Origin of the sequence: Brevibacterium sp. HMSC07C04 (genome assembly GCF_001815905.1) — a bacterium.
In the GTDB taxonomy this organism is placed as follows: domain Bacteria; phylum Actinomycetota; class Actinomycetes; order Actinomycetales; family Brevibacteriaceae; genus Brevibacterium.
Window position 1 is genome coordinate 78,038 of the sequence record NZ_KV823244.1, and the last position, 57,671, is coordinate 135,708.

54 protein-coding genes and 4 tRNA genes (1 of these 58 cut by a window edge) are annotated in these 57,671 nt (G+C 62.1%); 46 read left to right on the plus strand and 12 right to left on the minus strand.

Annotated features, from left to right (window positions below):
- Nucleotides 1-450: 450 nt before the first annotated feature.
- Nucleotides 451-711 carry a hypothetical protein gene (locus HMPREF3162_RS11615; RefSeq protein ID WP_256282617.1) on the minus strand — a complete coding sequence of 87 codons (261 nt, stop codon included), beginning with the start codon at nt 709-711 and terminating at the stop codon, nt 451-453.
- On the opposite strand from HMPREF3162_RS11615, the gene mobF reads away from it, so the two are divergent.
- From mobF to HMPREF3162_RS02690, 5 genes are all read left to right on the plus strand, one after another.
- Nucleotides 695-2,800 (plus strand): MobF family relaxase, encoded by a 2,106-nt coding sequence (mobF, locus tag HMPREF3162_RS11335; RefSeq protein WP_256282619.1) that lies wholly within the window; start codon nt 695-697, stop codon nt 2,798-2,800. The two genes, HMPREF3162_RS11615 and mobF, sit on opposite strands and share 17 nt — an antisense overlap.
- Nucleotides 2,800-2,922 carry a hypothetical protein gene (locus tag HMPREF3162_RS11975; protein ID WP_256282620.1) on the plus strand — a complete coding sequence of 41 codons (123 nt, stop codon included), beginning with the start codon at nt 2,800-2,802 and terminating at the stop codon, nt 2,920-2,922. Before mobF ends, HMPREF3162_RS11975 begins: the two co-directional genes overlap by 1 nt.
- Nucleotides 2,923-2,952: 30 nt before the next feature.
- Nucleotides 2,953-3,429 carry a hypothetical protein gene (locus HMPREF3162_RS11980; RefSeq protein ID WP_070776836.1) on the plus strand — a complete coding sequence of 159 codons (477 nt, stop codon included), beginning with the start codon at nt 2,953-2,955 and terminating at the stop codon, nt 3,427-3,429.
- A gap of 497 nt (nt 3,430-3,926) precedes the next feature.
- Entirely contained in the window at nt 3,927-4,811 is an 885-nt protein-coding gene (locus HMPREF3162_RS02685) for a HamA C-terminal domain-containing protein (RefSeq protein ID WP_083318877.1), read from the plus strand.
- A complete protein-coding gene (locus HMPREF3162_RS02690) occupies nt 4,787-6,928 on the plus strand; it encodes a DEAD/DEAH box helicase (RefSeq protein ID WP_070776837.1) in 2,142 nt (713 codons plus the stop codon). The genes HMPREF3162_RS02685 and HMPREF3162_RS02690 overlap by 25 nt, the downstream gene beginning before the upstream one ends.
- Nucleotides 6,929-7,296: 368 nt before the next feature.
- Here HMPREF3162_RS02690 and HMPREF3162_RS11620 read toward each other — a convergent pair whose 3' ends face one another.
- The 6 genes from HMPREF3162_RS11620 to HMPREF3162_RS02715 all read right to left on the minus strand — a co-directional run bounded on the left by HMPREF3162_RS11620 (nt 7,297) and on the right by HMPREF3162_RS02715 (nt 12,979).
- Nucleotides 7,297-7,578, minus strand: coding sequence for a hypothetical protein (locus HMPREF3162_RS11620; RefSeq protein WP_141759534.1), 282 nt, complete (start codon nt 7,576-7,578; stop codon nt 7,297-7,299).
- A gap of 197 nt (nt 7,579-7,775) precedes the next feature.
- Complete coding sequence (locus HMPREF3162_RS02695) at nt 7,776-8,780, minus strand: isopenicillin N synthase family dioxygenase (protein WP_070776838.1); 1,005 nt, start codon at nt 8,778-8,780, stop codon at nt 7,776-7,778.
- A 190-nt stretch (nt 8,781-8,970) separates the two neighbouring features.
- Nucleotides 8,971-9,876 carry a DUF2268 domain-containing putative Zn-dependent protease gene (locus tag HMPREF3162_RS02700; protein ID WP_070776839.1) on the minus strand — a complete coding sequence of 302 codons (906 nt, stop codon included), beginning with the start codon at nt 9,874-9,876 and terminating at the stop codon, nt 8,971-8,973.
- A gap of 480 nt (nt 9,877-10,356) precedes the next feature.
- Nucleotides 10,357-11,343, minus strand: coding sequence for an IS481 family transposase (locus tag HMPREF3162_RS02705; RefSeq protein WP_070776840.1), 987 nt, complete (start codon nt 11,341-11,343; stop codon nt 10,357-10,359).
- A gap of 86 nt (nt 11,344-11,429) precedes the next feature.
- Nucleotides 11,430-12,083, minus strand: coding sequence for an NAD(P)-dependent oxidoreductase (locus HMPREF3162_RS02710; RefSeq protein ID WP_070574732.1), 654 nt, complete (start codon nt 12,081-12,083; stop codon nt 11,430-11,432).
- Nucleotides 12,080-12,979, minus strand: a complete 900-nt coding sequence (locus tag HMPREF3162_RS02715; protein WP_070574733.1) for an EamA family transporter — start codon at nt 12,977-12,979, stop codon at nt 12,080-12,082. The genes HMPREF3162_RS02710 and HMPREF3162_RS02715 overlap by 4 nt, the downstream gene beginning before the upstream one ends.
- 79 nt (nt 12,980-13,058) lie before the next feature.
- On the opposite strand from HMPREF3162_RS02715, the gene HMPREF3162_RS02720 reads away from it, so the two are divergent.
- The 4 genes from HMPREF3162_RS02720 to HMPREF3162_RS02740 all read left to right on the plus strand — a co-directional run bounded on the left by HMPREF3162_RS02720 (nt 13,059) and on the right by HMPREF3162_RS02740 (nt 16,141).
- The gene (locus HMPREF3162_RS02720; protein WP_218079082.1) at nt 13,059-13,952 is read left to right on the plus strand and encodes a LysR family transcriptional regulator; all 894 of its coding nucleotides are present in this window, start codon (nt 13,059-13,061) and stop codon (nt 13,950-13,952) included.
- 231 nt (nt 13,953-14,183) lie between these two features.
- On the plus strand, nt 14,184-14,996 hold the full coding sequence (locus HMPREF3162_RS11625) for a hypothetical protein (RefSeq protein ID WP_141759535.1): 813 nt from the start codon (nt 14,184-14,186) through the stop codon (nt 14,994-14,996).
- A 243-nt stretch (nt 14,997-15,239) separates the two neighbouring features.
- Nucleotides 15,240-15,788: a TetR/AcrR family transcriptional regulator gene (locus HMPREF3162_RS02735; protein ID WP_256282666.1), complete on the plus strand. Its 549-nt coding sequence runs from the start codon at nt 15,240-15,242 to the stop codon at nt 15,786-15,788.
- Nucleotides 15,785-16,141, plus strand: a complete 357-nt coding sequence (locus tag HMPREF3162_RS02740) for a DoxX family protein (RefSeq protein WP_070776843.1) — start codon at nt 15,785-15,787, stop codon at nt 16,139-16,141. The genes HMPREF3162_RS02735 and HMPREF3162_RS02740 overlap by 4 nt, the downstream gene beginning before the upstream one ends.
- Before the next feature lie 73 nt (nt 16,142-16,214).
- On the opposite strand, the gene HMPREF3162_RS02745 is transcribed toward HMPREF3162_RS02740, so the two are convergent.
- Nucleotides 16,215-16,754, minus strand: coding sequence for a GNAT family N-acetyltransferase (locus HMPREF3162_RS02745; protein WP_070776844.1), 540 nt, complete (start codon nt 16,752-16,754; stop codon nt 16,215-16,217).
- Complete coding sequence (locus HMPREF3162_RS02750; protein ID WP_070776898.1) at nt 16,754-17,602, minus strand: DUF3097 domain-containing protein; 849 nt, start codon at nt 17,600-17,602, stop codon at nt 16,754-16,756. Before HMPREF3162_RS02750 ends, HMPREF3162_RS02745 begins: the two co-directional genes overlap by 1 nt.
- Nucleotides 17,603-17,849: 247 nt before the next feature.
- Here HMPREF3162_RS02750 and hrcA point away from each other — a divergent pair, with 247 nt between their 5' ends.
- From hrcA to HMPREF3162_RS02810, 12 genes are all read left to right on the plus strand, one after another.
- Nucleotides 17,850-18,854 carry a heat-inducible transcriptional repressor HrcA gene (gene hrcA / locus HMPREF3162_RS02755; protein WP_070572478.1) on the plus strand — a complete coding sequence of 335 codons (1,005 nt, stop codon included), beginning with the start codon at nt 17,850-17,852 and terminating at the stop codon, nt 18,852-18,854.
- An 87-nt stretch (nt 18,855-18,941) separates the two neighbouring features.
- On the plus strand, nt 18,942-20,054 hold the full coding sequence (dnaJ, locus tag HMPREF3162_RS02760; RefSeq protein ID WP_070776845.1) for a molecular chaperone DnaJ: 1,113 nt from the start codon (nt 18,942-18,944) through the stop codon (nt 20,052-20,054).
- A complete protein-coding gene (locus HMPREF3162_RS02765) occupies nt 20,051-20,824 on the plus strand; it encodes a 16S rRNA (uracil(1498)-N(3))-methyltransferase (protein WP_070776846.1) in 774 nt (257 codons plus the stop codon). The genes dnaJ and HMPREF3162_RS02765 overlap by 4 nt, the downstream gene beginning before the upstream one ends.
- A gap of 151 nt (nt 20,825-20,975) precedes the next feature.
- The gene (locus HMPREF3162_RS02770; RefSeq protein WP_371089254.1) at nt 20,976-21,809 is read left to right on the plus strand and encodes a PhoH family protein; all 834 of its coding nucleotides are present in this window, start codon (nt 20,976-20,978) and stop codon (nt 21,807-21,809) included.
- A 13-nt stretch (nt 21,810-21,822) separates the two neighbouring features.
- Nucleotides 21,823-22,299 carry an rRNA maturation RNase YbeY gene (ybeY, locus tag HMPREF3162_RS02775; RefSeq protein ID WP_070572484.1) on the plus strand — a complete coding sequence of 159 codons (477 nt, stop codon included), beginning with the start codon at nt 21,823-21,825 and terminating at the stop codon, nt 22,297-22,299.
- Nucleotides 22,300-23,559 carry a hemolysin family protein gene (locus tag HMPREF3162_RS02780; protein ID WP_070572487.1) on the plus strand — a complete coding sequence of 420 codons (1,260 nt, stop codon included), beginning with the start codon at nt 22,300-22,302 and terminating at the stop codon, nt 23,557-23,559.
- Nucleotides 23,556-24,491 carry a GTPase Era gene (gene era, locus HMPREF3162_RS02785; protein WP_070572488.1) on the plus strand — a complete coding sequence of 312 codons (936 nt, stop codon included), beginning with the start codon at nt 23,556-23,558 and terminating at the stop codon, nt 24,489-24,491. Before HMPREF3162_RS02780 ends, era begins: the two co-directional genes overlap by 4 nt.
- A gap of 73 nt (nt 24,492-24,564) precedes the next feature.
- Nucleotides 24,565-25,611 carry a cell division protein ZapE gene (gene zapE / locus HMPREF3162_RS02790; protein WP_070776900.1) on the plus strand — a complete coding sequence of 349 codons (1,047 nt, stop codon included), beginning with the start codon at nt 24,565-24,567 and terminating at the stop codon, nt 25,609-25,611.
- Between the two features lie 137 nt (nt 25,612-25,748).
- A tRNA-Gly gene (locus tag HMPREF3162_RS02795) sits at nt 25,749-25,821 on the plus strand.
- 29 nt (nt 25,822-25,850) lie between these two features.
- A tRNA-Cys gene (locus HMPREF3162_RS02800) sits at nt 25,851-25,921 on the plus strand.
- 12 nt (nt 25,922-25,933) lie between these two features.
- A tRNA-Val gene (locus HMPREF3162_RS02805) sits at nt 25,934-26,005 on the plus strand.
- 35 nt (nt 26,006-26,040) lie between these two features.
- Nucleotides 26,041-26,112 (plus strand) — tRNA-Val (locus HMPREF3162_RS02810).
- 160 nt (nt 26,113-26,272) lie between these two features.
- On the opposite strand, the gene HMPREF3162_RS02815 is transcribed toward HMPREF3162_RS02810, so the two are convergent.
- A complete protein-coding gene (locus tag HMPREF3162_RS02815) occupies nt 26,273-27,103 on the minus strand; it encodes a DUF4352 domain-containing protein (RefSeq protein ID WP_256282626.1) in 831 nt (276 codons plus the stop codon).
- A 407-nt stretch (nt 27,104-27,510) separates the two neighbouring features.
- On the opposite strand from HMPREF3162_RS02815, the gene HMPREF3162_RS02820 reads away from it, so the two are divergent.
- The 13 genes from HMPREF3162_RS02820 (at nt 27,511) to HMPREF3162_RS02880 (ending at nt 41,606) form a co-directional block, all read left to right on the plus strand.
- Nucleotides 27,511-28,674 (plus strand): DUF4190 domain-containing protein, encoded by a 1,164-nt coding sequence (locus HMPREF3162_RS02820; protein WP_070776847.1) that lies wholly within the window; start codon nt 27,511-27,513, stop codon nt 28,672-28,674.
- A 249-nt stretch (nt 28,675-28,923) separates the two neighbouring features.
- Nucleotides 28,924-30,876 (plus strand): threonine--tRNA ligase, encoded by a 1,953-nt coding sequence (thrS, locus tag HMPREF3162_RS02825; protein WP_371089255.1) that lies wholly within the window; start codon nt 28,924-28,926, stop codon nt 30,874-30,876.
- Nucleotides 30,876-31,457 carry an HIT family protein gene (locus HMPREF3162_RS02830; protein WP_070572496.1) on the plus strand — a complete coding sequence of 194 codons (582 nt, stop codon included), beginning with the start codon at nt 30,876-30,878 and terminating at the stop codon, nt 31,455-31,457. The genes thrS and HMPREF3162_RS02830 overlap by 1 nt, the downstream gene beginning before the upstream one ends.
- A complete protein-coding gene (gene pgsA / locus HMPREF3162_RS02835; protein WP_070572498.1) occupies nt 31,444-32,058 on the plus strand; it encodes a phosphatidylinositol phosphate synthase in 615 nt (204 codons plus the stop codon). Before HMPREF3162_RS02830 ends, pgsA begins: the two co-directional genes overlap by 14 nt.
- On the plus strand, nt 32,055-32,552 hold the full coding sequence (locus HMPREF3162_RS02840; protein ID WP_070776849.1) for an NUDIX hydrolase: 498 nt from the start codon (nt 32,055-32,057) through the stop codon (nt 32,550-32,552). Before pgsA ends, HMPREF3162_RS02840 begins: the two co-directional genes overlap by 4 nt.
- A gap of 74 nt (nt 32,553-32,626) precedes the next feature.
- A complete protein-coding gene (locus HMPREF3162_RS02845; protein WP_070572502.1) occupies nt 32,627-33,382 on the plus strand; it encodes a YebC/PmpR family DNA-binding transcriptional regulator in 756 nt (251 codons plus the stop codon).
- Nucleotide 33,383: 1 nt separating this feature from the next.
- Nucleotides 33,384-33,986, plus strand: a complete 603-nt coding sequence (ruvC, locus tag HMPREF3162_RS02850; protein WP_070776850.1) for a crossover junction endodeoxyribonuclease RuvC — start codon at nt 33,384-33,386, stop codon at nt 33,984-33,986.
- 52 nt (nt 33,987-34,038) lie between these two features.
- On the plus strand, nt 34,039-34,638 hold the full coding sequence (gene ruvA / locus HMPREF3162_RS02855; protein ID WP_070776851.1) for a Holliday junction branch migration protein RuvA: 600 nt from the start codon (nt 34,039-34,041) through the stop codon (nt 34,636-34,638).
- The gene (ruvB, locus tag HMPREF3162_RS02860) at nt 34,635-35,705 is read left to right on the plus strand and encodes a Holliday junction branch migration DNA helicase RuvB (RefSeq protein ID WP_070572507.1); all 1,071 of its coding nucleotides are present in this window, start codon (nt 34,635-34,637) and stop codon (nt 35,703-35,705) included. Before ruvA ends, ruvB begins: the two co-directional genes overlap by 4 nt.
- A gap of 105 nt (nt 35,706-35,810) precedes the next feature.
- Nucleotides 35,811-36,245, plus strand: a complete 435-nt coding sequence (gene yajC, locus HMPREF3162_RS02865; protein WP_070572509.1) for a preprotein translocase subunit YajC — start codon at nt 35,811-35,813, stop codon at nt 36,243-36,245.
- A 20-nt stretch (nt 36,246-36,265) separates the two neighbouring features.
- Complete coding sequence (secD, locus tag HMPREF3162_RS02870; protein WP_070572510.1) at nt 36,266-38,191, plus strand: protein translocase subunit SecD; 1,926 nt, start codon at nt 36,266-36,268, stop codon at nt 38,189-38,191.
- Nucleotides 38,191-39,210, plus strand: coding sequence for a protein translocase subunit SecF (gene secF, locus HMPREF3162_RS02875; protein WP_070572512.1), 1,020 nt, complete (start codon nt 38,191-38,193; stop codon nt 39,208-39,210). Before secD ends, secF begins: the two co-directional genes overlap by 1 nt.
- Nucleotides 39,211-39,299: 89 nt before the next feature.
- Complete coding sequence (locus HMPREF3162_RS02880) at nt 39,300-41,606, plus strand: RelA/SpoT family protein (protein ID WP_070572514.1); 2,307 nt, start codon at nt 39,300-39,302, stop codon at nt 41,604-41,606.
- A gap of 62 nt (nt 41,607-41,668) precedes the next feature.
- Here HMPREF3162_RS02880 and HMPREF3162_RS02885 read toward each other — a convergent pair whose 3' ends face one another.
- Both HMPREF3162_RS02885 and HMPREF3162_RS02890 read right to left on the minus strand, forming a co-directional pair.
- Nucleotides 41,669-42,238, minus strand: coding sequence for a hypothetical protein (locus HMPREF3162_RS02885; RefSeq protein WP_070776852.1), 570 nt, complete (start codon nt 42,236-42,238; stop codon nt 41,669-41,671).
- Nucleotides 42,239-42,325: 87 nt separating this feature from the next.
- Entirely contained in the window at nt 42,326-43,876 is a 1,551-nt protein-coding gene (locus tag HMPREF3162_RS02890; protein ID WP_256282631.1) for a DUF349 domain-containing protein, read from the minus strand.
- A gap of 13 nt (nt 43,877-43,889) precedes the next feature.
- Between HMPREF3162_RS02890 and HMPREF3162_RS02895 the strand changes: the two genes are divergently transcribed.
- From HMPREF3162_RS02895 to HMPREF3162_RS02950, 12 genes are all read left to right on the plus strand, one after another.
- A complete protein-coding gene (locus tag HMPREF3162_RS02895) occupies nt 43,890-44,540 on the plus strand; it encodes an MBL fold metallo-hydrolase (RefSeq protein WP_070572518.1) in 651 nt (216 codons plus the stop codon).
- Nucleotides 44,541-44,587: 47 nt separating this feature from the next.
- A complete protein-coding gene (hisS, locus tag HMPREF3162_RS02900; protein ID WP_070776853.1) occupies nt 44,588-45,931 on the plus strand; it encodes a histidine--tRNA ligase in 1,344 nt (447 codons plus the stop codon).
- Between the two features lie 66 nt (nt 45,932-45,997).
- On the plus strand, nt 45,998-47,779 hold the full coding sequence (gene aspS / locus HMPREF3162_RS02905; RefSeq protein ID WP_070572522.1) for an aspartate--tRNA ligase: 1,782 nt from the start codon (nt 45,998-46,000) through the stop codon (nt 47,777-47,779).
- On the plus strand, nt 47,780-49,204 hold the full coding sequence (locus HMPREF3162_RS02910) for a replication-associated recombination protein A (RefSeq protein WP_070572524.1): 1,425 nt from the start codon (nt 47,780-47,782) through the stop codon (nt 49,202-49,204).
- A 224-nt stretch (nt 49,205-49,428) separates the two neighbouring features.
- Nucleotides 49,429-50,052 (plus strand): 30S ribosomal protein S4, encoded by a 624-nt coding sequence (rpsD, locus tag HMPREF3162_RS02915; protein WP_070572526.1) that lies wholly within the window; start codon nt 49,429-49,431, stop codon nt 50,050-50,052.
- Nucleotides 50,053-50,174: 122 nt separating this feature from the next.
- Complete coding sequence (gene alaS, locus HMPREF3162_RS02920; protein WP_070572528.1) at nt 50,175-52,832, plus strand: alanine--tRNA ligase; 2,658 nt, start codon at nt 50,175-50,177, stop codon at nt 52,830-52,832.
- Nucleotides 52,829-53,305, plus strand: coding sequence for a Holliday junction resolvase RuvX (ruvX, locus tag HMPREF3162_RS02925; RefSeq protein WP_070572530.1), 477 nt, complete (start codon nt 52,829-52,831; stop codon nt 53,303-53,305). The genes alaS and ruvX overlap by 4 nt, the downstream gene beginning before the upstream one ends.
- Nucleotides 53,302-54,435 carry an endolytic transglycosylase MltG gene (mltG, locus tag HMPREF3162_RS02930; protein ID WP_070572532.1) on the plus strand — a complete coding sequence of 378 codons (1,134 nt, stop codon included), beginning with the start codon at nt 53,302-53,304 and terminating at the stop codon, nt 54,433-54,435. Before ruvX ends, mltG begins: the two co-directional genes overlap by 4 nt.
- Entirely contained in the window at nt 54,428-55,273 is an 846-nt protein-coding gene (locus HMPREF3162_RS02935; RefSeq protein WP_070572534.1) for a shikimate dehydrogenase family protein, read from the plus strand. Before mltG ends, HMPREF3162_RS02935 begins: the two co-directional genes overlap by 8 nt.
- Complete coding sequence (locus HMPREF3162_RS02940; protein WP_070572536.1) at nt 55,270-56,019, plus strand: A24 family peptidase; 750 nt, start codon at nt 55,270-55,272, stop codon at nt 56,017-56,019. The genes HMPREF3162_RS02935 and HMPREF3162_RS02940 overlap by 4 nt, the downstream gene beginning before the upstream one ends.
- A gap of 10 nt (nt 56,020-56,029) precedes the next feature.
- Nucleotides 56,030-57,214, plus strand: coding sequence for a chorismate synthase (aroC, locus tag HMPREF3162_RS02945; RefSeq protein ID WP_070572537.1), 1,185 nt, complete (start codon nt 56,030-56,032; stop codon nt 57,212-57,214).
- Nucleotides 57,211-57,671, plus strand: partial view of a shikimate kinase gene (locus tag HMPREF3162_RS02950; protein ID WP_070572539.1) — the 5' portion only. 172 nt of this gene lie beyond the right edge of the window; 461 of the gene's 633 nt are visible here — the first part of the coding sequence; its start codon is at nt 57,211-57,213; its stop codon lies off the right edge, out of view. Before aroC ends, HMPREF3162_RS02950 begins: the two co-directional genes overlap by 4 nt.

Consider the following 57,671-nt stretch of genomic DNA (forward strand, 5'->3'; position numbering starts at 1 on the left):
GCAACAGAAACTCCCGTCAGCAGTTGTTGCTAAGACGCAGAACCCGGCTCAAGGGTGTCGGGCCGTCCGCATATGGGTGGGAACGATGTCGTGAGACATCCGCAGGCCGATTCCCAGCGGCAGGGGTGAACGATGTCCTGAAACCAGACACCCTCGGCTCCTCGTTTCAGCCGCGGCCTTGAATACAAGCCGCGGCTGAAACGAGAAGCCGAGGGGAGGATTACAGGTAAACTCAACCCCGGGCACCTCGGTCAGTCTTCTTCGGTGAGCGTGAGCGAAAGCCAGTCGGCAATTTCGTTGCGTAGCTGCTCATCAGTCGGCAGCGGGCCGAACAACATCAGCTTCAGCGTCTCGAGCCAATAGGTGAATCTGTAGTTCGCCGTGACGTATGCGCCCGAAGAGTACCCGCTGGGGAAATCCGCGCTTGGACAGACACCTCCTCCGCGCCGCTCACTGCGTTCCGATCAGGTGCGGGTAGTGGCGTTCGGCGACGTTCGGGTGGTTGCGCAGGCGTGAGGCGAACGCGTTGTCGCCGTACACGGTGTGCAGCACGTCGAGCTCATCAATCGAAACCCCGCGGGCTTCCGATGCGAGTTCCGGCGGCAGCTTTACAGCCGGAAGCTGTGCGCGCAGAGCCGTTGCAGGGTTCGACTTGACGTTCTCCCCGCCCGAGTCGGTCAGCGCGCTCTGGAGCGTGGCCGATGCGGGCACGCAAACGCTGATCGCGCAGATGCCGATCGTGGGCGTGATCGCCACAGTATTCGACCATTACGACAGCATAGCGGCAGACCCGCAACTACATACGCACGTCGTGGTATCAAACAAGGCCCAGGGCGAGGATGGACGCTGGCGCACCCTCGACTCTCGCCGACTGCACAAGGCGGCTGTCGTTCTCTCGGAGTTGGACAACGCCTTCGCCACCGACCACACCGCGCGGCTGCTCGGCGTGACCTGGACGGCGGTCGACCGTGGGAAAGACCGAAACACCGGGTGGGAGATCGAGGGCGTTCCGGCGGCGTTGATCGCGGAGTTCTCGCGTCGCACCACCGGAAGCATCGACGGAGTGGTGGGAATCGAGCAGGTCAAGAACCGGCCGATCGAGCAGTACGTCGCTGAGCACGGGCGGCGACCCTCAGCGGCGACGATTGCGAAGCTCCGGCAGCAGGCGGCCTTGGAAACGAGGCCCGAGAAAGAACTGCACTCGCTGGCCGACTTCACCGCCGACTGGCGTGCGTGGGCCGAGGTCGTGCTCGGCGAGGACGCTCCCGCTTGGGCGCAGCATCTGCTCGACCGGGGTGTGACCGAAGCCCGGCTACGTGCGGACGATCTCGAGCTGCAGCAGATCGAGGATCTCGCCTCCGTGGTGCTGATCGATGTGGCGAACTCGCGTGCAACCTGGAGGCGATGGAACCTGCATGCTGAGACGATATGGCAGCTCATGGGCGTCCGGTTCGCGACTCCCGACGACCGAGTCCGAGTGCTCGATCAGATCGTCGCGCAAGCGGAAGCCGAATCGCTCCGGATCACCCCGGACTACGACCGGGCCGTGCCAGCCCACTACATTGTTGGCGAGGGCAACAGGTTCCAGCCGGTCGATCAGACCGCCTACTCGAGCCAAGACATCCTCGACGCCGAGCAGCGCCTACTCACGCACCGCCAGCGCATTGGCGGGCCAGCTCTGACGGTGCGGCTCGTCGCGCGGCATACCTTCCGCAAGATCCGGGGCGTCCAGCTCGACCCCGACCAGACCGTCGCCATCACCCGCATCGCCCGCTCCGGGCTCACCCTCGATATGCTCATCGGCCCCGCAGGTTCCGGCAAAACCACCGCACTCCGCGCGCTCCATCACGTATGGACAGCAGCGCACGGGCGCGAATCAGTGATCGGCCTCGCACCGTCGGCGGCGGCCGCCGAAGTGCTGAGCGACTCGCTCGCTGTCCGGGCGGAGAACACCGCGAAAGTCCGCTACGAACACCACTACGGGCGCTGGAACCTCGCAACCGGGCAGCTCGTGCTCGTTGATGTGTCCTCCCTCGCCGGAACCCTCGCGCTCAATCGCATCGCCGAGCACGCCGCCGCGGTCGGAGCCAAGGTCGTCCTCATCGGCGACTGGGCGCAACTCTCGGCGATGGAGACCGGCGGGGCGTTCGGGATGCTCGTCCGCCACCGCGATCAGGTTCCCGAACTCACTGATGTGCGGCGCTTCGCCAACGAGTGGGAGAAGACCGCCAGCCTCGGCCTGCGGCACGGAAACACGGATGCGCCCGACGAGTACCAGGCGCGGGGCAGGCTCCTCGACAGCGACGCCGAGACGATGCTCGATGCGATCTACGAGGCATGGCGCACCGACTGTGACGAGGGGCTGCGCACGCTGATGATCGCGGGCATAGGTGAGATGGTCGCCCAGCTCAACGAATGCGCCCGCGCTGACCTGATCGAAGCCGGACAAGTTGAGGCAGACGGCCTGCATCTGCACAATGGCACCACCGCAAGCGTCGGCGATCTCGCCGTCACCCGGCTCATCGACCGCCGCCTGAGCACCGGCAGGACGTGGGCCAAGAACAGTGACCGCTGGCAAGTTACCCGCCGCTACGACGACGGCTCGCTCGCTGTGCGACGCCTAGGGCGCGGCGACCAGCCTTATGGCAAGGCCCTCGTGTTGCCCGCGAAGTACGTACGTGAGGAACTCGAACTCGGCTACGCCTCCACGGTTCACCGTGCCCAAGGAGCCCGCGTCGATACCGCGCATGCGCTCATTGACCCGAAGCGTCGTCGCGGGAACTGTTCTATGTGGCGATGATGCGCGGCAAGCTCCGCAACCACGCCTACTTGATCGTGCCCGACGCACACGAAATCGAGGCGCATCTCGACCAACCCGAGCCACTGACCGAGACAGATCGGCTCGCCAAAGTACTCGCCTGAACCGACGCCGACCTCTCCGCCACCGAAACCTTGACGCTCGAGGTAGACCGTCACGCATCGCTGTCCACACTGCTCGCCGAGTACGACGTGCTCGCCCGCGAAGCACAGACCGACCGCGGGTCCACGCTACTAGATGTCGCACCGTTCCCCGACGACGTGGCCGACAACCTGTTCACCCGTCCCTATTACGAACGCCTCGAAGCCGTCCTCGCCCGACACGAGGCAACTGGTAATCACGCCGCCGTCGCTCTCACCGCGCTCGCACCGAGGCTCACGCCTGGCGAGGACCAGGCTGACCCCGCCGCGCAGCTCACCACCATGCTCGACCAAGCCACTCAGAAGCTCCGGCCCGGCAAGCGAGCCAGAGCGCGCGTCGCCGGACTCATTCCTACACCCGAAGAGCCGATCTTAGACGGCATGTGGGCCGCCCTCGCTCAGCGGCAGGAACTCATCGAGACTGCCGCGCGCCAACTCCTACAGGACTCCGAGGACGGGGGAGACGCATGAGTGGCTCAGCACGGGCGACCAAGTTCGCGACCCGAAGGGCGAGAGCGGTGGCAGGCGCACGCCGCCACCATCGCGCTCTACAGGCACCGACACAACATCTCGGCCACTTCGCCATTAGGTGGCGACGAAGCTGAGACGACGACTATCGAGATTTCTGAACGCCGTGCGGCTCACAACGCACTTACTCGCCTCAGGCTGCTCGCCAGGCCAACCGGGGCCGACCACGCAGCGCGAAGAGAGCCGACTGTCGGCGGCGGATTGCACTTGTCGTTGCAGAGTCGACGAGCGATGGCCCTTCGCGCGTATTGCTCGATCGCGCCGGACAGGAGGCCTGCTTCAGTTCGCCGGATCAAGGGAACGAGAGTCCGCAGTACGATAGACTTGAGGCTCTCGGGGACCGGCACGCGACTGGCGACCTGTGTACCGCCTAGAAGGAGAGAACTCATGAAAGATTTGGCACCTAGCGGCTTCGATCCTGAAGCCGCTACCCGATCAACATGACAGGTAGTAACTCAACTCCCGCGACTGTTCTCGAACTTGTAGTCGAGCATGCTGATAAACTGCTGCCAGCCTCTGTGTTTTGTGCGGGATTCGAGGACGGGGCATGGCGGTCGGAGGATCTGAGCTTCGATCTTGTCGCTTGGGCTGCCGACTGGATTCTTCCAGCGAAAGAGTTAAGCGGATACAACCATGCGAACGGCGTGGCCCTGCTCGGCAAGGCGTTGAGCCGTGTCTATAAGACCATCGATTATGAGAAGCGCGGTGAGATTGGCGAATTACTTCTCCACATCATTCTGCGGAAGTTTTTCCTAAGCTCTCGACTCATCTCCAGGATCTATTTCAAGGATGCCGCAAACGATACCGTAAAGGGATTCGACTGCGCACACGTAGTCGAGTCGTCTGATGGCGCCGATATCGAGCTTTGGCTTGGAGAATCGAAACTGTATGAGGACAGCTACAATGCAGCGACGGCAATCCATGACGAGCTCAAATTGCACTTGAGTCGAGACTACTTAAAGTACGAGTTTGCGGCGATCTCTGACAAGATCCCGCAAGATTATCCTCAGCGCGAGAAGTTAATCAAACTTCTTTCGCGCGAAACTTCGTTGGATCAAACGTTCAAGAGTGTCGTCGTTCCAATCTTTATCTCGTACGACAGCGACGCGGCGGGCGAACATTTGGAGAACACAGAGGCATACATTGCCGACCTCCAGGCGGAAGTGCAGTCCCACTGGGGCAGCCTGAGCAGAAGATACAGTAAATGGAAGCTTCCCCGGAAGATTCGAGCACATGTGATCTATTTCCCGATGAGTACTAAGTCCGCACTCACATCTGCATTCGATAGGAGGTTGAAGGGGTGGCAGTCAACTACCAAGATTTAATTGCCCGCCTACACCAGTCAAATGCGGAACCGTTTCAGTTAATCGCGGACATCGCATCCTTCAGCGCAGTGCATGGTGTGGGTGGCGAGAGCACTGAACTCGTCATACGCGCGCTTGATCGTTTCGATCGTGACGGTGAATACGGCGAGATCCTCCGAAGCCTGATGATCCAACACGGACTCTACCCCTACATCGTCGGCTATTCGAGCGGGGTCGCACTCAGAGACGCCGTCGTTATGGAGATGAACCGTCCGAATGCTAATCGGAAGACCATCTTCCACCGCATCCAATCTCAGGTCTTCCATCGCTTAGTCGAGGGAGAGAACGTCATTCTCTCGGCGCCGACTAGCTTCGGCAAGAGCGTGGTGGTCGATGCACTCGTGGAGACTGGCAACTACCGGAACATCGTCGTGATTGTGCCTACCATTGCTCTTCTAGATGAGACTAGACGTAGGTTGTCGCGGTACGAGGGGTACAAGATTGTCACGCACCCGAACCAGGATTTTGAAGACCGGAACATTCTGGTAATGACCCAGGAAAGGTTGCTCGCAGTCCCCACGCTTCCTAACGTCGATCTATTCTTCATTGACGAGTTTTATAAGCTTGCCGATGAGAAAGATGGCCTCTTGGATCAAAGGTCATCTATTCTTAACCAAGCTTTTCTGAGACTTATTCGGACGGGAGCACAGTTCTACTTCGCCGGGCCGGTTGTTGAGGGTCTATCGGACTTGCTGCCCGAGAACTTTAAGGCGTCGTTCATACGTACGAACTTTTCAACTGTGGCCACCGATACGATACGGATCGAAGCATCTAATGACGCCGAAAGAATTGCACGTACAGTGGATTTGGTCGGTGCAGAGTGCGAATCGACTCTTGTCTACTGCCAATCTCCTCAAAAAATTCGTAAGGTTCTCGAAGAGATCATCTCTCTAAGGAGCGTTGGTGTGCAGGCCGCTTCAGGTCTGCCGGAAGCGGCGGCATGGATTGAAGAGAACTATCACTTGGAATGGATAGTGGCCAAGGCGCTTCGCCTTGGAGTCGGGGTGCATCACGGCAGACTGCCTCGGTGGTTGGCTCAGCGGGTTGTCCAGGGATTTGAATCGGGCGATCTCGATGTGCTGATTTGTACCAACTCGCTTATAGAGGGTGTCAACACGCGTGCCAAACGAATCATCATCCTTGACCGCAACATCGCAAACAGGGCGTACAACTACTTCACCTTTGCCAACATTAAGGGTCGTGTAGGTCGCATGTTCAAGCACTTCGTGGGACAGATATACCTTTTCCATGATGAGCCGCGACGAGAGCTACCTAGCATTGACATTCCGGGTGTAACTCAGAGTGAGTCTGCTCCGGGATCGCTTCTCGTGCAGATCGAGGAAGAAGACTGGAGCGAGCAGACGAGAGATCGTCTGACGCCCGTCCTAGAGGATGCGCGCCTCGATGTGGAGGTCTTGCGCGAGGTTAAGGGGGTTGAGCCGGAGTCGATAGCTCGGCTAGCTAACCACCTAAGGACGCTTCCTGTGTCCACGCTCCGGCAGCTTCAGTGGTCAACGTCTTACCCCAATTGGGAAGAGCTGAGCCTCGCTTGTCAACTGATCTGGGATTACATCGCGCCGGATTACCACGTGGGACATGGGGCCTATAGTGCGCGACAGCTCGCATTCAGAGTCAATCAAGCAGCCCTGGCGGAAGGGCGCATGAAAGATATCATTGCGAGCTTTGTTGATGACTCAAATGATGATCGTGGGACGGTAGATGACCGTATCGAGGCTGCGTTCGATTTTGTGAGGTACTGGCTCGACCACAACTTCCCAGCATCGTTGCGTGCACTCGGCGTGATCTCCGGCGCAGTGCTAAGAGAACGGGGCTTGAGCGCCGGTTCTTTCGATGGTTTTGCTGCACGGGTGGAGAACATGTTCTCTGCTCCTCACCTTGCAACTATTGAAGAGTATGGTCTTCCGCTTGAGGTGTCACGACAGCTTGTGCGAAGTCTGGGAGGCGCTCAGACGCTCGATGAGATGTTGCGCGCGATTACGTCAGTCGCGGCCCGGGACGTGTCTGCGTTGACGGCTTTCGAGGCATCGCTGCTGGAGGACTTTGTTGAGTCCCTGTAGCCTGTCGAGACTGCATGGTTACCTCGAAGCCCTGTGACTGCCATTTGTATACGTCCAAACAGTCATCCGGTGTACGTCGAAGCGTCGACAGGCCGAGACCATGCTCTCGCCATTAGCTCGGGCAGTTCTAATAGCGTCCACTCGGCTGTTAGTCAGCGGTGTTCTAGCTCGTCTCCTAGGGTTCACTACGACTACGGACTCGTCCTCAACGGCACCTCGCCGCTCATTGCCAGGACCGAGTTTCGCCTGCTGCCACGCAGAACCGAGCCGCTCGAACCTCTGCCAGGTGTTCGGCTTGAGTCCGCCCGCGTCCACGAGGTAGCCCTGAAACGAATATTCAGGGCGCACCCCGCGCCTGAAAATCCCGGCTAGTCGTCTTCTTCGGACAGCGCGAACGACAGCCAATCCGCAATTTCGTCGCGCAGCTGCTCATCAGTTGGCAGGGGGCCGAACAACATCAGCTTCATCGTCTCGATCCAATAGGTGAATCTGCTGTTCGCCGCGACGTATGCACTCGATGAGTACCCGCTGGGAAACTCCTCGCTCGGGCACGTCAGCCAATGCACGTGCTGTGTCCGCGGGGTAGCTACCACGCGAAAGCGATGCCCCTCGACTTCGAGGTAGGTGGTGCGGCGTCTGCGGAGCTTCATGCATCTCGTTGTATCACGGGCGACTTACAACCGACCCGCGCCCGAAATACGACTGCATCCCTATGCGTGAAGACGGCTAACCGCCGATTTATCGAGGAGATAACCGTCAACTTATCGGCTCTATACCAGGCAATTTATCGGCCTATTAGCCGCCAATTTATCGCCTGGTGCCTGAACAGGCACCTCCACATAACCCGTCACTGTGCTCCGACGAGGTGGGGGTAGTGTTTCTCGGTCACATTGGGGTGGCTGCGCAGGCGGGATGCGAAGGCATTGTCGCCGTAGACGGTGTGCAGGACATCGAGTTCGTCGACTGAAACGCCGCGCGCTTGAGATGCAAGTTCCGGCGGGAGGCTGACGGCAGGCAGCTGTGCGCTCAGTGCTGGGTTGTAGAAGAACGGCACTGAGATCCGGTCCTCACCGGGCTTGGTCGGCAGCACCCGGTGGAGGGTGGCCTTGAGGTAGCCGTCGGTGGCCACTTCCAGCAGTTTGCCGATGTTGACGACGAACGTGTTCTCAATCGGCTCGGCATCGATCCACCCATCAGCTGTCAGCACCTGCAGCCCTGAGGTCCCCGGCTGTGGATACAGCAGTGTGAGGGTGCCCGCATCGCGGTGTTCGCCCACACCCTGCGTGACGGAATCATCAACGGCAGCCGGGTAGTGGACGATCTTGATGAACGATTCGGGCTCATTCGCAAATGCGGGTGCGAAGTGGTCAGCCGGCTGCCCCAGGCTCAGCGCCCATTCGCGCAGCAGCTTGTCGCCGACCGCTGTGAGCTGTTCAAACCAGCTGTCGGTGATGGTTTTGAGCTCCGGAAGTGACTCCGGGTACTGATTGGGGCCACGCAGGTTGTCGTAGTCGTGTTCCGGTTCGGCAATGGCGGGACGATCAGCGCCGATGTCGATCTGTTCGCGCCAGTCGACAACACCTCGGGTGTGTTCACCGCCGGTGCGGGTGTACCCGCGGAAGTGCTTGGAATGTGTGTTCTCAATTGCGAGCTTCTCTTCTTCCGGCAGGTCGAAGAACTTCTGTGAGACCTCGAGAATCTGTGCGAAGTCCTCAGCGGGTATTCCGTGCCCGGTCAGGTAGAAGAACCCGATTTCGTGTGTGACCCGGCGCAGATCTTCACGAAACTGCTCGGCTGTTGCAGGATCGTCGGCCAGGCTGAGGTCGAGGATGGGAAGCTGCGTGGTGGTCATGGGTTTGCCTCGGCAATCTGTATGTCGATTTCTGGTCATTGCCGACGCTAGACACTGACGAGGTGCCTGCCGCGGTTCCGCTGTCACGGCAAGAAAGATTCCGTCATCTTGGGGCCGATTCATGACGGTCTTTGACAGTGTGCGACGGCTTGCAACCGATCGAGCAGGCTTTGCCAGCACGACTCTTGAGTCAATTGCCGTGCCGTTCTAGGCCCAACTGCGGCAAGGCCACGTCTAAGATTTCCTCAGCCGGTGTGCTGACACACTCTGCTGCAGTGCGGCCGGTCGTGTCCAGATAGGTCTGCGCGATGCGGGTTCCTGCGGCATATCCGGCCCCGGTGGGCAGGCCCACCGGCGTAGAGCCGAACAAACGAGCGGTTGCGTCTCCTAGAACCCATGCGGCGAAGTCCTGCATGCCCGGCACTTCGAGCCCGTGGACCACACGCTGCAGCACCTCGTCGCTCGTCCTGGTCTCGTCAGCAACAAAGTGCGTATAGCCGCGGTCACCATAGGAGTGGGCGGCGAAAAGATCCGCAAGCCCTTCGGCTATGACGTGCTCCCCAACAGTGACTGTCTGTGGGTTCCACATGATGCCTCCAGGTGAGTAGCGGACGTTGTGGTGGAGTTCGTGAAGGGCTATCGCTTCCAGGCGGTTGAGGACTTCGTCGGTCGGCCAGAGCGTGATCGCGATGTATCCGCTGATCCCGCCAAAGGCTGACAGGCCTTTGAGCTCGTCCGTGAAGTGTCGGTTCGTTGGGTCACCAAGAACCAGCAGCGCAGTCACGTCGGGAATCCGCAGACTTGGGTTTGCAGCAGCCAGATCGGCCGCACCCTGTGCCAGGGCCGCTTCGATGCGGTGCCATGCATCGGCCTTTTCCAGCCTGCACAGCGCATCGACCATTTGTTGGCGTGGGGTTTCCGGGCCAAAGCCGAAGTTCTGGCGGTGGACGGCAGCCAAGTCAAGTTCGCCGGGATTGAAAAAGTACATGCCGCTCATGGGTTCCCACAGTCGGCGGGCAGCTTCCTGCCATCTTTCGGGAGGGCAGTCCAGCATGGCGCGCATCTTGGCGGCACTGTCGATCATTGAGATTGTCATGCAGCTGACGCTAAAGCCTGACGTTGCGGCAGGGTCAACTGGGCGAGAAGATCCGCGCGATCGATCAGTACAGCTGTGCACCGATTCTGGTAAGGACTGCCTCTCATTGAACCAGATCTGAAAACTGGTCGTGACATCAGTTGCAGAACAGTCGGTGAGCTGAATCGTCGGAAAGTACAGACCGTCTTTCACAAGGTCCAATCTAAGAAGTTTTAGGAGCTGCCGCCTGGAAGCCCGGTTCGAAGAACAGCAAGGTCGCCGCTGAGTATTCGCGAACCTGCGCCAATTACTCGCCCGACTGGGTGACTGTATTCAACCAGGGGTACCTTCAGCCACCCTACTTAGTTGTGCGGGAATAAGAGATGGTCGCTGCTGTGTACCGCAGTCCTCTGTGCTCGTCCCTGACCACGTTGCTGTTTGCCAGTACAGATGCGAGTGGAATGTGCAAACTCGCCGCAGTTCGTAGTCTGGCTGTGCTCTCTAATTGTACTGACCGGGTACGTTGGTCAAGCGTGAGAAGGGCGGCTGGTTCCCGCAAGCGGTGTGGGGCCGGTGGTGGTTGTAGTAGTGCAGCCAGCCGTCGAGTTCTCCGCGGCGTTCGGTCTCGCTGGTGTAGCAGCGGGCGTAGGCCCAGCCGTCGGCCAGGGTGCGGTGGAAGCGTTCGATCTTCCCGTTGGTCTGCGGCCGATAGGGCCTGGTGCGCTTGTGCCGGATGCCGAGCTCGTGGCAGGTGTCTCGCCACAGGTGTGAGCGGTACGCGCCGCCGTTGTCGGACAGGACCCGCTCAACGGTCACCCCGCGTGCGTTGAACCACTCGACGGCCCGAACGAGGACCGCGGTGGCGGTGAGGGCGGTTTCGTCGTCGTGGATCTCGGCGTAGGCGACGCGGGAATGGTCGTCGATGACGGTGTGGACGTAGGCCTTGCCCATCAACGGGTCGCTGTACTTGTTCTTGGGCTTGCCCGGGGTGGCGGCGCGGTTCTTCTCGCCCTGCTGGCGGCCGACGTAGCGCCAGCCGCCGCCGTCGGGGATGTTGCCGAGCTTCTTCACGTCGACGTGCAGCATCGCCCCGGGGTGGCCGTGCTCGTAGCGGCGGACCGGCTCCCCGGTTGTCCGGTCGACATGCGAAAGCCGGTTCAGGTGCGCGTCGACGAGGATCCGGTGAACCGTCGACGGAGCGATCCCCAGCCGGCAAGCGAGCTGCACGGGTCCTTCTCGAAGACGGAGACGGAGCTGGATGCAGCGCTTCGTCGTCTTCGCGTTGGTCTTGTTCGGCGAGTGATGCGGCCGTGACGAGCGGTCCTGCATCGACTGGCCGGCGCGATAGCGGTCGGCCCAGCGCTTCACAGTGGGCCAGGAAACCTGGAACCGGGCGGCGACCTCGCTGATCGGCCAGCCCTGGTCGACCACGAGCTGGCCGACGATCAAGCGGTGGCGCGGGGTCAGTGCTGCGTTGGCGTGGAGCAAGAGCGTCCCCTTGGAATAGACGGAGGGGGCCGATAGCTCGACCCCCTCACGGTTGTTAGCGTGGGTTCCTCTGTGGACCGCTGGCCCTAGGCCAGACCCTTTGCCAGCTCGATGGCGGTGAAGTGATGTACGGCGCTGGGCTGCTCGAGCTCGTCGAGCACCGCTAGGGCCAGGTCCGCAGGGGTGATCCGCGACGTGCCATCGTGGTTGATGAGGAGCGTGTCACCGCTACGGCGATAGGCGCCGGTTCCCTGTCCGGGCTCGAAGACTGCCGACGGACTCAGATAGATCCAGTTCTGGTTCGGATGTTCGGTACACGCGTTGAACTGGTCGAGGCTGGCCAACGCGACGTCACGCCACTGGGTCGGCACGAAGGCGGGGTCGTCCAGGACGAGCAACTCTCGATCGTGAGGTGAGCGCAAGGGCGCTGCTCCTCCCACGACCAAGACCCGGACCCCCGCGACGGCGGCGTGGTCGAGGACACGGCTGGTCAGCGGAGCCACACGGCTTTCGTCGCCGGGGGCCATGCGCACGGTGAGCACGACGGCGTCTGCGTCGTTCAGGACGGGCTGCAAGGGTGCCTCGAGGTCTGTCAGATCGAGACGAGTGACGGTGGTATGCGGGTCGTTGGTCTCCTGTGGGTTCCGCGATACGGCAGTGACGTGGTGGCCGCGGCGTGTGGCCTCCTGCGCGATCGCTGCGCCGGCCATGCCGGTGGCTCCGAGAACCGTGATGTTCATGAATTGTCCTTTCGACGATGGGTGGGTGCGGGGAGCTGGCCACAGACCATGGCGGCCAGGGCGATCGCGAAGCCGAGGTACTGCTCGGCTCCGAGGTGTTCGTGCGCGATCAGGACGCCGAGCAGGGCGGCGACCAACGGCGAGAGAAGTCCCAGGAGGGCTGTGGACGTGACGGGCAGGCGTCGGATGCCGGTGAACCAGAGGCTGTAAGAGATTAGTGCCCCGACCAGGCCGAGCCAGGCGTACCCAAGCCAGCCACGACCGGAAATCACTGCCGGTGGCCCCTCCACCAGCAGCGCCGGGATCGCCAGCAGAAGGCCGGCGGCCGTCAGCTGCCAACCGGCCAATGCGATGGGCGAGACACCTTGGGGGAGCTTCCACTTCTTGGTCAGGACCACGCCCGTGGCCATGGCCCCTGTGCCACCGAGTCCTGCAGCCACACCCACCGGGTCCAGGGCGGCGCTCGGCCCAAGGACCACGAGAGCCACTCCCACGACACCCACGACACCCCATCCCAGGCGCCAGCCGGAGAGTTGCTCGTGGAGGACAGCCACGGCCAGCAGGGCAACGATGATGGGCTGCACCGCACCCAGCGTGGCCGCGACCCCGCCCGGAAGACGCTGCGCCGACAAGAACAGCAGGGGGAAGAACGCGGCCATGTTCAGACCGCCCAACACGAAGCTCTTCCACCACCACGAGCCGCGCGGCAGCTGCCTCGACAGGCCCACCGCGATGATCCCTGCCGGCAGCGTCCTCATGAACGCGGCGAACAAGGGGTGTCCGGCTGGGAGGAGGTGGGTGGTCACGATGTACGTTGTCCCCCACGTAGCGGGGGCCAGCGCCGTCAGACAGGTCCACAGCAACGAACTGCGGGCCCCATGGGAAGAAGTGTTCATAGATCCATTGTCAGTCGCCCACCAGCGGTGAGTCCAACACATTGTTCTCACTCAAACAATGACCTACAATCATGGTTTAGTGGAACTCCAACAGCTCAGGTACGTCGTGGCGATCGCCGAGGAGCGCAACTTCACGCGAGCAGCAGAACGCTGCTTCGTCGTGCAATCAGCACTGAGCCACCAGATCAAGGCCCTCGAACAGGAACTCGGCACGGCACTGTTCGTGCGCTCATCCCGTCGGGTGGAGCTGACCGCCGCCGGCGAAGCCTTCCTCACGGAAGCACGCGCCAGCCTCGCAGCCGCCGACCGTGCCGTGGCGGTCGCTGCCGAGGCCGTGGGCCAGGTCCGCGGAAGCCTATCGGTAGGTGTCATCCCGACGGTCACAGCCGTCAGCGTGCCCGACATCATCGCGGCCTTCCACGCCAGCCATCCCCACGTGGACCTCACCGTGCGGGGCGGGGGAAGCAATGAGTTCATGCGCGACCTCGGCAACGGGAGACTCGACGTGGCCTTTCTCGGCATGGACGCCGACGTCGCCCCAGCGTCCGGACTCGCCGCGCACGAGATCGCCCGAGGGCGTCTCGTCGCCGTCATGGCGTCACAACACCGGCTAGCGCACACGGGCACCCTGGCCCTGGCTGACTTGGTCGACGAGACGTTCATCGACTTCCCGGCCGGGTCACCAGGCAGACTCCAAGGCGATCGGGCATTCGCTGCCGCAGGCCTTCAGCGCCGCGTGGGCTTCGAGGCGATGTCGACCGAGTTCATGCTCGCCCTCGTCGAACGTGGGTTGGGCGTCTGCCTGCTGCCCGTCGAATGTGTGCCGGCTAACCCAGCGCTGCGAGCAGTTCCCGTGGCCGATGGACCCTGCCGGGCCGAGTACGTCGCGTGGGGCTCTTTCAATCCGAGCCCCGCGTCTCGGGCGTTCATCGAACAGGTCAAGGAATCAATCGCCCTGCACATGGTCGGCTGATGCCGGTCCCATCGATCAACGTCTCCGGTCCGTACATCTAATGAGCTGTCGGTAATGAGGCTTATCGTTCCGATACACAACGCAAGAGCCCGTTCTGCTGCTATTCATTATCAGTCAGTTGGGCTGGTTAAATGATCTTGCCGGTGTTATCTGCTTGGTAGGGTCGCATTAATGTTGGCAGTCTCTGACTGAGGAGTGCTGATGCACACAGCCTGCGTTGACGGACAAAGATTGATCGTTGCCATCGAGTATGCGCGGTTGAGCGCTGGTGAACGAGAGGAGCTCCGTGGACGTTTATCCTGCCCCGACCATGCATGTGCTGCTCCGGTCCACTTCCGCTCTCGCAGTGTCGATGGCAGGCCGCCCCTTTTCTACTCCAATGAGCATGCCCCGTTCTGCACCGAAAAATCTCCGGAAACCAAACAGGCCGTCTTTGAAGGCGAAAAGAGGGAAGATGAAGCGATCTGGAACGATGCCAGCGAACTCGTGCTCCGTCTTGACGGCCCCAAAGCCGATAGAGCCTCCGTCATTGACGGAATAGGACCAACGGTGACGCAACGGGGGCGCAGACACAATCCCCGGCGCGGGGAACGTCATACGCATGCGAGTTCTATCGGTCTGCGGCCGCTTTTGCGTCGACTGCGAGATGACCCATCATTTCGCGCGTCGACAATGCCATTGACTCTATCGGACAAAACCCAGAGCAGCATCCAAGAAGCCTGCACCCATGTGTCTCACTACGTTCATCGGTTTGGCAAACGTGTTGTTGTGTGGGGTCCGGTTGTCGCGGCACAAAACGGCTGGATTAACAGCGGCTATCGGGAAGAGGAGCTTCCTGCCGTACTGGTACGCGAAAAGTTCATTGCCGAAGTCCTCGGGCGAGTGTACTTAAAGAAATTTGCTGATCTCAATCCTGGCGACCGCGGCTCATTCCACTTCATCGTCGAGGGTGTTTTCAGGATGACGAAACACGATACGCCCTGGGTGACCCTTGAAAGTCCGAACCATCTTGCGCTTCTGCCCGACCCGCCCGCCGGAGGCTAGTGGGTTAAACCAGTGCCAGGAAAACCTAGAAATCCTGGTTTGTTTATCCCGTCTTGGCGGCTGTGCTCCGATCTTCTCTCTATGAGGCACGGTGGCATGCCCTTGCTTCTGATGCTGAAAGTCGCATTGCCTAGGTTGTAGAACGAGGCCGTGAGTCTATACTGAACGTGTTCAGTGAACATGTTCAGGGAGGTTTAGTTGGCTGGTGTTCGCACTTCGGCGCGCAATGAAACCCGCCGCGCGGTGTTAGACGCAGCGGATCGTCTGTTCCATGAACGGAGGTTCCAGGCGACAACTGTGCGCGACATCGCTCGGAATGCGGGCGTGAGTACCGGAACGGTCATGTCTGTCGGTGACAAAGAAGCCCTGCTCGTAGAGCTCTTCGACGGTCTTATTGCGGAACGTCAAGCCCATGCTGATGCGCAGAACTATGCCGCCGATGTCCGCTGCGGCGCAGACGCAGTCGCCGTGGTCGAGCCGTTCGCGGCGCTGTTCGAGGAGCGCCGCAGCCTCGCCCAGGCCTATGCCTCGGTCCTCGTCAGTGGACGACACGCATCCGTGGTCTTCACAGACCTCGCACAGAGATTGACCGCGGTGTTCCAGCAGGTCATAACAGTCTGCGGGTGCTCAAATGCGGCTGAAGCAGTCAAACGCGCCGAAGCACTTCACGCTGCCTACATCGGCAGCCTATTCATATGGGCTGCAACGCCTGAAACCTCCGCACAGCAGTTCTTGACTCAGCTGCGCGACATCTTCGCGGCAATCTGTCCACATACAGGAGGCAACTCATGACCCTGATCCCAACGTCCTGGATGCTGCCGACGCTTCTGGCCGCTGTCCTCCTTGGGGATGTCGCCCTGTCGATCAAGCCAGTCCGATTCATCCGCGACTGTCTTCACAGCGTTAACTTCCCCGAAAACTGGTGGTGGTCGCTGCTTGTGATCAAGGTGCTCGCTGCCGGTGGCCTCATTGCGGGAATATGGGTGCCCGGGCTTGCTTTCGCGGCCAACGCCGGGGTCATCGCCTACTTCCTCTGCGCTGCCGTGGGGCACATCCGAGCAAAAGCCACCGGCGCAGCCTTTTGGATCAACTGCCTGGGGATGCTGGTGCTGTCCTGCGTCACTCTGGCATTGAGCTTTCTATAGACACGGTCGACCAGTCTCGGCGCACGCAGGCTCAGCAACAACAGGCTGTTCTGATGATCCACAGGCAGAACACTCAGACCTTGTCCGGGATGGTGGAATACACCGCCAGATCGCGGACCTCGCCGCGAAGGATCTCTCCATTGCGGCGCATGCCCTCAAACCTGAAGCCGGCTTTCTCTGCAACCCTCCGGGATGCGGCGTTGTCGGGGTGGACGCATATTTCAACCCGCTGTGCACCGCGCGCAAAGGCAAAATCGGTCACAAGTCGCACTGCTGCCGTCATGAATCCCTGCCCGCGTGCCCACGGGGCGGTCATATATCCCAAAGACACATAATGAGCGCCGTGGGCACGCAAATTGACCTGCCCTAAAAAGCGATCAGAGTGCTCTGTTCCCGGGGCCGTTATGACCCACGATGGTTCCGGTGGGTTCGTGCACCAGTCAAGCGCCATGTCGCGGGTGTATTGATGTGGCACCTGCGTCCATTCGACAACCGCAGGGTCCTGGCAGGCTGCGAAAAGATTGTCCGCATCACCCTGCCGGAATCCGCGGAGAACCACGCCGCCGCCGGACAGTTTTCCAGAGCCGAGAAAACGACTTGCGCCAGGTGCCATCAGTGCCTGCCGACTGTCACAAAGTCAATGAGCTCTTCCACCCGGCCCGACAGCGTCCAGTCGACATCCCCAATGGATTTCACTGAGCCGAGAATCCGCTGCCACGCTCGGGCGGAGTCACGGTGGTCTTCGTGCGGCCAGCCGATTCTGCGCAGAACCCCGAGCTTCCAATCTTCTCCGCGCGGCACCTGCGGCCATTCGGCAATCCCAACCACAGACGGCTTCACGGCCTGCCAAATGTCGACGTACGGGTGGCCAGTGACCCTCACGTGCTCCGCCCACGGCTGGCTGGCAACCTCGCTGACAATCCGCGTTTCCTTCGTGCCTTCGATCAGGTGATCAGCAAGAACCCCCACCCGGTGCTGTGCATCCGGCTGGAACTCGACCAGCGCCTCCATGAGGTCATCGAGACCTCCCAGAGGTTCGACGACAACACCTTCGATCCGCAGGTCGTCACCCCAGATCTTCTCGACCAGCTCCGCATCGTGCTTTCCCTCAACCCAAATCCGGCTGCCCCTGGCAACCCGGGCTTTGGTCTGCACGGCTCTGCTTCCCGAGGCGGTGCGGCCGGGCTGCTTCTGCATTGCCGGGCGGGGGCGCACGAGTTCGACCGGTTTGCCTTCAAGCAGATAGCCGAAGCCCAAGGGGAAGGCCTGTGTGCGGCCGCGACGATCCTCCAGGTGGACGAGAAAACCGCCGTTGGTCTTCTCCAGCTTCACCACGGCGCCGACATAGCCGGTCTGAACCTCTTCCACAACCATTCCGCGCTTGATTTCAACCCGCTGGGTCTTGGGTCGTTGGTGGGTACGGCCAGAGGAGAGGACATCGCGTCCATAGCGATCAGACATGAGAACCACGATAGCCCTGCGCCGGTGTCGCACAGAACATAGCGCGCCGTGGTGTTGCTCGCAGTGTACTGCTCGCAGAACCGGTGCTGAACCAGTCCCAAAGGCAACCGACGCCAGCCCCAGAAGCAGCAGGCGTTTGTATAGACGTGCCCGCATCATTAGAATTGGCACTCTAAGAGTGAGAGTGCCAAAAGCGAGCGCCCGATGTGCCCCGTGCAGGGCAGGGCGCGGATGGGAGCGATTCGGGATGAACGACGAGCGGCGCAGCAGAGTTCTGCGGGCGATCGTCGAAGACTATGTGGCCACCAATGAGCCCGTCGGCTCCAAAGCCCTGGTCGAACGCCACAAGCTCGGCGTTTCCTCGGCAACCATCCGCAACGACATGGCCGCCCTCGAACAAGAAGGCCTCATTGCGCAGCCGCACACCTCAGCCGGCCGTATCCCCACCGATGCGGGATACCGGGCATTCGTCGACCGCATTGACGATGTCAAACCCTTGTCCAGCGCAGAGAAACGGGCAATCTCCCAGATTCTCTCAAGCACGCAGAGCATTGACGACACTCTCGCCCAGACCGTCCGCCTGCTGTCGCGGCTGACGCACCAAGTAGCCCTCATCCAGTATCCGGTGCGCACCCAGACCACCATTCGGCGCGTGGAACTCGTTCAGCTGAGCCCAGAGCGCATCCTCGTCATCCTCATCACCGACACCGGCGAAGTCGAACAGCGGATAGTCGAAGCACTCGACCCGATTGACGAAGACGATGTCCGCGGTATGCGCCGAGCCTTCAATGAGGCGTTGGAAGACACGCGGCTGGATGCCCTCGAAGACACCCTCAGTGCACTCGCAGTGCCCGTATCACTGGCCCAGACGGCAACCGCAATCGCCGAACGTCTGGTTGAACTGGCCCGCAGCAAACGTCAGGACCGGCTCATCATGGCCGGGGCTGCAAACCTGGCTCGCGCCGGCAGTGAGTTCGGCACCCACATGGGTCCGCTGCTTGAGGCAATAGAAGAACAGGTTGTGCTTCTGAAACTGCTGGCAGATATGCAGGCCGACGGCATTGCCGTGCAGATCGGCAGCGAAAACCGCTTTGAGGCGCTGGCAGGGGCGTCGCTCATCGCAACCGGCTACGGAACAGAAGACACAACGGCCTCACTGGCAGTGCTCGGTCCCACCCGCATGGACTATCCCACCACCATGGCAGCCGTCAGAGCCGTGGCGAAATACGTATCGACCATTCTGTCGGACTGACCGGCTGACTGACCTGACCAATGACTTAATGACAGCACCCCCGAATCCCCGACCTTGTGCAGACGCATCTGAACGAAAGAAGAAGCAGTGAGCGATCACTACGAAACACTGGGCGTTGAACGAGACGCTTCCGCTGAAGACATCAAAAAGGCATACCGGAAGCTCGCCCGGAAGCACCACCCGGACGTCAACCCCGGCCACGAAGACGAATTCAAAAAAGTCTCCGTCGCCTACGAAACACTGTCCGATCCGGACAAGCGACGCCAGTACGACATGGGTGGATCCACCGCTGGCGCTGGCGCTGGCGGCTTCGGCGGTTTCTCCGACCTTTTCGACACCTTCTTCGGCGGGGGAGGACCACGCCGTTCAGGCCCGCCGAATCAGCGTGTGCGCCCCGGTCGCGACGCCCTCGTGGAACTCACGATCGACCTCGAAACCGCTGTCTTCGGCGGAAAAGAAGACATCCGCGTGCAGACGGCAGTCACGTGTGAAACCTGCCACGGCGGCGGTGCGCGCGAAGGCACCAAACCCGAAACCTGCGGGCTGTGCCACGGTGCGGGCACCATTTCGACCGTTCAGCGGACCATCCTGGGTGACATGCGCACCCAACAGGTGTGCAGCAACTGCTCTGGCTACGGCGATGTCATCAAAGATCCGTGCAACAGCTGCGGTGGCGAAGGCCGCGTGCGCGAAGAGAAGACTCTGTCAGTCAAAATTCCGGCAGGCGTGCACGACGGCACCCGCATCCTGCTGTCCGGCCACGGAGAAGTCGGCCCCGGCGGCGGTCCCGCCGGTGACCTCCACATCGAAGTCACCGTCCGCGAACACGATGTGTTCACTCGCGACGGCGACAATCTGCGCGCCGAACTGTCCGTGCCCATGACCACAGCGGCACTCGGCAGCACCGTGACACTCGAAACCTTTGACGGTCCGCGCGAACTGACCATCGAACCGGGAACACAGACCGGCACGGTCGAAACCCTGGCAGGGCTCGGTGCGGGCCGCCTGCGCCGAGAAACCCGCGGCGACCTGCTGGTGACGGTCGTCGTGCAGACGCCCACCAAGCTCACCGGCGAACAGAAGAAGCTCCTCCAGCAGCTCTCAGAAATGCGCGGCGAAGACACCGTTGAGCACGGCCTGGAGACGAAGTCCAAGAGCGCCTTCAGCCGCTTCCGCGAAAGGTTCGCCCACAAGTCGTGACGCTTCCGGTCTTCTACACTGACGCCCCGCTGTCAGAGGTTCGCCCCGGGCAGCGCGTGCCGATTACGGGACAGGCGCTGCACCACGCCGTGACCGTACGCCGGATGAAGGCCGGGGAAGCGCTCGAACTCACCGACGGGGCCGGTCTGCGGGTTCGCGGAGTTCTTGAATCGGCTTCTAAAGAAGCCGCCGTTCTCGCCGCCGACGAGGTGGAGCACGAGCAGCCGCCCACACCGCGGCTGGGTCTGATCCAGGCTTTGGCTAAGGGCGACCGCGATCTGGCGGCAGTTGAAACCGCGGTGGAAGTCGGCGTCGACGTCGTCGTGCCGTGGCAAGCACAGCGCTCAATCGTCCAGTGGAAAGGTGCGAAAGCGGCCAAAGCACACGACAAGTGGGCCAATCTCATCCAGGCCGCCTCACTCCAGTCCCGCCGCGTGAACTTTCCGAAACTCGAGCAGCTGAGCTCCACCTCGTTCGCGGCCCAGAAGGCCCGCGAAGGCGCTCTCGTCATCGTCTTGCACGAAGCCGGAACCCGGCCCTTTGTGCAGACCCTGCGCAGTGAACTCAGCAGGCGAACAGTCGAAGAGATCTACGTGGTCGTGGGCCCCGAAGGCGGCATAGCCGATGCTGAACGCCAGCAGATGGAAGAAGCCGGAGCCCTCACCGCGGTGCTCGGTCCCACGGTTCTGCGGGCCTCTTCGGCCGGGCCGATCGCACTGGCCCTGACCCAACAGGAACTGGGCCGTTGGGGACCGGCGGACAACGGCTAGGCTGGTAGAAGACAACTGAGGAAAGGAAGCTCTCCTGGACACTGACCAGAGCACCGCACTGTCCGTTCCCGAATCCGTTAACCTCATCGCACTGTACGGGCCGCAGGACCAGAACCTGCGGACAGTCGAAAAGCTGTTCCCGGACGTGAAGATCCACGTTCGCCAGCGCACCATTCAGCTGACCGGCGATCCCACGAGCGTGGCACGCGTGACCGAAGTGTTCGGCCACATGCGCAAAATCATCGCCAGCGGAGGCCGCCTGGACCCAGAAGCCGTGTCCCGCGTGGCGGGAATGCTCGACGACGGACAGGACTCGGCAAAGGTCATGACCGACAACATTCTCTCGACTCGCGGCAAGACCGTGCGGCCCAAAACGTACGGCCAACATGAATACGTCACGTCGATCCGCGAAAACACCATCACCTTCGGAATCGGCCCGGCCGGCACCGGCAAAACCTACTTGGCGATAGCCATGGCCGTGCGCGCCCTGCAGAATCAGGAAGTCTCCCGCATCATCCTCGCCCGCCCGGCGGTCGAAGCCGGTGAGAAGCTTGGATTTCTGCCCGGCACCCTTGATGAGAAGATCGACCCGTACGTACGGCCCCTGTACGATGCGCTGCACGACATGATCGAGGCCGAGCGCATCTCCTCGCTGCTGGACCAGGGCATCATCGAAGTGGCCCCACTGGCATACATGCGCGGCCGAACGCTCAACGACGCGTTCATCATCCTCGACGAAGCTCAGAACACCACGCCTGAACAGATGAAGATGTTCCTCACCCGCTTGGGCTTCAATTCCCGCATGGTCGTCACCGGTGACACCAGCCAGATCGACCTGCCCGGCGGGACGAACTCCGGACTCAACGTGGTCCAGTCCATTCTGGGCAATGTCGAGGACATCAGATTCCACCGTTTGACCGCCAAGGACGTCGTCCGCCACTCACTCGTGACGAAAATCGTCCAGGCGTATGAAGAATGGGCGTAGAGCAGCACCGGCAATGAGCATTGAAATCCACAACGAAACACCTGCGGCCATCGACCTTGAGGCGGTGCGCGGCATAGCGGCCCTCACTCTTGAACAGCTGCAGATCCACCCGGACGTCGAACTGTCCATCCAGTTCATCGACACTGAGCAGATGAGCCAGCTGCACGTTCAGTGGATGAATCTCGAAGGTCCCACCGACGTCATGTCCTTCCCAATGGACGAACTGCAGCCGGGCGCTCAGTCCGGCATGCTCGGCGATATCGTCATCTGCCCCGATGTTGCCCAGAGTCAAGCTGAGGCCAACGGCCACAGCCAAGCTGACGAAATCCAGCTGCTCACCGTCCACGGGGTGCTGCACCTGGCCGGCTACGACCACGAAACCCCCGAAGAAAAACAGGACATGTTCGGCAAACAGGCCGATGTCCTCCGCGCCTGGTTCGCTCGAACCGAACCGGGCCGAACCCATCTGCCGATCCCTACGGAGTCATAAGTGGACATAGCCGTGGACTTTATGCTGGCGCTGCTGAGCCTGACGCTTGCGGCGGTGCTCGCCGCGGCTGACGCCGCGTTCTCCACCGTCAGCCACCACCAGGTTGAGGAAGCCGCTGAAGACGGCAAGCGCACAGCCCCGCAGGCCCAGCGGATCCTGAACGACCTGCCCACGCACATCAACGTGCTGACCTTTGTGCGGCAGCTGTTCGAAACCGCCGCCGTCGTATTCACCCTGCTGGGCTTTACCGGCTTCATCGACAGCCTGCCGACAGCGCTGATCGTGACAGCCCTGACATCGGCCGTTGCCGTGTTCGTGATCGCAGGCGTGTCGCCCAGGACAATCGGGCGGCGCAAAAACCTGACGGTGGTGCTCGCCTCCGCGCCGCTGGTGTCCGGCCTGCGCCAAGCGCTCGGCCCGGTGGCCCGCGTTCTTGTGTGGCTGGGCAATATGCTCACACCGGCGAAAGTGTTCCGCGACGGTCCGTTTGTGACCGAAGAACAGCTGCGCGACCTCGTGGACCGTGCCAGTGCCGGAAACATCATCGAAGACGATGAACGAGACATGATCGAAAGCGTCTTCAACCTGGGCGACACCCGGGCGTACAAGGTCATGGTGCCCCGGCCCGATCTTGTGTACCTGCGGTCCGAGAGCACGCTCGAACACGCCATGACCGTGTTCTTGCGCTCGGGCTTTTCGCGCATCCCCGTTGTGGGCAAGGACCTCGATGACGTCCGCGGCATCGTCTTCCTCAAAGACGTCGCCCGCCGCCTGCACACCCACCCGGACGATCGCGACCAGCTGGCTCTCGACATCGCCCGCCCCGTGACCTTTGTGCCCGATACGAAGACCGTGGATTCGCTTCTGCGCTTTATGCAGCTCGAAGCCACGCACATGGTCGTCATCGTCGACGAATACGGCGGCACCGCCGGGCTGGTCACCATTGAGGACATCGTCGAAGAGATCGTCGGCGAAATCGCCGATGAGTACGACAGGGACGAAGACGAAATCGTTCCGCTTGACGGTGGGGCTGTGCGCGTTGCCACGCGCACAGACATCGAAGATGTTGCAGAGTACTTTGACGTGCGGATCGAAGATGAGGACGTCACCACCGTCGGCGGTCTCCTCGCCAGCGAACTCGGCGAAGTTCCCATCGCCGGCTCCGAAGCCGTCATCAGCGGGCTGCGGCTGGTAGCCGAGCCCGGCCAGGGTCGCCGCCACCGCATCAGTCACGTCATCATCACCCGGGAGGAAGAATGAGTCTGTTCCGCGAAGTTCCTGATGACTTCCGCGCAGGTTTCGCCTGCTTTGTCGGCCGCCCCAACGCGGGAAAGTCGACCCTGACGAATGCTCTGGTCGGCACGAAGATTGCCATCACATCGTCAAAGCCGCAGACTACGCGTCACACCATCCGCGGGATCGTCCACCGGGACAACCACCAGCTGGTACTCGTTGACACTCCCGGCCTGCACCGTCCGCGCACTCTGCTGGGCTCGCGCCTGAACGACCTGGTGGCCGACACGCTGCGCAGCGTCGACGTCATCGCCCTGTGCATCCCAGCAGACGAAAAGATCGGTCCCGGGGATCGCTATATTGCCGAACAGCTGGCAGATTCCAGGGGCTCAACACCTGTTGTCTGCATAGTCACAAAAGCCGACAAGGTCGACCGCGCCGGGCTTGTGGAGGCACTGACCGCAGCTGGTGACCTCATGGACTTCGCCGACATCGTTCCGGTCTCCGCCATCGATGACTTCCAGGTCAACACGGTCGACGAGGTGCTCGCCAAGCACCTGCCGCTGAGCCCTCCGCTGTACCCTGACGGGGACATCACGGACGAACCCGAGCGGGTGCTCATTGCCGAGTTCGTCCGCGAAGCCGCGCTCGAGGACATTCGCGACGAACTGCCGCACTCCCTGACAGTGCAGGTTGAGGAGATCCGACCCCGTGAAGACAGGCCGGAAGACCGCCCCCTCATGGAGGTCTACGTCAACATGTACGTGGAGCGGCAGAGTCAGAAGGCCATCATCATCGGCCGAGGCGGATCCCGCCTCAAAGAGGTCGGTCGCCGAGCTCGGCAGCACATCGAGGGCATTCTCGGAACGCCGGTCTATCTAGACCTGCACGTGAAGGTCGCCAAAGACTGGCAGCGGGACCCGCGGGCACTTGGGCGCTTGGGCTTCGATTTCGAATAGGGGGAGTGCCACTGCAAGAGGGCGCACGGGCTGACGTCCGCGGTGTTTGCCGCACCGGGCTACACTTGCCCGCGTGACTCAAGCCGTTCATCTCACCGACCGTGATCCCCGCGTCAACCGCGACGAACTCCTCGGCGACTTCGTTCCACCTCCACAGTTTGAAGGTGTGTCCTTCGACAGCTACCGGCCGGACCCGGCACAGCCGTCTCAATCTCAGGCGCGTGACAGCCTGCAGGCCTTTGCGAACACGGGCCGAGGCGGGGGAGGGCTGTTCAAAAAGCTCTTCGGCAAGGGCGGAAAGCCAGCCGAGAAGGGCATCTACCTGGACGGCGGATACGGGGTGGGCAAAACGCACCTGCTGGCGTCAGCGTGGCACGCGTCGGACAAGCCCGCAGCATTCGGCACTTTTGTTGAGTACACCAACCTCATCGGCGCTCTGGGCTTTCCGACGGCAAAGGCCGAGCTGGAGAAGATGAAGCTCGTCTGCATTGACGAGTTCGAACTCGATGATCCCGGCGACACCGTCATGATGTCGCGCCTGATGCGCGAACTGACCGACGCCGGCACGAAGATCGTCGCAACGTCCAACACCCTGCCCGGCGCGTTGGGGCAGGGGCGTTTCGCGGCACAGGACTTCCTGCGCGAAATCCAGGCGCTGTCGAATCAGTTCAACGTGCTGCGCATTGACGGAGAGGACTACCGTCACCGCGAGATCACCCAACCGCCAGCGCCCTTGAGCGAAGATGAACTCAAAACTGCTGAAGATCGTCTGCTGCGCAGTGGTCGGACGCTTGCAGCAGATGACTTCGCCGGCCTCGTTGAGCATCTGCAGCGAATCCACCCGTCGAAGTACCGCAGGCTCATTGACGGTGTTCAGTTCGCGGCGTGGAGGCAGGTCGAACCGATCGGCAACGAAGGTGTCGCACTGCGCTTTGTGGCGCTGGTGGACCGACTCTACGACGCAGACATCGGGATCGTGAACTCCGGCATTCGCCTGGACCAGATCTTCTCCGAGGAAATGCTGGGCGGAGGCTACCGAAAGAAGTACATGCGCTGTCTTTCGCGCATGACGGCACTGTCGTCGAAGTCGGCTCAGGGGGCTGATCAGGTCGGCAGCTGACCGACTTTCCGCGTTCGTGCAGGGCGATCGGCGCGTGGTGACGAGCGTCACTGTGCGCCGATTTGGCTTTGGGGCAAAGGGTGTGTAAAGTTTAGTTCTGTTGCACGGCGCGAAGGAAAACTTCACAAGTGCACTGCGCGGATGTGGCTCAGTTGGTAGAGCATCACCTTGCCAAGGTGAGGGTCGCGGGTTCGAGTCCCGTCATCCGCTCTGGTTCGCCAGATATGGCGGTCGCCTCTGGTGGCGTGGCCGAGAGGCGAGGCAGCGGCCTGCAAAGCCGTATACACGGGTTCGAATCCCGTCGCCACCTCGAACAGGGCTGGCGCGATTGGCGCAGCGGTAGCGCGCTTCCTTCACACGGAAGAGGTCACTGGTTCGATCCCAGTATCGCGCACGGAGTTCGCTCTACAACTGAATAGCCTTAAACAGGCGCGATTGGCGCAGCGGTAGCGCGCTTCCCTGACACGGAAGAGGTCACTGGTTCGATCCCAGTATCGCGCACAGACAGCCGGGGTTAAAGCCCCGGCTTTTTCTTTGCAAACACGGGAAATCCGCGCGCTTCGGACAGTGGTGCTTAGGGATCCTGTCGGACTCACCGGTCCGAGCGGGAAAGCACAGACGCGGGGCAAAACGATTCTGCCCCGCGTTGCTGTCTGCGTCGTTACTTTACGGCGACGAACACCTTGTCTCCGAACAGTCCGGGAGCGACGGCCAGTACGCCCTCATCTGCACTGTCGGCGGGAACAGAGAAGGCAATGTTGCCTGTGATAGAAGCTCCCTCGTACAGGGTGGTCGTCGAATCGAGCTCATCCGGTGCGACAACGAGCGTGTCATAAGAGTCGACCGTGGTGCCGCTGGCGGTCACGTATTCGATGATCTCGAAAGGCATGGCTCCGTCCGGGTTGGTGCCGGTGTATTTGATCGTTACGTTTGCGAGGATATAAACCTCACCTTTGGGTGCAGGTTCGTTGAACTCGTTTTCGGACGCGATGGCCTTGTTGGCGTTGAGGTTCACGCTGTTGACCTTGACCGTCCACTCATCGGTCGAGACCGTGCTGCCCAGCGGGTGCGGGTTGGTGCGGGTGCCCTCTTCGTCGGATTCTTCAGCCTCGAGGGCATCGTCAGCTGAGGTCGGCTTTTCAACAGGCGCCGAGACTGAGGTGTCGTCGGAGAAGGCACCGCCAACCGCTGTTGCAACCACGGCGATGAAAACGATGAAGCCGATGATGGTGCCGATAATGGAGATGATGAGGCCGGCCAGGCCGAAGCCCTTCTTCTTGTCCTTCAGGCACAGGGCAACAATGCTCAAGATGAAGGCAGTCGGCAGGAGAATCCAACCGACGATCAGCGCGAAGGGAATGCACGCGAAAATGAAGCCGACCACGGCGGCGATGAAGCCGATTAGGCCGATCGTATTGTTTTCCTTCGCCGGGGGTGTGGGGGCAGGGGCATACCGGGGCGCTGCGGGGCCGGGTGCATAGGGTACGTTCAAGTCTTCATGCCTTTCGGGTAGAGCGCATTGAGGACAGGCCCAAAGGCATCTGTCTGCGTGCATAGTACCCAGAAAATTAGTACCAAGGGCCTAGGCGCGCAGAGTTTAGAAAATAGGTCCGGGTGACCGCCAGCTGGGTGCGAATCCCCGAGTTGTCAGTGAGGATACGCGGCTGCGTATCGGCAGCTTCTGTCGAAGTCTCACGGGTGAAGAATGGGCCGTAGTGCTCAACTGGGAATTGCTCCTCGTGCCTGCTGGTGCGACGAACGCATCACGACGGTGCCCCACGTGGGTATGATCTGCTCTGGAAATCCTGGGTCCGTTTGGCGCTATGCTGATGAGGTCCTGAAAGTTCGATGAAAATCGTTCTCGAATGAAACGCCCGACTATAAACGTAAGGAAGCCCTATGAGCGATACCCCTTCAGGTCAGAACGACTCCAACCCGCAGAACGGTTCCAACGGGGCCAACCCAGACCCGTCAGGCAGCAGCGTCGGAAACCCCAGTCAGGGCGACTACAGCCAGGGCAATTACGACGGATCCAACGGGGCAAACCCCGACCCGTCAGGAAGCAGCACCGGAAACTCCGGCCAGGGCGACTACAGCCAGGGCAATTACGGACAGGGCGACTACGGAAACCAGTACTCGCAGGCTGACTTCGGCAACAGCCAGCCTCAGACGGCCCAGCAGCCTGTCGGCAGCCAGGGTGATTTCGCGGACTACCAGCAGAGCCCGCAGGCCTATGACGCCAACAATATGTACGGTGCCGCCGGTACCGCCGGTTCAACCGAGAAGAACAGCCTCGGCGTCATCTCGCTGGTTTCAGGTGTTGTGGGCTTCGTTGTCTCGCTTGCGGGCATCGTCGCGATCGTCACGGGCTTTATGAGCCTCAAAGCGGTCAAGAACGGACAGGCAAACAACAGGGGCATGGGCCTGACCGGACTTATTCTGGGCTTCGTGACCACCGCGCTCGGCCTGATCGGCATTGTGGTTCTCATCATCATGATGGCTGTCGGCATCGGATCCGAAAGCAACACTGCTTCGCCGAGCAGCCCCAGCGGTGAGACCCAAGCCCCGGCTGCTCCCGGGGACGACGACGAAGCTGGAGCGGACTCCGCACCCGAGGGCGAAGGTGCTAAAGGCGGCGACTTCGATGCAGAGATCGACAAGGCCACCAAGATCGGCACATTCAAGGACATTGAGATTCATGCGCTGATCACCAGCGGCAAAGCTGCAGACACCGTCAGCCCCCAGACGTTCGCCAATCGTGAAGTTCTCGTCATCAAGTACTTCATGAAGAACGTCTCGGACAAGCCACTGAAGCCCGGCACGGGCAGGGTCCAATGCTTCGCCGACGGCGCCGACTGCTCGAGTTCAGTTTATGGACAGGTCGGGGACAGGGAGATGTCGAGCCCGATCTCCGACTTCGGCAAGAACCCGATCAAGCCTGACGAGGTCGAAGAGTTCTACACTGCACAGGCGATTGAGCCGAAGGCAGCAGAAAAAGCTGAAATCACACTGCTCATGACCAGTGAGGACTACCGCGACCGGCAGTCCTTCAAGATCAAGTGACACCAGCCGAAGCACGGTGATAGGCGCGGGGCGGGAACACTGTGTTCCCGCCCCGCTTCGCTCGTCATCGGGCAGATCACTCACTCAGTGCCCCCGCGCTGCGGCCGAGTTTCCCAATCGAGTGCCGATCAGCAACGAGACCCTCGCTGCCAGCGGGTACAGTAGAAGCGCTGAAACGACCACGTATAAGGAGAAGCCGTGTCTGACACGCTGACCGTCGCCGGAGAAGAAATTCCCTACACCGAAGGGATGACGAGCACCGAGCTCTTTGCATCCGACCCGACGACAGTGGCTGTTTGGATCAACGGCGCGTCGTGCGACCTGCATCGTCAGCTGCAGCCCGGTGATGTTGTTGAGCCCATCAGCATCAGCAGCGAAGAAGGACTGAACATTCTTCGCCACTCCACCGCACACGTTGTTGCCCAGGCCGTGCAGGAGCTGTTCCCCGGCACCAAACTGGGCATCGGCCCCTACATCACCGACGGCTTCTACTACGACTTTCAAGTCGAAGAGCCGTTCACACCGCAGGACCTCAAAGCCATTGAAAAGCGCTGTCAGCGGATTGTGAAAGAAGGCCAGACCTTCCACCGAGTCGAAGTCAGCGACGACGAAGCCCGCAGCCGCCTGGCAGACGAACCCTTCAAACTCGAACTCGTCGAAGACAAGGGCAAGGGCGCTGAAGGCGCGAGCGTCGAAGTCGGCGGCGGCCAGCTGACCATCTACGAAAACCGCAGCCGCAAGGGCGACATCGTATGGGAAGACCTCTGCCGGGGACCCCATCTGCCGTCAACCAAGCTCATCGGCAACGGCTTTGCGGTCACCAAATCCTCCGCTGCCTACTGGCGGGGCGATCAGTCCAATGCGAGCCTGCAGCGCGTCTACGGAACCGCCTGGCCCTCCAAAGACGAACTGCGCGCATACCAGGAGCGCATTGCAGAAGCTGAACGGCGCGACCACCGCAAACTCGGAGCGGAGCTCGACCTGTTCTCCTTCCCGGACGAACTCGGCTCGGGCCTGCCGGTATTCCACCCCAAGGGCGGCGTCATCAAAAGGGTCATGGAGGACTACGTCCGCCAGCGCCACATCGAAGAGGGCTTCGAGTACGTGGGCACCCCGCACATCTCAAAAGAAGCGCTGTACTACACCTCGGGCCACTTGCCGTACTACGGCGAGAACATGTTTCCGCCGTTCACCGTCGACAAGCACATCGCCGAGGACGGTACCGTCACCCACGAGGGCACTGACTATCGCCTGAAGGCGATGAACTGCCCCATGCACAACCTCATCTACCGTTCCCGCGGGCGCTCCTACCGCGATCTCCCGCTGCGGCTGTTCGAGTTCGGCACGGTGTACCGCGACGAACCGTCCGGTGTGATCCACGGTCTCACGCGCGTGCGCGGCTTCGCCCAGGACGATTCGCACTCCTACGTTGCAGAAGAGGACGCGGCGGCTGAAATCAAGCACCTGCTGGACTTCATGCTGTCGCTGCTGCGGGATTTCGGCCTGGACGACTTCTACCTCGAACTGTCCACTCGCGAAGTCGACGGTGCGAAGAAGGACAAGTTCATCGGCACGGACGAACAGTGGGAGATCGCGACAAGCACCCTGCGCGAAGTCGCCGAAGCCACGGGACTTGAGCTTGTTCCGGACCCGGGCGGTGCCGCTTTCTACGGCCCAAAGATCTCCGTGCAGGCCCGTGACGCCATCGGCCGCACCTGGCAGATGTCGACAGTCCAGATGGACTTCAACCAGCCGGAGCGATTCGACCTCGAATACAGCGCCTCAGACGGCACGCGCCGCCGCCCCGTCATGATCCACTCGGCCAAGTTCGGTTCGATTGAGCGCTTCATCGGCGTGCTCACCGAGCACTACGCGGGCGCGTTCCCCGTGTGGCTCTCACCGGTGCAGGCGGTGCTCGTCCCGGTGGCCGATGAATTCGACGACTACTGCTGGGACATTGCCCAAAAGCTCAAGGCCAGGGGAGTGCGCGTCGAAGTCGACACCTCCGATGACCGCTTCCCCAAGAAGATCCGCAACGCTTCGAAGTCCAAGGTCCCCTACACGCTCATTGCAGGCGGCGAAGACCGTGACGCGGGTGCGGTGTCCTTCCGCTTCCGCGACGGCAGTCAGGACAACGGCGTGCAGGTAGACGAAGCCGTAGAGCGGATCGTCAAGGCCATTGAAGATCGGGCGCAGGTCTGATGACGGGCATTCCCGAACCTGAAGCGGCTGCCGGCTTTCCCGGCGAACCCGATGGGCTGCAGAGACTGTGGACTCCCCATCGCTTCGTCTACGTCGGCGGCGAAGACAAGCCCGCCGACTCAAGCGAGCAGTCCTGCCCGTTCTGTGCCGCACCTGAGCGCAGCGACGAAGACGGTCTCATCGTGGCTCGCGGAGAACACGCCTTCGTCATCCTGAACCTGTACCCGTACAATCCGGGCCACGTGCTCGTGTGTCCGTACCGCCATGTTGCCGACTACACGGACCTGACACCCGCGGAAACCGTTGAAGTCGCGCAGATGTCGCAGAAGATGATGCGCGTGATCCGGGCGGTGTCCTCGCCGCACGGCTTCAACTTGGGTATGAACCAGGGTGCGGTCGCCGGTGCGGGGATTGCCGCTCATCTGCACCAGCACATCGTGCCGCGGTGGGGCGGGGATGCAAACTTCTTCCCGATCATCGCCGAGACTAAGGCGCTGCCGCTGGTCCACGGGCAGGTGCAGAAGCTCTACAGCGAAGAATGGAACCGGCAGGAACCCCATAACGGCGATGCTCACCTCTAAGCTCCGAGGTGCGGTCGAAGTCTGCACGCGACCAGTTGCGGCTGTACTCGGCCGATTGGGGCTTACGCCTAACGCGATCACGGTGATCGGGACCGTTGGCACCGCAGTGTCGGCTGCCGTCCTGTACCCGCTGCAGCACTACCTTCTGGGTACTCTCGCGGTGACGTTCTTTGTTCTGTTCGACATGCTCGACGGGACACTCGCCCGACTCCGCGGCACCACCAGCAGGTGGGGCGCCTTTCTCGATTCGACACTGGATCGGATTGCCGACGGGGCGGTGTTCGGCAGCCTGGCCGCCGCAGCTTTTCTGAGCGGCCGGGCGGCCGCGGGAGGACTGGCTCTGTCGGCTTTGGTCTTCGCGTTCACGGTCTCGTACACCCGCGCCCGAGGTGAGGCTGTCGGAGGCGATGGGTCCGGAGGGCTGATGGAGCGCACGGAGCGTTTGATCGTGGTGCTCGTCGCCGCCGGTTGTGTCGGCCTCGGGGCGCCGTATAGTGTGCTCACTAGCGCACTTGCACTGGTTGCCGCCGGTGCCCTTGTGACTGTTTTTCAGAGAATGCGCTCGGTTTTCCTGAGCGTGAAATCGGAGGACACGGTATGAAGGTCCGCACGGCTGCCCGCGTGGTGCTTCTCAATGCTGAAGACGAAGTGTTCATGCTCCAGTGCCGCGACCTGGGGGATCATTCGCGACGCTACTGGTTCACCGTAGGCGGCGGAGCTGAACTGGGGGAGACCTCGAAGCAGACTGCGGCCCGGGAACTCGCCGAAGAGACCGGCATTGAATGTGAACCGTCTGATCTTCTGGGCCCCTTGGCCACGTGCCGTGTGTCCATCCAGTTCTCAACCGGTGTGCTGGTGCAGGACGAGGTGTACTTCGGCATGCGCTTCACCGAGGACATTGATCTTGACGAAGCTATGTGGAGTGATAGGGAAAAGGCCGCCATCACGGGTGCACGCTGGTGGTCAAAAGAGGAAGTCGAGAAGTCTTCCGAGGTGATCTACCCGCCCGAACTGCCTTTCCTCATCGACCTTGTCTGTGTGGGCGTGGAGCCCGTATCGCCGTTGCCCCTGAACGGTCCCGGCGGCGCGGAGTAGACGGCCGGCCGCTTTGCCCCGGTGGTGGTCTTACAATGTAGATCGGACATCAATCGAACGCGAGGAGAGATTTCGTGGCAGGTCACTCAAAATGGGCTACGACTAAACACAAAAAGGCCGCTATTGACGCAAAGCGCGGCAAACTCTTCGCGAAGCTGGTTAAAAACATCGAAGTCGCGGCACGCGCCGGCGGTCCCGACGTCGAAGGCAACCCCACCCTGTTCGATGCGATTCAGAAGGCCAAGAAGAACTCCGTTCCGGCTGACAACATCGAACGCGCAGTCAAGCGCGGCGGCGGTCTCGACGGCGACGGCGTCGAATATTTCCCCATCACCTACGAAGCCTACGGGCCTGGCGGCGTTGGCCTGCTCATCGAGTGCTTGACCGACAACAAGAACCGCGCCGCCTCTGACGTCCGCGTTGCGGTCAGCCGCAACAACGGCAACCTGGCCGACCCCGGTTCGGTCGCCTTCAACTTTGCGCGCAAGGGCGTCGTCGTGGTCAAGCAGTCTGCGGCTGATGACATGGCGATCCTCGAAGCCACAATGGACGCAGGTGCCGAAGAGGTCAAAGACCAGGGCGAAACCTGGGAGGTGATCTCGGAGGCCACCGATCTGGTGCCCGTCCGATCTGCCCTCCAGGAAGCCGGCATTGACTACGACAGCGCTGACCTTGCCTTCGTCCCGAACGTCGAAGTTCCGCTGTCGGTCGAAGACGCACGCAAGCTTGCCGCGCTCGTCGATGCGATCGAAGACCTCGACGACGTGCAGAACATCTACGACAACGCTGACATCTCCGACGACACAGCGGCTGCCCTAGCCGAAGACTGACATGCGTGTCCTCGGCGTCGATCCCGGGCTGACCCGCTGCGGTATCGGGGTCATCGACTCCGGGCGCGCATCCCGGCCGTCGCTCGTGGCAGTCGACGTCATTCGCACCGACGCCTACGGAGCGTCAGATGTCAGGCTGGGCCTGATTGCGGATGCCTTCGACCGCTTTCTCGACGACTGCAGGCCGGACATCGTTGCAATCGAGCGGCCGTTTGCGCGTTCGGACGTTTCGACGATTATGGGAACAGCGCAGGCTTCCGGGCTCACCATGGGCCTTGCGGCTCGTCGCGGAATCCCGGTGGCCATGCACACCCCATCGGAAATCAAAAAAGCTGTTTCCGGCAACGGGCGAGCGGATAAGAAGCAGGTGACGAGCATGGTCACCCGGATTCTCAGACTCAACGCTCCTCCCAAGCCCGCCGATGCCGCAGACGCCCTGGCAGTCGCCATCTGCCACCTGTGGCGCGGGGCGGTGGGAGCGCAGTCGACCCCCGGTTCGACAAAGGACGTTCTGGCCCGGCGGGCGCAGGGTCTGCAGGGTTCGGGCATGACAAAGGCGCAGGAACAGTGGGCCGCGGCGATTCGGACCGCCAAATCACGCTGACGAAGTGGCATACTGTTTTCGCACACCTGTTCTAAAACTCTGAGGGTTTTTGTTGATCAGCTTTATTCAGGGAAGCGTTGAATCGATCCACGCTGACTCCGTTGTCGTCCTCACCCACGGGATTGGGCGCAAAGTCTTTGTCAGCCCGTCGCTTCTGAGCGGCGTTCGGCACGGTCAAGAGGTCGGCATTCACACGGAGCTCGTTGTTCGTGAAGACGCGCTGACGCTGTTCGGCTTTTCCTCCCGTGATGAACGAGACACCTTCGTTGCCCTGCAGTCGGCATCGGGTGTTGGCCCCAAGCTGGCCATGGCGGTGCTGGCGGTCCTCACCCCCGGCGAGCTCGCCGCCGCGGTAGAAGACGGAGACACCAAGGCCCTTACGCGCGTACCGGGTGTTGGGCCGAAGGTCGCCGGACGCCTGGTGCTGGAGCTGTCCGGAAAGATCACGGTCACGCCGACGGGTGCGGGCTCTGCTCCACGGGCTGCTGGCAAACAGTCGATCATCGCAGAAGTCGTGCAGGCGCTTATCGGCCTGGGATGGAAAGAGGCAAACGTCCAACCTGTTGTGGAAGCGGCGGCTGAAGACGATGCCAACAGCGATGTCAGCAGCCTGCTCAAAGCCAGCCTGCGCACTCTCGGGAAGAAGCGATGAGCGACGGCTACGAAATCGACTTCGGCGGCGACGAACCGACGCCGGCCGAACTTGAACGGCTCATGAGCGCCGGCGCCGGTTCGGATGAGCGCGCAGCCGAAGCCGCCCTTCGCCCCAAGGGCCTGGATGACTTCACGGGACAGCCCCAGGTTCGCGAGCAGCTGTCTCTTGTGCTCGATGCAGCGCGAGCTCGCGGCAAGGCTCCCGATCACGTGCTGCTCTCCGGGCCGCCGGGCTTGGGCAAGACAACGCTGGCGATGATTATCGCCCACGAAATGAACTCGCAGATCCGCATCACTTCGGGTCCTGCTGTGCAGCACGCGGGGGATCTCGCCGCGATCCTGTCCTCGCTCGAAGAAGGCGAGGTGCTCTTCATCGACGAAGTGCACCGAATGGCCCGTGCCGCCGAAGAAATGCTGTACGTGGCCATGGAGGACTTCCGGGTCGACGTCATTGTGGGCAAAGGCCCCGGCGCCACCGCGATTCCGCTGGACCTTCCGCCGTTCACTATGGTCGGTGCGACTACTCGCAGCGGTCTGCTTCCCGCGCCCCTGCGCGACCGGTTCGGCTTCACGGGCCACCTGGACTTCTATTCGCCGCAAGACCTGCTCATTGTTCTGCGCAGATCAGCGCGCATGCTCGGCATCGAAGCCGATTCTGAAGGGCTGGCAGAAATCGCCGGACGCTCTCGCGGCACTCCGCGCATTGCCAATCGCCTGCTGCGGCGCGTACGCGACTGGGCCCAGGTGCGCGGAAGCGGCGTCATCGATCTGCACGCTTCCCAGTCGGCCCTGGAAGTCTACGAGGTCGACAGTCGCGGTCTCGACCGCCTGGACCGCGCGGTGCTCGACACACTCTGTCGTCGTTTCGGCGGGGGACCGGTGGGTCTGCAGACCCTCGCGGTGTCAGTCGGCGAAGAATCCGAAACGGTCGAAGAGGTCGCCGAACCGTTCCTCGTGCGCGAAGGCCTGCTGTCGCGCACCCCGCGCGGCCGAATAGCAACCGCGGAAGGGTGGGAGCACATCGGCCTCACCCCGCCCGAGGGTGCTTTTTCTCAAATGTTCTGAGAAGGCCTGCCAACAGGGGCGCTCGACGACGGTTTTCGGAGTGATTGACGTCGACGGTAGAATATCCGAGGTTTGTTCTGACCCCATAAGCGAAAGAGGTTTCCGGTGAACCCCAATGTCCTCATTATGCTCGCCCTCGGCGCGCTGCTGATCTTTATGATGGTCAGCTCCCGCCGCAAGCAGAAGGCCCACCAGGAGCAGATCGCCCGCGGTCTCGTACCCGGTGCACGCATCATGACCGGTGCCGGAATCTTCGGCACCGTCGTCTCGGTTGACGAAGAGACCAACCAGGTGACAATCGAATCCGGCCCCGGAACCCAGCTCATCATCCACCGTCGGTCCATCGGCCATATCGAAGCGAACGAACCGGCAGCACCTGCGGAGCAGAGTTCCCATCAGGGACCCATTCAGCGTGACGACGCCGATGAATCGCCGCTGAAGAACTCCGAACCCAGCATCACCGACGCCGAACTCGACGCTCACAACGAAGCCAAGCGCGCAAAGGGCGACGACGCCGACAGCTCAGACGACACCAAGTAACACCAACCAGAAAGCAGACCGTGTCCGCTTCAGATAAAAAAGCTCGCCCCGGACGCAGCTTCGCAGTGCTTGGGGTCTTCTCAGCACTGCTGGCTGGCCTGGTTGCCCTGGGGGCCGTGTTCTCCTCGGCAACCTGGGCCCCGAAGCTCGCCCTCGACCTCGAAGGCGGCACCTCGATCATCCTGGAACCCCAGATCAAAGATCAGCAGGTGACCAAAGAACAGCTGGAACAGGCAGTCGAGATCATCCGACAGCGCGTCGACTCCACGGGCGTGTCGGAAGCTGAGATCTCCACTCAGGGCGACCGCAACATCGTCGTGAACCTGCCGGGCAACCCTGACGAAAAGACCCGAGACCTCGTCCGCTCATCAGCTCAGCTGTCCTTCCGCCGCGTAGCCTTCGTCGGCCCGCCCGAATCCGCTGCTGCTCAGGAAAAGCAGCAGAAAGAACAAGAGGATTCACAGAAGAAGAAATCCGACGAGCTGTCCGAAGAAGACCAGAAGCGGATTGAGGACCTAATCGGAGATCAGGAAGGTGAGCAGCAGGACGGTGAAGCGCCCCAGGGCGGCGGAACCGCATCCGCTCCGGCTGATGGCGAAGACGCCAAGAAGCCCGCTGAAGAATCGCCCTCTGCCGAGCCCAAAGGCACAGAGGGCAAAGATGACGACGGCAAGCGTCCCCGCTTTGACCCGATGACCGACAACAGCTGGCAGTCGCAGAAGGTGATGAAGGAATTCACCGAGCTCGACTGCACCGATCCGGCCAACCGCACAGGCGGCAAGCAAACCCCGGCTGACGAAGTCGTCGTTGAATGTGCGCAAGACGGATCGGCCAAATTCGTGCTCGGCCCGGTTGAGCTTTCCGGTGAACACGTCAAAGACGCTTCCTACGGCTTCGAAACCTCGTCGTCGGGTCAGCAGACCAACCGCCTGGCCGTCACTATGGAGTTCGACGACGTCGGCCGCAAAGTGTTCGGCGAAATCACGCAGACAATCACCGGCCTGCAGCAGCCGTACAACCAGTTCGCAATCGAACTCGACGGGCTCGTGCTCTCAGCACCGGCATCGCAGTCAGCTGTCACCGACGGTCGGGCGCAGATCACCGGAAGCTTCTCTGAAGAAGAAGCCCAGACGCTGTCGAACCAGCTCAAGAACGGTGCCCTGCCGATTTCCTTCCAGGTGCAGTCCGAAGAGCAGATCTCGCCCACCCTCGGTGCTGACTACCTGCAGAAGGGTCTCATCGCAGGCGCAATCGGCCTGCTGCTCGTGGTCCTGTACTCGGTGCTGCAGTACCGCGCGCTGTCGACTGTGACAATCGCCAGCCTCGTGGCGGCGGGAATCCTCACCTACCTCCTGCTGCTGTTCGCATCCTGGCGCTACGGCTACCGCCTGTCGTTGGCCGGTCTGGCCGGCATCATCATCGGCATCGGCATGACGGCAGACTCGTTCATCGTCTACTTTGAGCGCATCCGAGACGAGATCCGCGACGGCCGTCGTCTGACGTCTGCCGTCGAAGTCGGCTGGGTGCGCGCCCGCCAGACAATCTACGCCTCGAAGGCAGTCAACATGCTGGCGGCGGTCATTCTGTACATCCTCGCCGTCGGTTCGGTGCGCGGCTTCGCCTTCACACTGGGGCTTACGGTGATCGTCGACGTCATCATCGTCGTGTTCTTCACCCACCCGATGCTGCAGCTGTTGGCACGGACGAAGTTCTTCGGTGAAGGCCACCCGATGTCCGGTATGGATCCACGTCAGCTGGGCGTCAAGCCGGCCGCCTACCGCGGTGCCATGGGCCTTGACCTCGAAAAAGCGCGACAGAAGACCACCGGACGCTCCGCCGAGGAAGCTCAGCGGCGAGAAGGTGCGCGCAGGCGCCGGGAGCGCGACACATCGTCATCGCTTGCCGCACGCAAAGCCGCAGCCGCCGAACAGGCAGGAGAAGACTGATGAAGAAGTTCTTTGATTTCGGCAACAAGCTGCACTCGGGCGAAGTTTCGATCCCGTTCGTGCGCAAAGGCAAGCTGTGGTTGGGTCTTGCCGCCCTTCTGACGGTCCTGTCGCTGCTGGTTCCCGTTGTCCGCGGTGCAGCCGGCGCCGAGCCGTTCAACCTGGGCATCGCCTTCACCGGCGGTTCGGAATTCCAGGTCGACCACGTTGACTCCTCAGCTGAAGCGCAGGCCAACAAGGCCGTCAACGACGCGGTGCCCGGTGCCGAACCGCGCACGGTGCCGACGTCGAACGACTCGCTGAAGATCGAAACGCGCCAGCTCAATGATGACGAAATGCAGAAAGTGCGCGATTCGCTCATTGAGTCCTTCGAAGTCAGCCCCGAGAACGTCACCTCGAACTTCGTCGGTCCGCTGTGGGGGCAGAACATCACCAAGAAGATGACGCTCGCACTAGTCATCTATGTTGGTCTTGCGCTCATCATCATGGCGCTGTACTTCCGGACCTTCAAGATGTCGCTGGCTGCGATTGTCGGCCTGTTCTTCGTCATGGTGCTCACCACCGGCATCTACGCGGCAACGGGCTTTGAGATCACTCCCGAGGCGATCATCGGCTTCCTTACGGTGCTTTCGTTCTCGCTGTACGACACGGTGGTGGTCTTCGACAAGATCCGCGAGACCACGAAGGACTTTGAGAAGAACCGCAAGCAGACGTTCTCATCGCTTGTCGAACTCGGCGTCAACCAGACCACTGTCCGGTCGATCAACACGACCGCCATCGGCGCGCTGCCGATCGGTGCGATTCTGTTCATCGGCGTGTTCCTCCTGGGAGCGGGAACTCTCACTGACATCGCCCTGTCGCTGTTCGTCGGCACGATCGTCGCCACAGTTTCGACGCTGTTCGTGGCCTCGCCCCTATACGCGGTTCTGCGCAGGACAGAGCACAAAGTCCGACAGCAGGAGCGCCTGGTGGAGACTGCTGCAGAAGCCGGAAGCGAAAAGGAGCGCGTCGCTTCGTGACGCGCTGAACCGGCGGCTCGTGTTCTGACCCCGAAGGTGCTTCCCCGCGCGTACAATGGGGAAGCACCTTCGGCGTTTCAGAGGGGAAGATGACTCAACAGCCACACTCAGGTTCCGGTCGACGCGGACTCAGCCGTCGCTTTGCTTTTTGGACGGCGCGCGCACAGAACAGTCCGCAGACGCCGAAAGTCCTGGCGCCGCTGCTGCAGATCGTCAAAGAGAACCATCCGAAGCTCGACACGGACGTGATCCTTCGGGCCTACCGCCTGGCAGACAAGGCCCACAAGGGGCAGATGCGCCGAAGCGGCGATCCCTACATCACACATCCGGTGGCGGTCGCGACTATCCTCGCTGAAATCGGCATGCCGCCCATTACGCTTGCGGCTGCGCTGCTGCACGACGTCGTCGAAGACACGGACTATTCACTTGACTATGTTCGCGAAGAGTTCGGGAACGAAATCGCCGTCATGGTCGACGGCGTGACAAAACTCGACAAAATCGAGTACGGACAGGCCGCGCAGGCTGAGACGGTGCGCAAGATGGTCATCGCGATGTCGCGCGATATTCGAGTGCTCGTCATCAAGCTGGCCGACCGGCTGCACAATGCCCGCACGTGGAAGTACGTATCGGCAGAATCTTCGTCCCGCAAAGCCCGTGAGACCCTCGACATCTATGCTCCGCTGGCTCACCGCCTGGGTATGAACACCATCAAGTGGGAACTGGAGGACCTGTCCTTCCAGGCGCTGTACCCCAAGGTGTATTCGGAGGTCGTGCGTCTCGTGGCCGAGCGCACACCCGAACGCGACAAGTACCTGGGCATCGTCGCCAAAGAGCTCGGCGCAGAACTTGCCGAGGCGAACATCGACGCCGACATCACCGGAAGACCCAAGCACTACTATTCGGTCTATCAGAAGATGGTCGTCCGCGGCCACGACTTCGAAGACATCTATGACCTTGTGGGCGTTCGCGTGCTGGTTGAAACAGTCCGCGAGTGCTATGCCGTGCTCGGCCTTGTCCACTCTCACTGGAGCCCCGTCACCGGACGCTTCAAGGACTACATTGCGATGCCGAAGTTCAACATGTACCAAAGCCTGCACACGACGGTCATCGGGCCGTACGGCAAACCTGTTGAGATTCAGATTCGCACCCGCGAAATGCACCGCCGCGCAGAGTTCGGCGTTGCGGCCCACTGGAAGTACAAGAACAGGGGCGGCAACGCCTCGACTCTGGGCACTGCCGGTGCCCGCACCGCTAAAGTCGGCGACGGCGGGGAAGTCGATCAGGTCGCGTGGCTTCGCCAGCTGATGGACTGGCAGAAGGACGTCCAGGACCCCGATGAATTCCTCGACAGCCTGCGCTATCAGGTCAGTGCGCAGGACGTCTACGCTTTCACTCCCAAGGGCGACATCGTGTCCCTGCCATCCGGGGCAACCCCGGTGGACTTCGCGTACACGGTGCACACCGAGGTGGGACACAAGACAATCGGCGCGCGCGTCAACGGCCGTCTGCTTCCGCTGGATACCCCGCTGAGCAATGGCGATGTCGTCGAAGTGCTGACTTCAAAGGACGAAAACGCGGGCCCCAGCCGCGACTGGCTGACCTTTGTGGCTTCGGCCCGAGCGCGCAACAAGATCCGCCAGTGGTTCTCCAAGGAGCGCCGAGAAGAGGCCATTGAAACCGGCCGCGAACAGCTGGCCCGAGCCATGCGCCGGCACCACCTGTCTGCCGAACGGCTCATGAGCAGCGAAGCGCTCGAAGCCGTCACCACCGGACAGCACTATGACAATGTCTCCGCCCTCTACGCCGCCATCGGCAACGGAACCATCTCTGCCGCCCACGTGGTCGACCTGCTGGCTCGCGAAGTCGAAAACGACAGTGAGGATGCCGAAGAGACCACAGCCATCCCGCTGTCGAATGCTTCTGGCCGGTCCCGCGGACACCATTCGTCGACCGCGGGTGTGCGGGTGAAGGGTGTGGACGACATCCTCATCAAACTCGCACGGTGCTGCACTCCCGTGCCCGGTGACGAGATCATCGGCTGGGTCACCCGGGGTGACGGGGTTTCGGTGCACAGGCAGGACTGCCGCAACGTGGCTCAGCTGAAGGCCTCGCCCGAGCGGATCATTGACGTCGAATGGGTGGCCGACGCTCGCGGTGTCTACTTGGTGCAGATTCAGGTTGAAGCACTCGACCGAGCGGGTCTGCTGTCGGATATCACCAAGGTGCTCACCGACAATCACGTCAACATCCTGTCGGCAACGATCGCCACGTCGAAAGCACGCGTTGCCCAGTCGCGCTTCGTCTTCGAAATGGGGGACTCGGGCCATCTGGACACGGTTCTCAAGGCGGTGCGCAAAGTCGATGGTGTGTTCGACGTCTATCGCATCACCGGCTGATAGCCGCGGTCACCGGCCACCGCTGGTGGCCGCGGGGCGACTGCCGAAACCGCCTGCGCAGGTCACAGCCCCGTGTGCGAGGCGGGATCGACCGAGCGCAGAAGTCTGCGGATTTCAACAACCCCGGGACGACGAAAGGAGTCTTCGGCCAATGCTGCCAGGGCTCTGCGCTGCTGCGGGGCGGTCGGTGCAAGAACGGCGCGGGCAGCCCGTCTGCGCCGAGTGAGGTCCTCGATCGGCAGAACGCAGTCGACAACCAGGTCGAACAGCGTTTTGAGCGGTTCGGTCAGGCGACACTCACCCAACTGGCGATACTCCTCGCGGCTGAGACTGCGCTCCCACACCGCGGTGCCTTCGGGGGCTCTGCGCACGCGGCGCCGGCTCAGAGTCGTGACGTCCAACAGCGCCGGAGCCTGCGCTGTGCCCCACCACACCCAGTGCGCCGCAGCGTGTGAAAAGGCGGTGCCGTGCACGGGCGGGGCTCCCAGAGCTGCCGCGCGCAGCGCAGGGGTCAGCACCGCGCCCGATCGAATCCACGCGGTGTCAGTCAGCTGTATCAGCAGGCCATCGCGCCTGAGCGAATACAGTTGGAGTGCGCTCAGCGGATGCCCGGTGCGAATGATCGTGTCCATGCATCCACTTTCTGAGGTCAGCGCCGACGAAACAAGAGGCCCCCGAAAGCTGTGGATAACTTCCGGGGGCCGTCAGCCGTTTAGCGGTCAGCTGAAGTCAGCAGCTGTGCGGCGCAGCTGATCGAGCCACTGCTCCTTGGTGGCCAGCTCTTCGCGCAGTTCTGCGGCCGTGGCAGAATCGCCGGCGGCTTCTGCCTTGTCGGCCTCGTCCTTCAGCTGGGCGGTCTGCTGCTCCAGCTGGGCGAGCATGCCCGAGGCGCGGTCCTGCTTGTCTGGGTCGGTGCGCTTCCATTCGGCGTGTTCTGCCTGGTCGATTGCGCGTTCGACTTCGCGCAGTCCGCTTTCCATGCGGCTGATGTCAGCCCGGGGGACAGGACCGGCTTCTTCCCACTTGTCCTGAATGGTGCGCAGCTGCTGCTTGGCCTTCTTGTGGTCTTCAACCGGCAGAAGCGCCTGCGCTTGGGCCAGCAGCTCCTCTTTCACCTGGAGGTTTCCGCGGTATTCTTCGTCGCGCTCGGCTTGATCAGCGCTGCGCGCACCGAAGAACGTGTCCTGGGCGGCGCGGAAGCGCTCCCACAGTTTGTCGTCGTCCTTGCGCTGGGCGCGCGGTGAGGCCTTCCACTGGTTCATGAGTTCGCGGAAGCGGCTGCTGGTTTCGCGCCACGCGGTCGAATCAGCGAGCTGTTCGGCTTCTTCGACGATCTTCTCTTTGATCTTCTTGCCTTCAGCGCTGCGCTTGTCGAGTTCGGCGAAGAACTCGCGGCGCATCTTTTCGAAGGTTCCGCGCGCTGATTTGAAGCGGTCCCACAGTTCTGTGTCCTGTGCGCGGGGAATGCGTGGGAAGCTCCTTTGGATCTCCTTCCATTCGTCGAAGAGTTCGCTCATCTTCGCCGAGGTGTTCTTCCAGTGGATGCTGCCGGGCGCCTGGGCAATGAGCCCTTCTGCACGCTCAATGACGCTCACGCGCTTCTTCACGCCTTCTTCGCGTGCTTTCTCGTGATCTGCGGCCTGGTCTTTCGCAGCGTCCTCCGCGCGCTTCTCGAGTGCGTCGAGGCGCTCCTTGAGCCCTTCGACGTCGCCGACAACACGGGCCTCTTCAAGGTCGGTTCGCGCCTTTGCCGCCGAGCGGATGATGTCCTCCGCCTTCGTGCCGGCGGCCAAGCGCTCTTCCAACAGGTCAACCGCTGAGGCGTGTTCGAGGAACCTGCGCGCGTAGAACTCAAGCGCCTGCTCTTTCGAGGCCGACGGGTACTGGCCGACTGCGACTTCGCCTTTGGAGGTTGTCAGGTACACATTGCCTTCGTCATCTGCGCGTCCGCAGTTCATTGCCGCAATGAGCGCCTGCGAGCTCGGCTGAGCGGGGGCTGCGGCGGCTGGGCGAGGAGCCGGCTTGGGGGCGGGGCGCGGTTTGGGAGCGGGTGAGTCGGTCATCGTCTGCCTTCGGGTTGTCTGTCGGACGGCGCCTGCGGCGCGAAACACTGCCAGCATAGCGATTCTTCCGTTTTTCTGTTCGAATGCGGCGGCCTGTTCGGCAGCCGGGGCGCCGTTTTCCCTCCTGTTCTTCTGCGCCGGGCGGCTTAAGCGCGGGCCGAAAGCGGCGGGGCTGGACCCGCTGTGCGCCGTGTCGGCGACGGTCATTAGACTGTCGGCTATGCGCATCCTCAATTCAGAGGCCCCTTTTCTAGGCGTCAACTGCTATGCCGCCGCCGCGGACACAGGCGGCGAATGCGTGCTTTTCGACGCCGGTTTCGGAAACACGGATGCTCTTGCAGAGGGACTGAAGCAGCACGGGCTGACCCCCGTGGCTGTTCTTCTGACTCACGGCCACATCGATCACGTTTTGGGTCTGCCCGACTACCGGCGGCACTGGGATGTTCCGGTGTGGCTGCACGAGGCCGACGTCTACCGGCTGGATGATCCCGCGGCGACCATGTCCGCGCAGTTCCAGCCCATGCTTGCCGACGTTCTGCACGGCTGGGAGCCACCGGAGGTCGAGCTATTTGTCGATGGTCGTGAATGGGAGCTTGCCGGTCTGCGCATCGCGGCCCACCATCTTCCCGGCCACACGGAGGGCTCTACCGTGTTCTGCGTCACAGATGACTCTGACGCGGTCTACTTCAGCGGTGATGTTCTGTTCGCCGGATCCATCGGCCGGACTGATCTTCCCGGGGGAGACCACGCCACGATGGAGGCGTCCCTGTCGAAGCTGCGCACCTTCACCCCAGCGCCGGTCTATCCCGGACACGGTCCCAGCACTGAACTGGCCCGCGAAATCGCTGCCAACCCGTTTCTTGTCGGCTGAGCCCGATCCACCTTTTTCGAACCACGGATCTTTCAAGGAGCACTGTCATGTCCAAAGCCGCAAAGCTCTCGGGTTTCCCCGAATGGCTTCCGCAGGACCGGATCATTGAGGAGCGCGTCCTCGATCTGCTCAAACACACCTTTGAGCTCAACGGATTCGCCGCCGTGAACGTGCGCGCTGTCGAACCGCTGTCGATCCTCGCCAAAGACGGTGAAATCGACAAAGAGATCTTCACCCTCGGCAGGTTGCACTCGGAGGGCAGGGAGCGCAACCCGCTGGGTCTGCACTTCGACCTCACAGTGCCGACCGCCCGCTACGTTCTGGAAAACGCCGGCCACCTGAACTTTCCGTTCAAGCGCTACTCCATCCAGCCGGTGTGGCGCGGTGAACGTCCGCAGGACGGGCGGTTCCGCGAATTCATCCAGGCCGACATCGACGTCATCGGGGACGAAGTTCTCGCCGACCACTTCGAAGTCGAGATCCCGCTGGTCATGGTGCAGGCGTTTGACGCGCTGCGCGAATTGGGCGTACCGGAAGCGGGAATTGTCGCCAACAACCGCAAACTCCTCGAAGGCTTTGCCCGTGGGCTCGGCTTGGAGGATGTCACCTCGGTTCTGCGCGCTATCGACAAACTCGACAAGATCGGACTGGAAAAGGTCGAGGAACTGCTGATCGAAACCGCTGGCGCTGATCACGTCCAGGCCAAGCAGTGCCTGCGTCTGGCCGAAATCGAATCTGCAAGTTCGGATTTTGCCGAAGACGTCATCGCCCTCGGTGTGGAGCACCCGCTGCTGGACGAGGGGATCGCCACCCTTGTCACCCTTCTCGACTCTGCGAATCGTCTACGCCCCGGAGCCGTCAAAGCGCAGCTGAAAATCGCTCGCGGTCTCGACTACTACACGGGAACCGTGTACGAAACCTTCCTCAAGGGCCACGAATCTCTGGGCTCGGTCGCCTCCGGCGGTCGCTATGACGCACTGGCCAAGACTGACAAGAAGGTCTACCCCGGCGTGGGCATGTCGCTGGGGGTTTCCCGGCTCATGTCCCGGCTCGTCGGCGCCAACCGGACACTCACCGCAACTCGCGGCGTGCCGACCGCAGTTCTCGTCGCAGTCACCGCAGAAGACCAGAGACCGGAAGCCGACCAGATCGCCGCGGCACTGCGCAGCAGGGGCATACCGGTCGATGTCTCACCGTCGGCTGACAAGTTCGGCAAGCAGATCCGCTACGCAGAACGCCGTGGGATTCCATTCGTGTGGTTCCCTTCGGCCGAAACCGGCAGCGAAGTCAAAGACATTCGGACAGGCGAACAGGTTTCTGCTGACCCGGACCTGTGGGCACCGCCAGAAGACGACATCTGGCCGCGCGTGCTGCGCGTCGACGCTGAGTGAGCCCACTGCCGTGACGGCTAAACTGAACACAGACACCCTCGAAACAAACCCCAAGGAGACCGCGCAGTGCTGAGAACCCGCGAAGCAGGATCCCTGCGTCTGACCGACAAAGGTCAGACCGTCACCCTCACCGGATGGGTCGATCGGCGCCGTGACCACGGCGGTGTGGCATTCATCGACCTCCGCGATGCCTCGGGCATTGTGCAGGTGGTCGTCCGCGAAGACGTTGCCGACCGCCTGCGCAGTGAATCCGTCATCAAAGTGACAGGAACCGTCGAAGCGCGCCCGGAAGGCAACGCCAACCCGCAGCTGCCCACCGGTGACATCGAAGTGGTCGACACCCAGGTCGAACTGCTCAGCCTGGCAGAAGCCCTTCCGTTCCAGGTTTCCGACCACGCCGAAGACTCAGGCCAGGTGGGCGAAGAAACCCGCCTGCGCTACCGCTACCTCGACCTGCGCCGTTCCGAGCAGGCAAAGCGAATACGCCTGCGCTCCAACGCCAACCGCGCGGCTCGCCGCGTGCTGGATCACCACGGCTTCATCGAAGTCGAAACCCCCACGCTCACCCGCTCCACCCCTGAAGGTGCGCGCGACTTCCTCGTGCCGGCCCGCCTCAAGCCCGGTTCCTGGTACGCCCTGCCGCAGTCTCCGCAGCTGTTCAAGCAGCTGCTTCAGGTCGGCGGCATCGAGAAGTACTACCAGATTGCCCGGTGCTACCGCGACGAAGACTTCCGCGCTGATCGCCAGCCGGAATTCACACAGCTGGACATCGAAGCGTCCTTTGTCGAACAGGAAGACGTCATCGCCATCGCCGAAGACATCCTGCGCGAAGTGTGGGCTCTTATCGATGTGGAACTGCCCGCCTCAATTCCGCACATGACCTACCACGAGGCCATGGCCCGCTACGGTTCGGACAAACCGGACCTGCGCTTCGACCTCGAACTGACCGAACTGACAGAATTCTTCAAGGACACGCCGTTCCGTGTGTTCCAGGCTCCCTACGTCGGCGCTGTCGTCTACCCGGGCGGTGCTTCGCTGCCGCGCCGTCAGCTGGATGCCTGGCAGGAATGGGCCAAGCAGCACGGTGCGAAGGGGCTGGCCTATGTGCTCATCGGCGAGGACGGCGAACTCGGCGGTCCCGTCGCCAAGAACCTGTCGGAGACCGAACGCGCTGGCCTGCAGGAGGCAGTCGGGGCGTCGGGCGGCGACGCAATCTTCTTTGCCGCCGGCGAAAAGGGCGCATCGCGGGCCCTGCTGGGGGCTGCGCGCGGTGAAATCGCCGAACGCACCGGCCTGATCAAAGACGGTGACTGGGCCTTCGTCTGGATTGTCGACGCCCCCATGTTCGAATCAGCCGAAGAGGCCGAAGCCGCCGGCGACGTCGCTGTCGGCAGCGGAAAGTGGACGGCCGTTCACCACGCCTTCACAGCACCCAAGCCCGAACACCTCGACACGTTCGACCAGGACCCCGCTTCGGCTCTGACAAACGCCTACGACATCGTGTGCAACGGCAACGAAATCGGCGGCGGATCGATCCGCATCCACCGTCGCGACGTGCAGGAGCGCGTTTTCAAAGTCATGGGGCTGGACGAACAAGAAGCGCAGGAGAAGTTCGGATTCCTGCTCGAGGCATTCAGCTACGGCGCGCCCCCGCACGGCGGCATCGCCTTCGGATGGGACCGCATTGTGGCCCTGCTGGCGGGCACCGATTCGATTCGCGACGTCATCGCCTTCCCGAAGACCGGTGCGGGCTTCGACCCGCTGACGGCTGCACCAGCGCCGATCACCGCTCAGCAGCGCAAGGACGCCGGCGTTGACGCAGGGCCGAAGGAATCAAAGGACGCCTGATTGGCTGACCTGTTCTCCGCGGAGCCCGAACCGCAAGACGGTTCGGGCTCCGCGTCTGCTCTCGACCCGCTGGCGGTGCGCATGCGCCCGCGGACAATGGACGAAATAGCAGGGCAGAAGCACCTCACCTATCCGGGGTCCCCGCTGCAGCAGCTGGCCACCTCGCAGGCCGGTTCAAAGGCCGGCCCCAGCTCCGTCATCCTGTTCGGCCCGCCGGGGGTCGGCAAGACCACAATCGCCCACGTGGTGTCACACGCCCCAGACCGTTCTTTTGTCGAACTCTCAGCCATTTCGGCAACTGTCAAGGACGTGCGCCAGGTCATCGAAACCGCGCGCAATGATCGCGACCTCTACGGGCGCACAACAGTCCTCTTCCTCGATGAGATCCACCGATTCACAAAAGCCCAGCAGGACGCACTGCTGCCGGCGGTGGAGAACCGGCTTGTGGTGCTGGTTGCCGCGACAACCGAGAACCCGTCCTTTTCCGTTATCGCCCCGCTCGTTTCGCGATCGCTGGTGTTGCAGCTCGAACCGCTGGCAGAAGACGACATCCGCGCACTTATTGACCGCGCTCTGCACTCACCGCGCGGTCTGGCCGACGGCTACAAACTTCAGAACGAAGCCCTCGAGCACATTGTGCAGACCGCGTCCGGTGACGCACGCAAGTCACTGACCGTCCTCGAGGCCGCCGCAGGCATCGCAGAGGCTCGCGCAGATGCCGGAACTCCGGTGATCACAGAAGCTGAGGTCCGCGAAGCCGCCAATGAAGCCCGCGTGCGCTATGACCGCGCGGGGGACCAGCACTACGACGTCGTCTCGGCGTTCATAAAGTCGATTCGCGGCTCCGACCCCGATGCCGCGCTGCACTATCTTGCGCGCATGATCTCGGCGGGGGAGGACCCGCGGTTCATCTGCCGCAGAATAGTGATCTCCGCATCCGAAGACATCGGCATGGCTGACCCGCAGGCACTCACGGTGGCAGTGTCAGCACAGACTGCGGTTGAGCGGATCGGCATGCCAGAAGGACGCATACCCATGGCGCAGGCAGTTGTCTACCTGGCCTGCGCGCCGAAGTCGAACGCATCCTACCGAGCAATCGGGGAAGCGCTGGCCGACATCAAGAAGGGCAGCTTCGGCGAAGTTCCCAAACCGCTGCGCGATGCCCACTATCCCGGTGCAAAAGCACTCGGTCACGGCGTCGACTACCGCTACTCACACGACTACCCGTTCTCAGTTTCACCGCAGGAGTACATGCCCGAACCGCTGCGCGGCAGGCGCTACTACCGGCCCACCGGCAACGGCGCAGAGCGCTCCATGGAGGACCGTCTGATTGCCCTCGAACAGCTGCGCAGCGGAAGATCGCCCCGCACGGCCGACGCTGAAACGGGTGAGCCGGCACAGGCAGAAGGCGAACAGGAAGACTGACAGCGGCACCTCGTCAGAGGAGTGTGGGCGCTGACACGCCAACCCGCGTTGTGTCGCGGGAGGCGAATGAACTAAGATTGGTCGCTGTTGTGCCTCATATGAATAGGCGGTCGTGATCATTCGACCTCGCGATGATCACCTCTTTCCCACAGGGGGAAACAACAGCTTCTGATCCGACCGAGGCATGTCGGCCGAAGCACAATACTCTGAAATGAAAGGTGAACATGGCTCCGTCACGTTCACGCCGACAGGTCCGCCTGTCGCGCGCTCTCGGCATCCCGCTGACACCGAAGGCTGAAAAGTACTTCGAACGCCGTCCCTACGCTCCCGGTGAGCACGGCCGTGCTCGTCGCCGCAACGACAGCGACTACTCGGTCCGCCTGAAGGAAAAGCAGCGCCTCCGCGCTCAGTACGGCATCCGCGAAGCTCAGATGCTCAACCTCTTCAAAGAAGCAGCCCGCACCCCCGGTCTGACCGGTGAAACGCTGGTCGAGCTGCTTGAAATGCGCCTGGACGCCCTCGTCCTGCGCGCCGGATTCGCACGCACCATCGCGCAGGCACGCCAGTTCGTCGTTCACCGTCACATCATGGTGGACAACCAGCTGGTCGACCGCCCTTCCTACCGCGTCAAGCCGGGTCAGATGATCCGCGTACGCGAACGTTCGGTCAGCATGGACCCGTTCCAGGTTGCCGCTGCCGGTGCACACCGCGACGTTCTTCCGACCGTTCCCGGCTACCTGACCGTGAACCTTGAGGCTCTGCAGGCCACTCTGGCCCGCCGCCCCAAGCGCGAAGAAGTTCCCGTCACCTGTGACGTCCAGATGGTCGTCGAGTACTACTCGCGCTGATCTGCTGATTCAAGTGCCCGGGCCGTGTCGGCCCGGGCACTTGTTGTTTGTCTGTGCACTAGACTCGACAGCGCACGTATCCTGCCTTGCAGGCTGCAGACACCCGAATGGAAAGGCCCGGAATGAAAACTGCTGAGATCAAGCGCCGGTGGCTCGAGTTCTTCGAGTCGAAAGGGCACACCGTTGTTCCCTCGGCCTCAGTGATCAGCAACGATCCGTCGATTCTGTTCAACATCGCGGGCATGGTGCAGTTCATTCCCTACCTTTCAGGCGACGTTCCAGCCCCCTACCCGCGGGCTACGAGCGTGCAGAAGTGCGTGCGCACGGCCGATATTGAAGAGGTCGGAAAAACCACCCGCCACGGCACGTTCTTCCAGATGAACGGCAACTTCAGCTTCGGCGACTACTTCAAGCGCGAAGCGATTGGATTCGCGTGGGAGCTGCTGAGCACACCGGAAGACAAGGGCGGCCTGGGCTTCGACCCCGAACGCCTGTGGGTCACCGTCCACCGCGAAGACGAAGCGTCGATCGAACTGTGGTTGGAAGAAACCGATATTCCGCGTGAGCGGATCCAGTCCCGCGGCAGCGAAGACAACTTCTGGCACACCGGCCAGCCCGGCCCGGGCGGCTACTGTTCGGAAATCTACTTTGACCGCGGCCCCGCCTACGGTGTGGAGGGCGGCCCGGAAGCCGACGAAGACCGCTACATCGAGATCTGGAACCTCGTGTTCATGGAGTTCGAACTCTCCGCGGTCCGTTCGAAGACCGACTTCGACATCAAAGGCGAGCTTCCCGCCAAGAACATCGACACCGGGATGGGCCTGGAGCGCGTGGCGTTCCTCAAACAGGGCGTCGAGAACATGTACGAGGTCGACGAAGTCTTTCCCGTCATCAAGGCTGCGGCTGGCATGGCAGGGATCTCCTACGGCGACGATGAAGAGCACGATGTGCGGCTGCGCGTTGTGGCCGACCACGTCCGCTCTGCGCTTGTCATCATCGGCGACGGTGTGCGTCCCGGCAACGAAGGCCGCGGATACATCCTCCGCCGTCTGCTGCGTCGCTCGATTCGCGCTATGCGGCTGCTCGGCGTCAAAGACGAGGTTCTGCCCTCGCTGCTGCCGGTGTCACGGGATGCGATGAAAGACTCCTATCCGGAACTGGAAAAGGACTTCAAGCGCATTTCTCAGGTTGCCTACGCCGAAGAGCGGGCATTCCTGCGCACTTTGGAATCCGGCACCCAGCTGCTGGAGAACTCCGTCGCACAGATCAGCAGCGGCGGAACGCTGTCCGGCGATGTCGCCTTCGCCCTGCACGACACACACGGCTTCCCGATTGACCTCACCCTCGAAATGGCGGAAGAAGCCGGGGTGAAAGTCGATCGCGAAGGCTTTGAAGCGCTCATGGCGCAGCAGCGCACACGCGCCAAAGCCGATGCAAAGGCCAAAAAGGGCGGCCTGCAGACCGATCTGAGCGCTTTTGCCGCCCTGCGTGAAAACGGTCCGAGCGAATTCGTCGGATACGACGCCCTCGTTGCTGATTCGACCGTGCGCGGCCTGGTTGCCGACGGCACGGCGGTTCCGGTTGCACGCGCCGGTGACACAGTAGACGCTGTCCTCGACCTCACGCCGTTCTATGCCGAATCCGGTGGTCAGACATCTGACATCGGCATCTTCGTGGGCGACGGCTTCAAAGCCCGGGTCCACGATGTTCAGAACCCGGTTGCCGGTCTTGCCGCCCACCGCATCGAAATCCTGGAGGGCGAACTCGAAGCGGGTGCCAGCCTGTCGGCGCAGGTCGACTCCGAACACCGCTACCAGGCCCAGCAGGCCCATTCGGCAACCCACATGATCCACGCGGCCCTGCGTGAGGTTCTCGGCGAGACCGCAACGCAGGCCGGTTCGCTCAACCAGCCCGGCTATCTGCGCTTTGACTATTCTTACCCGGAGGCCATGACCGCGCAGATGCGCGCAGAAGTTGAGGAAGCCGCCAACCTGGCGGTGCGCAATAACTTCGAAGTCGGGTATGAGTACATGTCCTACGAGGACGCCAAGAAGTCCGGCGCCACCGCGCTGTTCGGCGAAAAGTATCCCGAGACCGTCCGCGTCGTCGACATCGGCGGTCTGTGGTCGCGGGAACTGTGCGGCGGCACGCACGTGAAGTCGACCGCCGAGATCGGCCCGATCTCGCTGTATTCCGAAAGCTCGGTAGGTTCCGGCACCCGCCGTGTTGAAGCCAGCGTCGGTCTTGACGCAATCCGCTCCCTGTCGAAAGAGCGCGCAATCGTGCAGGCCCTCTCAGACCTTCTCAAAGTGCCCGGTGCGGAAGTCTTTGACCGGGTCGGCGGTCTGCTCGGGCGCATCAAGGAAGCCGAAAAGACCATTGCACAGCTCGAACGCGACAAGGTCCTTGCCGGTGCGGGCCAGGCCGCCCAGGAAGCGCAGACTGTCGGCAGTGTGCGCTTTGTCGGCGTCAACCTCGGCGAAGCCGGCGGCGGTGACGTCCGCACATTCGCGCAGGACGTCAAGCAGCGGCTAGGGGACACGGCTTCCGTCGTCGCAGCCTTCGGTGCGGCCGGCGGACGCCCGACGGTCGTTGTGGCAGTCAGCCCCGCCGCACAGGAACTGGGCTTTAAAGCAGGTGAGCTTGTCAAGACCGCAACCGGGGTGCTCGGCGGCGGTGGCGGCGGCAAGCCCGACCTCGCTCAGGGCGGCGGTCAGGACGCTTCGAAGATCGACGAGGCCATTGTGGCTGTTCGCCGTGCACTGGAGGATCACGGGTGACGTTTCGACGGGGAAGACGAGTCGCGGTTGATGTCGGTACGGTGCGCGTGGGGGTCGCCGCGTGCGATCCCGACGGCATTCTCGCAAGTCCCGTCGGGACCCTGTATCGGCGCGAAGGGGATGACACGGTGCTGAGGCAGTTTGCGCAGCTCATCGAAGAGTACGAGCCGATCGAGATCATCAGCGGCAAACCCACCTCGCTCGACGGAAAACAGCGGGCCTCAGCGCACAAGGCACTGGCATTCACCGAAGCGCTGTCCCGTGCCGCCCGTATGCCGATCAAACTCATGGACGAACGCTTCTCCACTTCGCAGGCGCACGCACAGTTGGCCGAAGCGGGGCGGAATTCAAAGCAGCGCCGCGAAATCGTCGACGCACAGGCCGCTGTCATCATCCTGCAGAGCGCACTCGAATATGAGCGCGCCAACGGGCCGCTGGCAGAATCGGTCGGTGCTGTGGAAGGGCAAGCATGAACAGCCTCGCGGAGGAATTCGACGCGGTCCCGATGACCCGGGCCGAACGCAGGGCGAAAGAGCGGCGCAGGAAGTTCCGCAGGCGGCGCATGGTGGCGATTTTCGTCGTCGCCACACTCCTGCTCGGCGGCGGCGCCGTTGTCGGCCTGCTCTCGACAAAGAACTCTCTGGGCAATGTGTTTCTCAGCCGGGGAGACTACGAGGGCGAAGGAAAAGAAGAAGTCAAGGTCACGATCGCGCCTGGAACATCTGCCCGCCAGGTTGCCAACCAGTTGGTTGAAGAGGGGGTCATCAAAGCCGCTGGCCCGTTCCTTAAGCAGATCGAGGAACGCAACATCGTCATTCAGACCGGAACGTTCACCATGCGCCGCGAAATGAGCGCCCAGGCTGCCGCAGACGTCCTCGAGCAAGCCGACGCGGCCAACAAGATCACGCTGGCCGAAGGCAACACCATCGATGACCTCAAAAAGAAGCTCGGAGAACACGAATTCTCTGAATCCGAGATCAACGCGGCACTTGACGACAAAAAGCCGAAGGACTACGGACTCGAAGTCGACGCACCCAGCCTCGAAGGCTACCTGCACCCGGCGACTTACGAAATCCACGGTGACACGACGCCGGAAAAGCTCGTGCAGTCTATGGTTGACGGCACGAAGAACATGCTCAACGAGCAGGCCATCACCAATGATGATGCGAACTACTTCATGACGCTGGCCAGCCTGATCGAGATCGAAGCAACCGGCGACCCCGAAGTCCGCGCCAAGGTCGCCCGGGTGTTCATCAACCGCCTGTCCAAGGACTCCGAAACCGATGGCTATCTGCAGTCAGACGCAACCGTGGCCTATATCTTCGGGGCCCGCCAAGACCTCACGACAACGCCGGAGCAGCGCAAATCCGACAACCCCTACAACACCTACAAGCACAAGGGTCTGCCGCCCGGTCCCGTGAACTCCCCGTCTGACGGTGCCTTTGCCGCGGCGAAGAATCCGGCGGAGGGCAAATGGGAGTACTTCGTGGCGACTGATCCCGACAAGGGGGAAGTGAAGTTCGCCGAAACCTATTCGGAGCATGAAAAGAACGTCGAGGAGTATCAGAAGTGGCTTAGGGAGCACCGCGAGAAAAATGGCTGACGCACGGCTTGCTGTACTCGGTTCGCCGATAGACCACTCGCAGTCACCGGCGCTGCACGTCGCTGCCTATCGCACCCTGGGGCTGGACTGGGAATACGGGCGTTTCGAGGTGGCCGAGGCCGAGCTCGCCTCGTTTCTCGACGCGCACGACGACTGGGCGGGCTTTTCTCTGACGATGCCGCTGAAGACGGAACTTGTTCGCCTGGCCGATGAGCGCGGGTGGGCCGTCGACGACACCGCACGGCTGACCGGCGGCGCAAACACGTGGGTCAACGGCCCGGTGCCCGGCGTTTACAACACCGACGTGCACGGCATTGAACAGGCTCTGCGCGAAGCCGGGGCGAATGTGTCACGCTGCGCGGTTCTCGGCAGCGGAGCCACAGCGAAGTCTGCCGTGTTGGCTGCCGCGCGGCTTGGAGCACAGCACATTGAGATCTTCGCCCGATCGCAGCACAAGGCCCGAACACTCGCCGACTTCGCTCAGTCGCTCGGGGCGCGGACGGGGACAGCGGCACTTGGGCAGCTCCAGCTGGACGACTGGTCGACAGTCCTGTCGACTCTGCCCTCGCAAGTTCTGACGGAGGATTCGCTCCGACTGCCAGCGCACTGCACAACAGCGGTTTTCGAAGCGGGCTATGCCCCCGGGGGCTTTTCCCTCGCCACAGCCGCCGCCGAGCGCGGGGGCACGGCGATACCGGGTCAGCGCATGCTCATCCACCAGGCCATCCGCCAGATTGAGCTGTTCGGCATCGCCCGGGCAGCGCTGACCGGCACGTTTGACGCCGAGACCGTCACCAGTCTGGAGAAGACGATGACGAAGGAGGCACAGGCACTGTGAATGACACTCTGACGCTTGGGTTGGCTCTGCTCATATGCTCGGCTCTCAGTGTCGGAACGAGCTATGTCATCCGCTTTCGCTTTGCCGAAATCATCCACGACGAAGCCGGACTGCGCCTGCTGATCGGCCAGACGACCTGGCCGCACAAACCGCCGCGGTTCCTCGCGGTGGTGTTTACGGCTGTTGCCTTTGTCCTCGCGTGGCTGGCTGCTTTCATGTCCCCGGTCGTCTTCGGCAATGAACTGGGCACTCTCTTTCCCGTATCCGCCCTGTCACTTCTTGCAGGAGCCACCGGGTGGCTGTTTTGGATTGACAGCAGAATCCACCGTCTGCCGGACAGACTCGTGCTTCCGTTGGGCGCAGCGATGTTCCTTGTCACCGCCATCGGTCTGGTTGTGGGCTATTTCGAAACGGTCAAGGCCGCGCAGACAGCCGGTGTTCGCGGGCTGATCGGCGCAGTGATCGTCGTTGCCGTCTTCGGGATCCTCAACCTCGCAGCACGTGTGGGCCGCTGGGAGACGATCGGCTTGGGCGATGTGAAGCTCGGCGCGCTCATCGGTCTGGCCGTCGGCATGGTCAGCCTGTGGGGACTCGCTGTGGTGCTTGTGGTCGCCAACGCATCAGCGCTCGTGTACTGGATCAACACCAAGTTCATCAAGCGCACCAAGATCACCCACATCGCGTTCGGCCCGCATCTTCTCATCGGCACGTGGACTGCCGTCCTGCTGACGCCGCTGGCTTTGTAGACTGTGGAGAATGTTGAGATGGTTGACCGCCGGTGAATCGCACGGCGAAGCTCTGACGGGCATTATCGAAGGCCTGCCCTCCCACGTTCCCGTGACATCGGAAATGATCTCCAACGCGCTGGCCAGGCGGCGTCTGGGCTACGGGCGCGGGGCGCGGATGAAGTTTGAAGCTGACGCCGTTCGGGTGCTCGGAGGCGTTGTCCACGGCCGCAGCCTCGGTTCGCCGATTGCAATTGAGGTCGGCAACACCGAATGGCCCAAGTGGGAAAAGGTCATGAGCCCCGATCCCGTCGACCCCGCTGAGCTCGAAGGTCAGGCGCGGGCACAGGCCCTCACGCGCCCTCGCCCGGGACACGCTGACCTGGTGGGCATGGAGAAGTACCGGTTTGACGAAGCCCGGCCCATCCTCGAGCGTGCATCTGCCCGCGAAACCGCCATGCGCGTTGCTCTGGGCGCCGTTGCGCAGTCGTTTCTTGCCGAACTGGGCATCACGCTGGTTTCGCACACCGTGTCGCTTGGGCCGGTCGAAGGATCGCGCGCTGCGGCACGGCCGACGGCCGCTGATGTCGAAGCTCTCGATGCGGATCCCATGCGGTGTTTTGACCAGGAATTGTCAGCCCGCATGGTCGCTGAGGTTGATGACGCCAAAAAGTCAGGAGACACCCTGGGCGGCGTGGTCGAGGTCATCGCGTACGGACTGCCGGTCGGTCTGGGCTCGCACGTGCACTGGGACCGTCGCATTGACTCCAGGCTGGCAGGGGCCCTCATGGGCATTCAGGCCATCAAGGGCGTCGAGGTCGGCGACGGCTTCGAAACCGCTCGCCGCCGCGGATCGCAGGCGCACGACGAGATCGGCCTCGACGGCGACAAAGCCGTACGCGCAAGCAACCGCGCCGGCGGCACCGAGGGCGGTATGACGACCGGCGAACCTCTTGCAGTGCGGGCGGCCATGAAGCCGATCGCCACTGTGCCGCGCGCCCTGGGCACAATCGACGTGCAGAAGCGAGAAACAGCCAAGGCACACCATCAGCGCTCAGACGTCTGTGCCGTTCCAGCCGCGGGTGTTGTTGCCGAAGCCATGGTGGCGCTCGTCATCGCCGAAAGCGTGACCGAAAAGTTCGGTGGGGACTCCCTCGAGGAGACCAAGCGCAACCTTGACGCCTACGTGGCCCAGCTGAACTTCCCAACGACATGACCGAACGGCCGCTGCCACGACCGACCCCGCCTGTCGATCCCGTCCCGGCGGCCGGAGCGCGCATTGTCATGGTCGGCCCTCCCGCGGCCGGAAAGTCAACAATCGGGCGGCTGATCGCCGAGCGGCTCGGCGTGCCCTTTGTGGACACCGATCATCGGATTGCCGATCTCTACGGCCCGATCCCGCAGATCTTCGCAGAACGCGGCGAAGACCGATTCCGGGAATACGAACGTGCTGTTGTGCGCCGCGAGCTGCGGCGTCTGCTCGAGCGGCCGGGAGTCGTCTCACTTGGCGGCGGAGCTGTGCTCAACCCGGGTACGAGGGCTCAGCTGAAACACCCCGCGATCAAGACGATCGCTATTGAGATCGACAGCACCACCGCCGTGCAGCGCCTGGGCGGTTCCAAAAGGCCCCTGCTGGATGACAGTGATGATCCCGCAGCGCGCTGGCAGCGAGT

Coding starts and splice junctions, on each gene's coding strand:
- alaS (WP_070572528.1), top strand. CDS start 50,175: ATGAAAACTGCTGAGATCAAGCGCCGGTGGCTCGAGTTCTTCGAGTCG.
- aroC (WP_070572537.1), top strand. CDS start 56,030: ATGTTGAGATGGTTGACCGCCGGTGAATCGCACGGCGAAGCTCTGACG.
- hrcA (WP_070572478.1), top strand. CDS start 17,850: ATGAACGACGAGCGGCGCAGCAGAGTTCTGCGGGCGATCGTCGAAGAC.
- HMPREF3162_RS02895 (WP_070572518.1), top strand. CDS start 43,890: ATGCGCATCCTCAATTCAGAGGCCCCTTTTCTAGGCGTCAACTGCTAT.
- HMPREF3162_RS02885 (WP_070776852.1), bottom strand. CDS start 42,238: ATGGACACGATCATTCGCACCGGGCATCCGCTGAGCGCACTCCAACTG.
- mltG (WP_070572532.1), top strand. CDS start 53,302: ATGAACAGCCTCGCGGAGGAATTCGACGCGGTCCCGATGACCCGGGCC.
- secF (WP_070572512.1), top strand. CDS start 38,191: ATGAAGAAGTTCTTTGATTTCGGCAACAAGCTGCACTCGGGCGAAGTT.
- HMPREF3162_RS02890 (WP_256282631.1), bottom strand. CDS start 43,876: ATGACCGTCGCCGACACGGCGCACAGCGGGTCCAGCCCCGCCGCTTTC.
- HMPREF3162_RS11620 (WP_141759534.1), bottom strand. CDS start 7,578: ATGAAGCTCCGCAGACGCCGCACCACCTACCTCGAAGTCGAGGGGCAT.
- HMPREF3162_RS11975 (WP_256282620.1), top strand. CDS start 2,800: ATGCGCGGCAAGCTCCGCAACCACGCCTACTTGATCGTGCCCGACGCA.
- HMPREF3162_RS02715 (WP_070574733.1), bottom strand. CDS start 12,979: ATGAACACTTCTTCCCATGGGGCCCGCAGTTCGTTGCTGTGGACCTGT.
- HMPREF3162_RS02685 (WP_083318877.1), top strand. CDS start 3,927: ATGACAGGTAGTAACTCAACTCCCGCGACTGTTCTCGAACTTGTAGTC.
- HMPREF3162_RS02830 (WP_070572496.1), top strand. CDS start 30,876: ATGACGGGCATTCCCGAACCTGAAGCGGCTGCCGGCTTTCCCGGCGAA.
- era (WP_070572488.1), top strand. CDS start 23,556: ATGAGTCTGTTCCGCGAAGTTCCTGATGACTTCCGCGCAGGTTTCGCC.
- thrS (WP_371089255.1), top strand. CDS start 28,924: ATGACGAGCACCGAGCTCTTTGCATCCGACCCGACGACAGTGGCTGTT.
- hisS (WP_070776853.1), top strand. CDS start 44,588: ATGTCCAAAGCCGCAAAGCTCTCGGGTTTCCCCGAATGGCTTCCGCAG.
- HMPREF3162_RS02840 (WP_070776849.1), top strand. CDS start 32,055: ATGAAGGTCCGCACGGCTGCCCGCGTGGTGCTTCTCAATGCTGAAGAC.
- HMPREF3162_RS02695 (WP_070776838.1), bottom strand. CDS start 8,780: ATGACCACCACGCAGCTTCCCATCCTCGACCTCAGCCTGGCCGACGAT.
- HMPREF3162_RS02740 (WP_070776843.1), top strand. CDS start 15,785: ATGACCCTGATCCCAACGTCCTGGATGCTGCCGACGCTTCTGGCCGCT.
- HMPREF3162_RS02880 (WP_070572514.1), top strand. CDS start 39,300: ATGACTCAACAGCCACACTCAGGTTCCGGTCGACGCGGACTCAGCCGT.
- ruvB (WP_070572507.1), top strand. CDS start 34,635: ATGAGCGACGGCTACGAAATCGACTTCGGCGGCGACGAACCGACGCCG.
- HMPREF3162_RS02700 (WP_070776839.1), bottom strand. CDS start 9,876: ATGACAATCTCAATGATCGACAGTGCCGCCAAGATGCGCGCCATGCTG.
- HMPREF3162_RS02745 (WP_070776844.1), bottom strand. CDS start 16,754: ATGGCACCTGGCGCAAGTCGTTTTCTCGGCTCTGGAAAACTGTCCGGC.
- HMPREF3162_RS02750 (WP_070776898.1), bottom strand. CDS start 17,602: ATGTCTGATCGCTATGGACGCGATGTCCTCTCCTCTGGCCGTACCCAC.
- rpsD (WP_070572526.1), top strand. CDS start 49,429: ATGGCTCCGTCACGTTCACGCCGACAGGTCCGCCTGTCGCGCGCTCTC.
- HMPREF3162_RS02710 (WP_070574732.1), bottom strand. CDS start 12,083: ATGAACATCACGGTTCTCGGAGCCACCGGCATGGCCGGCGCAGCGATC.
- HMPREF3162_RS02935 (WP_070572534.1), top strand. CDS start 54,428: ATGGCTGACGCACGGCTTGCTGTACTCGGTTCGCCGATAGACCACTCG.
- ruvC (WP_070776850.1), top strand. CDS start 33,384: ATGCGTGTCCTCGGCGTCGATCCCGGGCTGACCCGCTGCGGTATCGGG.
- pgsA (WP_070572498.1), top strand. CDS start 31,444: ATGCTCACCTCTAAGCTCCGAGGTGCGGTCGAAGTCTGCACGCGACCA.
- HMPREF3162_RS02820 (WP_070776847.1), top strand. CDS start 27,511: ATGAGCGATACCCCTTCAGGTCAGAACGACTCCAACCCGCAGAACGGT.
- ybeY (WP_070572484.1), top strand. CDS start 21,823: ATGAGCATTGAAATCCACAACGAAACACCTGCGGCCATCGACCTTGAG.